At 47.0% G+C, this 57671-nt stretch carries 57 protein-coding genes, 1 pseudogene and 3 riboswitches (1 of these 61 running past the window's edge); of the genes and pseudogenes, 43 read left to right on the forward strand and 15 right to left on the reverse strand.

The genetic code is table 11. The features are described from left to right. Positions 1 to 393: 393 nt before the first annotated feature. Entirely contained in the window at positions 394 to 843 is a 450-nt protein-coding gene (locus tag BW944_RS12300; RefSeq protein WP_076560141.1) for a DUF1569 domain-containing protein, read from the reverse strand. Between the two features lie 202 nt (positions 844 to 1045). Here BW944_RS12300 and BW944_RS14920 point away from each other — a divergent pair, with 202 nt between their 5' ends. Further along, positions 1046 to 1261 carry an SRPBCC family protein gene (locus BW944_RS14920; protein ID WP_143525713.1) on the forward strand — a complete coding sequence of 72 codons (216 nt, stop codon included), beginning with the start codon at positions 1046 to 1048 and terminating at the stop codon, positions 1259 to 1261. 403 nt (positions 1262 to 1664) lie between these two features. On the opposite strand, the gene BW944_RS12305 is transcribed toward BW944_RS14920, so the two are convergent. From BW944_RS12305 to BW944_RS12315, 3 genes are all read right to left on the reverse strand, one after another. After that, entirely contained in the window at positions 1665 to 2489 is an 825-nt protein-coding gene (locus BW944_RS12305; RefSeq protein WP_076560143.1) for a zinc-binding dehydrogenase, read from the reverse strand. A 153-nt stretch (positions 2490 to 2642) separates the two neighbouring features. After that, positions 2643 to 4070, reverse strand: coding sequence for an aspartate ammonia-lyase (gene aspA / locus BW944_RS12310; protein WP_076560145.1), 1428 nt, complete (start codon positions 4068 to 4070; stop codon positions 2643 to 2645). Positions 4071 to 4102: 32 nt separating this feature from the next. Beyond that, complete coding sequence (locus BW944_RS12315; protein ID WP_076560147.1) at positions 4103 to 5350, reverse strand: dicarboxylate/amino acid:cation symporter; 1248 nt, start codon at positions 5348 to 5350, stop codon at positions 4103 to 4105. A gap of 105 nt (positions 5351 to 5455) precedes the next feature. Between BW944_RS12315 and BW944_RS12320 the strand changes: the two genes are divergently transcribed. Both BW944_RS12320 and BW944_RS12325 read left to right on the forward strand, forming a co-directional pair. Further along, entirely contained in the window at positions 5456 to 6727 is a 1272-nt protein-coding gene (locus BW944_RS12320) for a sensor histidine kinase (protein ID WP_084193743.1), read from the forward strand. 1 nt (position 6728) lies between these two features. Next, positions 6729 to 7634, forward strand: coding sequence for a response regulator (locus tag BW944_RS12325; RefSeq protein ID WP_076560151.1), 906 nt, complete (start codon positions 6729 to 6731; stop codon positions 7632 to 7634). Positions 7635 to 7837: 203 nt separating this feature from the next. Here the strand turns inward: BW944_RS12325 and BW944_RS12330 are convergent, their stop codons facing one another. Further along, positions 7838 to 9463, reverse strand: coding sequence for an L-lactate permease (locus tag BW944_RS12330; RefSeq protein ID WP_076560153.1), 1626 nt, complete (start codon positions 9461 to 9463; stop codon positions 7838 to 7840). Positions 9464 to 9492: 29 nt separating this feature from the next. Beyond that, on the reverse strand, positions 9493 to 10458 hold the full coding sequence (locus BW944_RS12335) for an L-lactate dehydrogenase (RefSeq protein ID WP_076560155.1): 966 nt from the start codon (positions 10456 to 10458) through the stop codon (positions 9493 to 9495). Positions 10459 to 10913: 455 nt separating this feature from the next. Here BW944_RS12335 and BW944_RS12340 point away from each other — a divergent pair, with 455 nt between their 5' ends. Continuing rightward, positions 10914 to 11378 carry an SRPBCC family protein gene (locus BW944_RS12340; protein ID WP_076560157.1) on the forward strand — a complete coding sequence of 155 codons (465 nt, stop codon included), beginning with the start codon at positions 10914 to 10916 and terminating at the stop codon, positions 11376 to 11378. A gap of 5 nt (positions 11379 to 11383) precedes the next feature. Here the strand turns inward: BW944_RS12340 and BW944_RS12345 are convergent, their stop codons facing one another. The 3 genes from BW944_RS12345 to arr all read right to left on the reverse strand — a co-directional run bounded on the left by BW944_RS12345 (position 11384) and on the right by arr (position 13656). Then, positions 11384 to 12178: an ABC transporter permease gene (locus BW944_RS12345; protein ID WP_084193750.1), complete on the reverse strand. Its 795-nt coding sequence runs from the start codon at positions 12176 to 12178 to the stop codon at positions 11384 to 11386. Between the two features lie 127 nt (positions 12179 to 12305). Beyond that, entirely contained in the window at positions 12306 to 13163 is an 858-nt protein-coding gene (locus BW944_RS12350) for an ATP-binding cassette domain-containing protein (protein ID WP_327291249.1), read from the reverse strand. A gap of 76 nt (positions 13164 to 13239) precedes the next feature. Next, positions 13240 to 13656: an NAD(+)--rifampin ADP-ribosyltransferase gene (arr, locus tag BW944_RS12355; RefSeq protein WP_076560161.1), complete on the reverse strand. Its 417-nt coding sequence runs from the start codon at positions 13654 to 13656 to the stop codon at positions 13240 to 13242. Between the two features lie 254 nt (positions 13657 to 13910). Between arr and nagZ the strand changes: the two genes are divergently transcribed. From nagZ to BW944_RS12380, 5 genes are all read left to right on the forward strand, one after another. After that, positions 13911 to 15590: a beta-N-acetylhexosaminidase gene (nagZ, locus tag BW944_RS12360; RefSeq protein WP_076560163.1), complete on the forward strand. Its 1680-nt coding sequence runs from the start codon at positions 13911 to 13913 to the stop codon at positions 15588 to 15590. Between the two features lie 95 nt (positions 15591 to 15685). After that, entirely contained in the window at positions 15686 to 16570 is an 885-nt protein-coding gene (locus BW944_RS12365; protein WP_076560165.1) for a DegV family protein, read from the forward strand. 39 nt (positions 16571 to 16609) lie between these two features. Then, on the forward strand, positions 16610 to 16945 hold the full coding sequence (locus tag BW944_RS12370; protein WP_143525715.1) for a hypothetical protein: 336 nt from the start codon (positions 16610 to 16612) through the stop codon (positions 16943 to 16945). Between the two features lie 286 nt (positions 16946 to 17231). Continuing rightward, positions 17232 to 18683, forward strand: coding sequence for a UDP-N-acetylmuramoyl-L-alanyl-D-glutamate--2,6-diaminopimelate ligase (locus BW944_RS12375; protein ID WP_076560169.1), 1452 nt, complete (start codon positions 17232 to 17234; stop codon positions 18681 to 18683). A 117-nt stretch (positions 18684 to 18800) separates the two neighbouring features. After that, positions 18801 to 20228, forward strand: a complete 1428-nt coding sequence (locus BW944_RS12380) for an aldehyde dehydrogenase family protein (protein WP_076560171.1) — start codon at positions 18801 to 18803, stop codon at positions 20226 to 20228. Between the two features lie 82 nt (positions 20229 to 20310). On the opposite strand, the gene BW944_RS12385 is transcribed toward BW944_RS12380, so the two are convergent. Then, the gene (locus BW944_RS12385) at positions 20311 to 20985 is read right to left on the reverse strand and encodes an HAD family hydrolase (protein ID WP_076560173.1); all 675 of its coding nucleotides are present in this window, start codon (positions 20983 to 20985) and stop codon (positions 20311 to 20313) included. Between the two features lie 80 nt (positions 20986 to 21065). Between BW944_RS12385 and BW944_RS12390 the strand changes: the two genes are divergently transcribed. From BW944_RS12390 to BW944_RS12410, 5 genes are all read left to right on the forward strand, one after another. Then, a complete protein-coding gene (locus tag BW944_RS12390) occupies positions 21066 to 21605 on the forward strand; it encodes a 3-dehydroquinate synthase II domain-containing protein (protein ID WP_076560174.1) in 540 nt (179 codons plus the stop codon). A gap of 80 nt (positions 21606 to 21685) precedes the next feature. Next, positions 21686 to 21985: a rhodanese-like domain-containing protein gene (locus BW944_RS12395; protein ID WP_076560176.1), complete on the forward strand. Its 300-nt coding sequence runs from the start codon at positions 21686 to 21688 to the stop codon at positions 21983 to 21985. A 329-nt stretch (positions 21986 to 22314) separates the two neighbouring features. Further along, complete coding sequence (locus tag BW944_RS12400) at positions 22315 to 23850, forward strand: BCCT family transporter (protein WP_076560178.1); 1536 nt, start codon at positions 22315 to 22317, stop codon at positions 23848 to 23850. 174 nt (positions 23851 to 24024) lie between these two features. Beyond that, entirely contained in the window at positions 24025 to 25392 is a 1368-nt protein-coding gene (locus BW944_RS12405; RefSeq protein WP_076560180.1) for a hypothetical protein, read from the forward strand. Positions 25393 to 25730: 338 nt separating this feature from the next. Next, positions 25731 to 25928: a cold-shock protein gene (locus BW944_RS12410; protein ID WP_008588184.1), complete on the forward strand. Its 198-nt coding sequence runs from the start codon at positions 25731 to 25733 to the stop codon at positions 25926 to 25928. A gap of 210 nt (positions 25929 to 26138) precedes the next feature. Here the strand turns inward: BW944_RS12410 and BW944_RS12415 are convergent, their stop codons facing one another. After that, positions 26139 to 26465: a four-helix bundle copper-binding protein gene (locus tag BW944_RS12415; RefSeq protein WP_076560182.1), complete on the reverse strand. Its 327-nt coding sequence runs from the start codon at positions 26463 to 26465 to the stop codon at positions 26139 to 26141. 103 nt (positions 26466 to 26568) lie between these two features. Here BW944_RS12415 and BW944_RS12420 point away from each other — a divergent pair, with 103 nt between their 5' ends. The 3 genes from BW944_RS12420 (at position 26569) to purU (ending at position 29280) form a co-directional block, all read left to right on the forward strand. Beyond that, on the forward strand, positions 26569 to 27228 hold the full coding sequence (locus tag BW944_RS12420; RefSeq protein WP_076560184.1) for an SOS response-associated peptidase: 660 nt from the start codon (positions 26569 to 26571) through the stop codon (positions 27226 to 27228). 67 nt (positions 27229 to 27295) lie between these two features. Continuing rightward, entirely contained in the window at positions 27296 to 28279 is a 984-nt protein-coding gene (locus tag BW944_RS12425) for a ring-cleaving dioxygenase (protein ID WP_076560186.1), read from the forward strand. A gap of 98 nt (positions 28280 to 28377) precedes the next feature. Next, positions 28378 to 29280: a formyltetrahydrofolate deformylase gene (gene purU, locus BW944_RS12430; RefSeq protein WP_076560187.1), complete on the forward strand. Its 903-nt coding sequence runs from the start codon at positions 28378 to 28380 to the stop codon at positions 29278 to 29280. Between the two features lie 162 nt (positions 29281 to 29442). On the opposite strand, the gene BW944_RS12435 is transcribed toward purU, so the two are convergent. Beyond that, the gene (locus BW944_RS12435) at positions 29443 to 30225 is read right to left on the reverse strand and encodes a carbon-nitrogen family hydrolase (protein WP_076560189.1); all 783 of its coding nucleotides are present in this window, start codon (positions 30223 to 30225) and stop codon (positions 29443 to 29445) included. A gap of 109 nt (positions 30226 to 30334) precedes the next feature. On the opposite strand from BW944_RS12435, the gene BW944_RS12440 reads away from it, so the two are divergent. The 22 genes from BW944_RS12440 (at position 30335) to BW944_RS15470 (ending at position 54131) form a co-directional block, all read left to right on the forward strand. Next, positions 30335 to 31504, forward strand: a complete 1170-nt coding sequence (locus BW944_RS12440; RefSeq protein ID WP_076560190.1) for a pyridoxal phosphate-dependent aminotransferase — start codon at positions 30335 to 30337, stop codon at positions 31502 to 31504. Positions 31505 to 31612: 108 nt separating this feature from the next. Continuing rightward, entirely contained in the window at positions 31613 to 32578 is a 966-nt protein-coding gene (locus tag BW944_RS12445) for an AAA family ATPase (RefSeq protein WP_076560192.1), read from the forward strand. Continuing rightward, complete coding sequence (locus BW944_RS12450) at positions 32575 to 33828, forward strand: DUF58 domain-containing protein (RefSeq protein ID WP_076560194.1); 1254 nt, start codon at positions 32575 to 32577, stop codon at positions 33826 to 33828. The genes BW944_RS12445 and BW944_RS12450 overlap by 4 nt, the downstream gene beginning before the upstream one ends. Beyond that, positions 33825 to 36026 carry a transglutaminase TgpA family protein gene (locus BW944_RS12455; RefSeq protein WP_076560196.1) on the forward strand — a complete coding sequence of 734 codons (2202 nt, stop codon included), beginning with the start codon at positions 33825 to 33827 and terminating at the stop codon, positions 36024 to 36026. The genes BW944_RS12450 and BW944_RS12455 overlap by 4 nt, the downstream gene beginning before the upstream one ends. Positions 36027 to 36052: 26 nt before the next feature. Then, a riboswitch (purine riboswitch) is annotated at positions 36053 to 36154 on the forward strand. A gap of 214 nt (positions 36155 to 36368) precedes the next feature. Beyond that, positions 36369 to 37907 carry a glutamine-hydrolyzing GMP synthase gene (gene guaA, locus BW944_RS12460; RefSeq protein WP_076560198.1) on the forward strand — a complete coding sequence of 513 codons (1539 nt, stop codon included), beginning with the start codon at positions 36369 to 36371 and terminating at the stop codon, positions 37905 to 37907. 5 nt (positions 37908 to 37912) lie between these two features. Further along, positions 37913 to 38014: riboswitch (purine riboswitch) on the forward strand. Positions 38015 to 38122: 108 nt separating this feature from the next. After that, a complete protein-coding gene (locus tag BW944_RS12465) occupies positions 38123 to 39457 on the forward strand; it encodes an NCS2 family permease (protein ID WP_076560251.1) in 1335 nt (444 codons plus the stop codon). 52 nt (positions 39458 to 39509) lie between these two features. Beyond that, positions 39510 to 39710: an NETI motif-containing protein gene (locus tag BW944_RS12470; RefSeq protein WP_076560200.1), complete on the forward strand. Its 201-nt coding sequence runs from the start codon at positions 39510 to 39512 to the stop codon at positions 39708 to 39710. A gap of 83 nt (positions 39711 to 39793) precedes the next feature. After that, positions 39794 to 39894, forward strand: a riboswitch (purine riboswitch). Positions 39895 to 40107: 213 nt separating this feature from the next. Continuing rightward, the gene (gene purE / locus BW944_RS12475) at positions 40108 to 40602 is read left to right on the forward strand and encodes a 5-(carboxyamino)imidazole ribonucleotide mutase (RefSeq protein WP_076560202.1); all 495 of its coding nucleotides are present in this window, start codon (positions 40108 to 40110) and stop codon (positions 40600 to 40602) included. Then, entirely contained in the window at positions 40589 to 41701 is a 1113-nt protein-coding gene (gene purK / locus BW944_RS12480) for a 5-(carboxyamino)imidazole ribonucleotide synthase (RefSeq protein WP_076560203.1), read from the forward strand. The genes purE and purK overlap by 14 nt, the downstream gene beginning before the upstream one ends. Before the next feature lie 12 nt (positions 41702 to 41713). Beyond that, positions 41714 to 43009: an adenylosuccinate lyase gene (purB, locus tag BW944_RS12485; protein WP_076560204.1), complete on the forward strand. Its 1296-nt coding sequence runs from the start codon at positions 41714 to 41716 to the stop codon at positions 43007 to 43009. 66 nt (positions 43010 to 43075) lie between these two features. Then, positions 43076 to 43792 (forward strand): phosphoribosylaminoimidazolesuccinocarboxamide synthase, encoded by a 717-nt coding sequence (purC, locus tag BW944_RS12490; protein ID WP_076560205.1) that lies wholly within the window; start codon positions 43076 to 43078, stop codon positions 43790 to 43792. Beyond that, positions 43780 to 44025 (forward strand): phosphoribosylformylglycinamidine synthase subunit PurS, encoded by a 246-nt coding sequence (gene purS, locus BW944_RS12495; RefSeq protein ID WP_076560206.1) that lies wholly within the window; start codon positions 43780 to 43782, stop codon positions 44023 to 44025. Before purC ends, purS begins: the two co-directional genes overlap by 13 nt. After that, positions 44025 to 44708 (forward strand): phosphoribosylformylglycinamidine synthase subunit PurQ, encoded by a 684-nt coding sequence (gene purQ, locus BW944_RS12500; protein ID WP_076560207.1) that lies wholly within the window; start codon positions 44025 to 44027, stop codon positions 44706 to 44708. Before purS ends, purQ begins: the two co-directional genes overlap by 1 nt. Next, on the forward strand, positions 44692 to 46917 hold the full coding sequence (gene purL / locus BW944_RS12505) for a phosphoribosylformylglycinamidine synthase subunit PurL (protein WP_076560208.1): 2226 nt from the start codon (positions 44692 to 44694) through the stop codon (positions 46915 to 46917). Before purQ ends, purL begins: the two co-directional genes overlap by 17 nt. After that, entirely contained in the window at positions 46893 to 48305 is a 1413-nt protein-coding gene (gene purF / locus BW944_RS12510) for an amidophosphoribosyltransferase (protein ID WP_076560209.1), read from the forward strand. Before purL ends, purF begins: the two co-directional genes overlap by 25 nt. A gap of 5 nt (positions 48306 to 48310) precedes the next feature. Beyond that, entirely contained in the window at positions 48311 to 49318 is a 1008-nt protein-coding gene (gene purM / locus BW944_RS12515) for a phosphoribosylformylglycinamidine cyclo-ligase (protein ID WP_076560211.1), read from the forward strand. Next, on the forward strand, positions 49315 to 49923 hold the full coding sequence (gene purN, locus BW944_RS12520; RefSeq protein WP_076560213.1) for a phosphoribosylglycinamide formyltransferase: 609 nt from the start codon (positions 49315 to 49317) through the stop codon (positions 49921 to 49923). The genes purM and purN overlap by 4 nt, the downstream gene beginning before the upstream one ends. After that, positions 49889 to 51421: a bifunctional phosphoribosylaminoimidazolecarboxamide formyltransferase/IMP cyclohydrolase gene (gene purH, locus BW944_RS12525; protein WP_076560215.1), complete on the forward strand. Its 1533-nt coding sequence runs from the start codon at positions 49889 to 49891 to the stop codon at positions 51419 to 51421. Before purN ends, purH begins: the two co-directional genes overlap by 35 nt. Positions 51422 to 51433: 12 nt before the next feature. Beyond that, entirely contained in the window at positions 51434 to 52672 is a 1239-nt protein-coding gene (gene purD / locus BW944_RS12530) for a phosphoribosylamine--glycine ligase (protein ID WP_076560217.1), read from the forward strand. Positions 52673 to 53319: 647 nt separating this feature from the next. Then, positions 53320 to 53601 carry a hypothetical protein gene (locus tag BW944_RS12540; protein WP_084193744.1) on the forward strand — a complete coding sequence of 94 codons (282 nt, stop codon included), beginning with the start codon at positions 53320 to 53322 and terminating at the stop codon, positions 53599 to 53601. A 100-nt stretch (positions 53602 to 53701) separates the two neighbouring features. Continuing rightward, positions 53702 to 54064 carry a hypothetical protein gene (locus tag BW944_RS15165; RefSeq protein ID WP_200806523.1) on the forward strand — a complete coding sequence of 121 codons (363 nt, stop codon included), beginning with the start codon at positions 53702 to 53704 and terminating at the stop codon, positions 54062 to 54064. Then, positions 54051 to 54131, forward strand: a complete 81-nt coding sequence (locus tag BW944_RS15470) for a hypothetical protein (protein ID WP_407690087.1) — start codon at positions 54051 to 54053, stop codon at positions 54129 to 54131. Before BW944_RS15165 ends, BW944_RS15470 begins: the two co-directional genes overlap by 14 nt. 275 nt (positions 54132 to 54406) lie before the next feature. Here the strand turns inward: BW944_RS15470 and BW944_RS12550 are convergent, their stop codons facing one another. Next, positions 54407 to 54688 (reverse strand): hypothetical protein, encoded by a 282-nt coding sequence (locus BW944_RS12550; RefSeq protein ID WP_076560222.1) that lies wholly within the window; start codon positions 54686 to 54688, stop codon positions 54407 to 54409. Between the two features lie 247 nt (positions 54689 to 54935). Between BW944_RS12550 and BW944_RS12555 the strand changes: the two genes are divergently transcribed. Together BW944_RS12555 and BW944_RS12560 are read left to right on the forward strand one after the other, a co-directional pair. After that, positions 54936 to 55148 carry a hypothetical protein gene (locus tag BW944_RS12555; protein WP_143525716.1) on the forward strand — a complete coding sequence of 71 codons (213 nt, stop codon included), beginning with the start codon at positions 54936 to 54938 and terminating at the stop codon, positions 55146 to 55148. Between the two features lie 3 nt (positions 55149 to 55151). Next, positions 55152 to 55526: a thermonuclease family protein gene (locus tag BW944_RS12560; protein WP_076560226.1), complete on the forward strand. Its 375-nt coding sequence runs from the start codon at positions 55152 to 55154 to the stop codon at positions 55524 to 55526. Positions 55527 to 55617: 91 nt separating this feature from the next. Here BW944_RS12560 and BW944_RS12565 read toward each other — a convergent pair whose 3' ends face one another. Beyond that, positions 55618 to 56121 carry a hypothetical protein gene (locus BW944_RS12565; RefSeq protein ID WP_076560229.1) on the reverse strand — a complete coding sequence of 168 codons (504 nt, stop codon included), beginning with the start codon at positions 56119 to 56121 and terminating at the stop codon, positions 55618 to 55620. 127 nt (positions 56122 to 56248) lie between these two features. Here BW944_RS12565 and BW944_RS12570 point away from each other — a divergent pair, with 127 nt between their 5' ends. Next, positions 56249 to 57097, forward strand: coding sequence for a hypothetical protein (locus tag BW944_RS12570; protein ID WP_076560231.1), 849 nt, complete (start codon positions 56249 to 56251; stop codon positions 57095 to 57097). A 199-nt stretch (positions 57098 to 57296) separates the two neighbouring features. Here the strand turns inward: BW944_RS12570 and BW944_RS12575 are convergent. Continuing rightward, positions 57297 to 57599: pseudogene (locus tag BW944_RS12575) on the reverse strand (IS3 family transposase); the annotation flags it as partial. A gap of 52 nt (positions 57600 to 57651) precedes the next feature. Between BW944_RS12575 and BW944_RS12580 the strand changes: the two are divergent. Then, positions 57652 to 57671 carry the beginning of an anti-CBASS protein Acb1 family protein gene (locus BW944_RS12580; RefSeq protein WP_268794112.1) on the forward strand. 523 nt of this gene lie beyond the right edge of the window, so only the first 20 of its 543 coding nucleotides appear in the window; its start codon is at positions 57652 to 57654; its stop codon lies off the right edge, out of view.

Below are 57671 nucleotides of genomic sequence, written 5' to 3' on the forward strand. Positions count from 1 at the left end.
TAGAGGATTCTACGACTACCACATGCTTCTGGGAATCGAAAGAAAACGGAAGAAAAACGAAGGAATTCTAAGAATACATTAATATAAAGAGGGAGGATAGAATATTTCCAATAAACAAGAAAAAACAAACACGAACTGACGAAATATCAATGATGATCAACGAAGGAGGGTTAGGTGCCGACAGGTATTATATTATTAAATATATGAAGGGAGAAGATGAAAGAGAGGCGAGAAAAGCAAAAAAAGAGAAATAATATAATCATTTATGTAAACGAAGATAATAGAGAAATTGAATATACAGAAAAAGTGCCAGTTTCCGGTTACTAACGTTAAGAAATGAGGAGATGGCACACGTGTTTGTATTCTTCTTTTCTTCCACATAAACTTTAGCAATTAGACACCGAATTGGTTTAAATGGTGGTCCAGATGCTTGTAGATCCCTCTTCCCCATTGTTCGGAGGTGAGCTTCCCGAAAAAAGGGTGGGGATGATCTGTACAAGCTTCGGGACCATTTTTTTGAAGTCTTATCAGCTTTTGTTTCAATCTTTCTTTTTCTATTTCAAAGTCTTTTTCGCTTGTGATCAAAATGTCTGGGATAGTAGGCAAATTGTGGGCTAAAGGTTTGTCATTATAAAAGAGGGGTTTTGCGAATCTGCCGAGGAATATCCCTAGCCAACTTCTCTTGGGGAAAGAGTAGCCATTGGCGATATCCTGGAATGCGGAGCAATGAGCGAGCATTTGAGAAACATTCATCTTTCCCCATTTCGGCTGTGAATGAATTGTTAACTTATCTATGCGACTCAGTATTTGATCTGTATGTGTGGATTCAAAAATACTATTCATTAGAATCACCCTTCGTTTATTATTTCACACAAAGAACGCTATGGGTCATCGATAAAGTATTTTAACGTTAACGTTATTATATCCTATTCATAGTCCTTATGTTTAGAAATGTTAATTGAATAAGCAGTGGTTTGACATTTATACATTTTTCCATAACTTAAGGGGGTTTATGGAAAAGTGAATTCAGTTCCTTCAGTGAGGCATGGTCATTTTTTCTAGTGCAGAGAACTTATCAAGAATTACACCCCCATGGATGCAGTTCGAAGTTACCGGAGAGCTCCCTGAACATATGGATCCCGGTATGGTTGCAACTTACCGCTTGCAGCCAGTGTTTGGAATTACATTAAGATGGGTGACGGAAATCACTAACATGGAGGAGAACAAGTACTTTATTGATGAACAGCGTTATGGTCCATAATGCGGCAGAGATTTTTCCTTTGTTGAAAGAAGACAGATGTTAGTATATCTGCGGTGATGGGTAGCTGGATGGCTCCGGCGTCGCCTGAGACAAATTATATGGAAACGTTGGAAGAAGGTCAAAACAAGATACCAAAACCTTATGAAATTAAACATTCCCAGGCAGAAAGCCTGGGAATGGGCGGATACAAGGAAAGGGTACTGGCATATTGCCTGTAGTTATATCCTTCATAGAGCAATACGAAATGAAAGTCTTGAAAAGACGGGATTGAAAAATCTCAATCATCTTTTCAAGAAAGCGAACTCAACCTATTGAACCGCCGTATACGGAATCGTACGTACGGTGGTGTGAGAGGACGGAGGTTAGTCACCTCCTCCTACTCGATTCTTAATCTTAGGATCTATTACTTTATTTTCGCTACGATCTTCCCGGTCACATGACGTTCAGAAAGACTTTCCAGTGCCTGAGGTACCTCTTCTAAGGAAATCGTCTCACTTAAAAGTGGAGAAAGCTGTTCTTCCGTCACCATCGCAAGCATGTCGTCTCCCATAACTGCAAGATCCTTCTGAGAATCGGTATCCGCCTGATGAACCGCGCCAAGGTCTATTTCATGGTACGAAGGGACAATTGTAAATGGCTTCACTTTCATGAAATCAGGCGCGCCAGCGATATATACGAGATGTCCAAGGTGAGCGAGGTAGTCGAGCGAAGCGGTTGTATTGTCACGACTCACGGTGTCCACTACGGCGTCGACGCCTTTGCCATCTGTAATCTCTTTGACCCGTTCTGCGACGTCTTCGTTCCGGTAATCGATCGCTTCGTCTGCGCCCAGACGCTTCACATAGTCGTGGTTACGCCTGGAAGCGGTAGTCAGTACCTTTTTGCCTGCAGCTTTCGCCAGTTGGATACCGAAACCACCGACACCTCCAGCTCCTGCATGGATCAGGATTGTATCTACCTGGTCGAGCGGTAACTTGCGGTGGATCGCCTGATAGGCGGTGTAACCTGCTGTTGGCAGAGCGGCAGCTTCCTCGAAGCTTACGCTATCCGGGATGCGTGAAATGGTGTGAGCGGTCGTTACAGCATACTCCGCGTATGCTCCGTTTTTTTGCAGGTTGCCGTGATAGACGACCCGGTCACCTTGTTGCCATCCGGTAACACCTTCTCCGATTTCTACAATCGTGCTTTCATTGTATGTTCCTCTCCTTTTCTGAGCAGGTTGTTTCAATAAGCGTGATGATACACCATGTGAAGCCGTGTTCGCCAGTAAGAAACATTTAGACAATCTCAAGTAAGCGGGGGTTGATTAGAAGTTTACGTAAGGAAGACGCTGAATCCAAAAAAGGAATGCTCTGAGGGCATTCCTTTTTCACTGACTACACTATACGGTTGTTTTTTCTTTAAGGTGCTCTCCAGCGATTCCGGGGTAGGTCATTTCATAACTGTCCAGGATAATCTCAAGGTCTTCGTGGCTCAAGATGTTGTATTCCTGGCAAAGGCTGCGGACGGTCTTCCCTGTTTTGATTCCCTCTTGGGCGATCTGGGAGGATTGATCGTAACCGATATGAGGACTCAAAGCTGTAATGGTTCCGAGGCAGTGTTCCACGTTTTCTTTGAGGGCTTCTTCGTTGGCCTGTAGATCCTTCAGACAGAGGTCTGTGAAAACGTTGAAGCCGTTCCTCATGATGGTGATGGACTCCAGGATGTTGAAGATCAGCACCGGTTCCATAACGTTCAACTCCAGCTGCCCCGCTTCAGAAGCCATGCTCACCGTGTGATCGTTCCCCATGACTTGGAAAGCGATCTGATTGATCACTTCCGGCAGGACCGGGTTCACTTTCCCTGGCATGATGGAAGAGCCGGGCTGACGGGGAGGAAGGATTAGTTCACCCAGACCGTTTCTCGGGCCGGAAGCCATCAGTCGGATATCATTAGCGATCTTCGACATGTTCGTCATCGTATTCTTCAGTGCGGAGGAGATTTCGGTGTAGGCATCTGTATTCTGGGTAGCGTCCACCAGGTTCTCGGCCGGCCGGAGCGGCAATCCGCTGATTGAAGCTAAATGCTCCACGACCAGTTTCGTATAGGTTGGATCGGCATTTAGTCCCGTCCCTACAGCAGTCGCCCCCATGTTGATTTCATACAAATTCTCTTTGGATCGTTTAAGACGTTTGATATCCCGCTCGATCATCCGCTCATAGCTCTGAAGCTCCTGTCCCAACCGGATAGGTACTGCATCCTGGAGGTGTGTGCGCCCCACTTTGATGATGTGGTCAAAATCGGCTGCTTTCTTCCTGAACGTCTCAGCCATCTCTTCCATCGTCTTCTCGAGCTGCGTCAGTGCTGTTATTACAGCGAGATGCATGGTGGTAGGGAAGACGTCGTTTGTGGACTGTGCCATATTCACATGATTGTTGGGGTTGATATGTTGGTACGTCCCTTTTTCCTTCCCTGTCAGCTCCAAGGCACGGTTGGCGATGATCTCATTGGCGTTCATGTTCAGGGAGGTACCGGCACCTCCCTGGATAGGGTCCACCAGAAATTGATCATGCCATTTTCCTTCCGACACTTCCTCGGCAGCTTCGATGATAGCGTCGCTTATAGGAAGGGAGAGGTGGCCGATGTCCCTGTTCGAGAGAGCGGCGGCTTTTTTCACCATTGCGATGCCCTCGACCAAAGATTCGTTCAGGGCATACCCCGTAATCGGAAAGTTTTCTTTCGCCCGCAACGTCTGTATTCCATAGTAAGCATCAGCAGGTACTTCTTTCTTGCCAAGGGAGTCTGTTTCTGTCCGGTAGAGACGATTCATGAAATCATTCCTTTCCCTGTAGAAATATTTGTTCACCCATAATGAACCTCAGCATAGTCTTCTTCTTCATAATCCTCTTCATCGGAGGGGTTGTTTCTCTCAGAGGAGCTGACGACTACTGCGGCTGTAGCATCTCCTAACACGTTCACGGAAGTACGGATCATGTCGAGGATACGGTCGATTCCTGCGAGCAGAGCGATTCCTTCAAGCGGCAGTCCGATGGAAGTCATAACCATGGAAAGCATGATTAGTCCGGCACTCGGAACTCCTGCCGTACCTATAGAAGCGAGTGTAGCAGTCAATACGACGGTCAGCTGATCGATGAAGGTGAGTTCTACCCCGAAATACTGAGCGACGAATAGGATACAGACCCCTTGATAAAGGGCGGTTCCGTTCATATTGATTGTTGCACCGAGAGGGAGGACAAAGCTGCTGATTTTCCGAGGTACTTTCAATTTTTCTTCAGAATATTTGATGGTCATCGGTAGTGTTCCTGAACTGCTTGATGTGCTGAAAGCCACCATGATGACAGGTATCAGTTCTCTGAAAAACGTGATAGGGTTCATCTGTCCTAATACCTTCACGGAAAAGGCGTAGACCAAGACGACGTGGACGAGTGACCCGACCAGAAGAGCCAGAATGACTTTCAGTAACGGCCATAACACTGATATTCCATACTGTCCTACTGTCGGAGCGATAAGACCGAAGATTCCGATCGGAGCGAATCGCATTACAATCCCTGTGATTTTATACATGACTTCTGCGAGTTGATCGAATAGTTGATAAAGCGTGCGGGCTTTCTCCCCGGCCATTGTGATCCCGATTCCGAGGAAAATGGCGAAGAAAATGACCTGAAGCATGTTCCCTTCGGTCAATGCGGCGATCGGATTAGTCGGCACGATGTTCAGTAGCGTTTCCTGAATACCGGGCGTTTCCTGAGCTTCCACCTGTTGCTGATTTTCCGGAACGTCGATATCCAATCCGGTTCCCGGAGAGAAGAGATTCGCGCTCATCAGTCCGATGGAAATGGCGATAGCGGTTGTGACCATATAAAAGGAAACAGTCTTGAGACTTAGATTTCCAAGCTCTTTCAAGTTACCGGTGCTGGATACTCCGACTACGAGAGAAGACAACACCAGGGGAACAATAATAAATTTGATCAGTCTTAAAAAAAGATCGCCTAAAGGCTGTACTACTTTGATGTCAGGACCTACAATAGCACCTAAGATAATAGCGAAAAAGAATGCGATGAAGATTTGAATCACGAGATTGTTTTTCATGTTATCCCTCCATATTTGTTACTAGATACTAATGTAAGCGCATACCTACACAAAAAGACAAAAACATACGGAAGAATTCAGTGATTTTTAAAAGGGGGATCTATCGTGATCAAAAGGAAATGGTTTTTTCTATTGGTGGTACTCATCACAGTGCCATTAGCCGGAGAGCTTAAATTTTATCCGTTCGAGGGGGACTTTCGAGTAAGTTTCGGGACACCTTTATTTTTCTTCTTATTACTGTGGAGAAGAAGTCTGCACCGGTTGACCTTTATCATAGGTGTGGCGGGTTCGGTCGTTCTTTTCAGAATCGGGTTGGAGATGTATGGAGGTAGGTCAGGAATGGAAGAAGCTTTTCTGGCCCATTTCCCGGTGTTTTTCTATTACTTGACTTATGGTGTATTATTCCGGTTCTTCAAGGTGTCTGAATACTATTATAAACCACTCATAATCGGTGTCTTTGGAGTGTTGCTGGAGGTTTTTTCGAGCACAGTCGAAATTCTGTTGAGAAGTGGAGTGATGAATCAGCCTTTTGACTATGGAACGATGTGGTTATTGGTGGAAGTCGCTGTCATTCGCAGTTTTTTTGTGCTAGGATTTTTCAATATTCTTTTGTACAAACAGGTAAAAATAGAGGAAGAACAGCAGAAGCAACAGAAAGAGCATATAATGATGGTCGTTTCCGGGTTATATGCGGAGGTCACGCATCTATCTAAATCGATGCGAGATGCTGAAATGGTGACCAAAGAGAGTTATGATTTATACAGGCAGGTGAACCGCAATGAGCATCCCGCTCCCGCTCTGTCCTCGGCGCTTCTCGGGGTAGCTAATAAAGTCCATGAAATCAAAAAGGACAACCAGCGGATCTATGCGGGGTTGTCTAACGTCGTTTCCAGGGAGAGTGGTTCTTCGTATCTCCGTATGAAAAGTATCGCGGATATTTTGATGAGATCTAATGCGACTTATGCGGAATTTCTCGGCAAGGATATCCACTTCAGATTCGAAAGTGATGATCATGAGTCTTCCTACCCGACCTATGTCCTTCTCTCGCTGCTCAACAACCTGATCACCAACGCGGTAGAGGCGATCGAAACAAAAGGAGAGGTGGAGTTGAACGTTAAGAGAGGAGGGAACAGCCTGGAATTCAAGGTGACAGATGATGGACCGGGAGTTCCTGAGAAAGTGAAGGACGTTATTTTTGAGCACGGATACACTTCCAAATTCGACTCCTCCGGTTCTCCTTCCACCGGCATCGGTCTTTCATATGTACGGGAAATTGTGGAGAAGATGGAGGGGACGATCAAATTGAAAAAAGAGGAAGGTCAACATTCTTTTCTAATCCAGGTGTCGGAGAAGAAACTTATGGAGATGGGGGATTAGTATGAATTACTTTATCGTTGATGATGATGTATCAGTCAGAGCAATGTTGACAGAAATGATCGAAGATGAGGATCTCGGCACAGTAGTCGGAGAGAGAGAAGACGGGGCAGATATCGACGCACCTATCCTTGAAGCGAACAAAGCCGACATTCTCCTGATAGATTTGTTAATGAAAGGGAGAGACGGGATAGAAACCGTAAAACAGGTAGCGGGACAGTATAAAGGGAAAGTAGTCATGATTTCTCAAGTAGAGACTAAAGATTTGATAGGAGAGGCTTACTATCTCGGGGTGGAGTATTATATTACGAAACCTCTGAATCGTATGGAAGTGGTCAGCATTTTGAAGAAAGTCAACGAAAGGATTTTATTGGGTCATTCTATTGAGAACATTCAGCGCTCTTTGAGTGTTATTACCGATCAGAGCCCGGGTACAGGGAAAACGGAAAAACTGAAAAATATCAAGGAGAAAGGATACGACATTCTGGTTGAACTCGGAATCGCCGGGGATAACGGTTCCAAAGATCTTCTGGAAATAATTGATCATCTTGATAAGAATCTCAGGCAAGACGGAGATGATACTACATCTCTCAAAAGCGTCTATGAGAAACTAGCCTGCCATAGAGTGGGGAAAGAAGCTAAGCATTTGGTGCTTCAACGGGAAGTGAAAGCAGCGGAGCAGCGTGTTAGACGTGCGGTTCATCAGGCTATATCTCACATCGCGTCCCTGGGACTGGATGATTTCGGGAATCCGGTATTCGACAAGTATGCTTCTGCGTTCTTCGACTATGAACAGGTTCGGAAGAAAATGATGGAGTTGGAAAAAGGGAAAAGGCATCGTATAAGAGTAGATACGAAGAAGTTCATTCAGATGTTGTACTGGGAAGCGAAACGGAACATAGACAAATGATAATTCTGAAAAAAAGTTATTTCCTAAATAAGCAGCGAGTTACTTATACGTTGATCATGAGGTTTCGTTAAAGTGGAACAGAAGTAATTCATAGAGTCATAGATAGAATGTGGATTGTGGTTGGTTGTAACCTGATGAACACAAAAAACACGCTGTTTCTTTACGGGAATCAGCGTGTTTTCCGGTTTCTTCACCGAGTATTGTCAGATACCGTCTAAGGATAATAAGAATGTAACGACACAAACCACTACTAGTAGGCCTAAGCTGTATTTCAAGGTCATTTTGAACAACTGGGATTCTTTTCCGGTCTCCTTTACTGCTGCTGTCGCTATCGCAATAGATTGCGGGGAAATAAGTTTAGCCATGACTCCACCTGCTGTATTTGCTGCAAGTAACAGAGATGGGTTGGCCATAATCTGATTTGCCGTAACAACTTGCAAATGTCCGAACAGCGCGTTATTACTGACAACAGAACCTGTGATGAAGACACCGATCCATCCGAGAATAGGACTGAATAGAGGGAAGAAATCCCCGGTTTTAGCTAATGCGAGTCCGATAGTCGAGCTTAGCCCTGCAAAGTTAGATAGGTTTGCAAAGGCCATGACGAAACAGATGGTTATTACAGGAATCCATAATTCCTTAATGGTCAGTTTTAATGAATTCATCCCTTCAGGCAATGTAATCGCAGAACTGAACCATCCCGTAAGAAGAATAGCCACTAAAATTGCAGTACCAGTTGCAGATAGCAAATCTAATTTAAAGAGAGCATCTAAGGTTGTGATATCCGGAGCAATTGGTGGTGCTTTCTGTATCTCCTGGTGCAGAAAAGGGATTGGGATAAAGGCCGTAGTTTGTTCCAAAAGCCCGCCTTCGTTGAAGAGAGCTTTGAAGGAAGGCAAGCTCCATAGTGTGATTGTTGCGGTAAGAATATAGAAAGGAGACCAGGCTTTGATAATATCTTTCGGACTGTAGGATTCTCCCTGTTGCACCGGTGGAGCATTCGCTTCACGGTGTATAGTCTTCGGTTGCCATTTTCTCAAGAACAGTGCAAGACCACCCATGCTTAATAGAGCAGCTAGAATGTTCGCAAGCTCAGGGCCCAGGAATAGAATCGTGAAGATTTGGGTTCCTGTGTAAATACCGCTAATAACGAATAATGCAGGCAGTGTTTCAGCTACACCTTTGAAGCCGCTTAAGATAAAAACAAGTAAAAATGGAATGACAAACGAAATCATTGGTAAAATGTAGACCAAGGTCCGTGATAGTTCCATTGTTTCAAGGTTCCCCATCTGTGCTCCCACGATAACAGGGATCCCGATAGCTCCAAAGGCTCCGGAAGCAGCGTTGGCAATCAGACATAGAGCTGCGGCTTTCAGTGGACGGAACCCGAGTTCCACAAGTAGAGCAGCACTGATGGCAATCGGCACTCCGAATCCCGCTGCACCTTCGAGGAAGGCATTAAAGCTGAAGCCGATCAACAATAGCTGAAGGCGCTGGTCATGGGAGATGGAAGCTATACTGGAACGAATGACTGTGAATTTCCCCGTGCGAACGGCAATTTTGTATAACCAGACAGCCATAATGACGATATAACCGATCGGCCACAGGCCATTGGCAATCCCGTGCAGGGAAGCAAAAAGAGCTTTCTGTAATGGCATATCAAAAAATAGGACCGCTACGAAGATACTTAAAGCAAGTGTCAGAAAAGCAGCCAGGATTCCTTTCATTCTGAATCGCGTCAGTGCCAGAAAAAAGAAGAATATCGGCAAAGCTGCAAGAAGAGAACTGATAAACATATTTCCAAAAGGGTCATACTGTTGCAACCACATAGGTCATCCGCTCATTTCTATGATTGAATTTAAGATATCGGTTCGTTTTCAAAGGTGGCAGTCAGGATGTTTTTCAACACGGAAGCACTGTGGTCGAATAATTGTTGTTCTTTTTCATTCAAGCTTACTTCCACGATGTTACGTACTCCGTCTCGGTTCACAATGGCCGGCACTCCTATATATACGTCTTTTGTGCCGTATTCGCCGTTCAAGTAAGCACTCACGGTCAAAATGACATTTTCGTTATTAAGAATTGCTTTCGTCATACGAGTAAGCCCCATAGCGATCCCGTAGTACGTAGCACCTTTTTTCTCGATAATGTGATAAGCAGCATCACGTACATTTATAAAAATCTCCTCAAGATCTTCAACTTTATATTCTTCATGACGTTCCACCAGTTCAAGGATAGGAACTCCTCCAACGGTTGCGTGGCTCCATACAGGCAATTCTGAATCTCCGTGTTCTCCGATAATGTTTGCATGGATATTAGACGGCGTCACATCGAAATACTCTCCGAGGAGATAGCGGAATCTGCTGGAATCCAGAATCGTTCCACTACCGATCACCCGTTCTTTTGGAAGGCCACTGAATTTCCAGGTCGCGTACGTAAGGATATCTACAGGGTTCGTCGCTACGATGAAAATTCCGTTGAATCCACTTGCCATGACTTCGGATACTATCTTTTTGAAGATTGTCAGATTCTTTTTCACAAGGTCTAATCTGGTTTCTCCTGGCTGTTGGTTGGCACCTGCACTGATGCATACTATCTCCGCATCTTTACAGTCCTGATAAGTACCGGCCCATGTCTTTGTCGGATTCGGAGCGAATACTTTTCCATGATTCAAGTCCATGGCGTCGCCCGTAGCTTTATCTTCATTCAAATCGATAATGACAAGTTCTTCAGCAACAGACTGGTTGAGCATTGCGAATGCGTAACTGCTTCCTACAGCTCCTGCTCCGATAAGTACAACTCTATTAACTTTATCTTTTTTCATATGAAACCCTCCTGATTTCTAACTTTGTGAAATATATCACATGATTATTGTCTAATATTTATCACGTTAAATCAATGGTGTCTGTTATCTTTTTCACAATAATTGCAGCATTTTTCTAAGTAACCGTTTTCTTGTTCATGATTTATTCACAATTGTGCCCGTACACATGTATGAGAGGAGATAACGTTCCTGGTCGATATTCACGTCTCCTGTATAAAGGGTCTAATCCTCACTCTGACAATTGAACCAACTCATTTATTCGGTCTCTCCTAATCAAGTATGTTTAACATTAGGTTCTGTTAAAGTCTATGGTTGATGATAGAAACGGAAGTTGGGGGAGCCCGTATTCATGCCCGCGGAAAGACTCCACCTGGAGGGACGGAAATAAATGTAAAGAGATAATAGTGATTAACTTATAAGGAAAAGTGGAATAACTTACGTAGAGGTGAGAGCTAGTGAGAATATATAAGATCGAGAGAACCCAGCAGCTTCCGATTAGCATAAGTGAGGCATGGGCATTTTTTTCAAGTGCAGAGAACTTATCAAGAATCACACCCCCATGGATGAAGTTCGAAGTTACCGGAGAGCTCCCTGAACACATGTACCCCGGTATGGTTGCCACATATCGCTTGCAGCCAGTGTTTGGAATTACATTAAAGTGGGTGACGGAGATCACTCACATGGAGGAGAACAAGTACTTTATTGATGAACAGCGTCATGGTCCATATCGATTCTGGCATCATCAGCATCATTTCAAGGAAATTGAAAACGGCGTAGAGATGACGGATATTGTTCATTACGCTCTTCCCTACGCTATGATTGGACGGCTAGCACACCGTATCAATATCGAGAAGAAGCTGAATGAAATTTTCAAGTATAGGCATCAGAAGGTCGAGGAAATATTTAAGCAAGGGAAATAACTGATTCACTCCTTATTCCTGAAAAAGTACATCGTCAGCGTACCGAATACGGCGATCAAACCTAGGGAAATGTAGGTGATGGTCAACAATTCACTCGTCACATCGTACCCGTGGATCAAGCCTCTGGAAGCATCGACCACGAAGGTTATCGGATTGATCTCCACAAAGCGCTGCAGCCAATTCGGCATCGTCGATGGATCCACGAACACACTGCTCAAAAAGGTAAGTGGGAATAGAAGCATCATACTTATCGCCATCAGGGCTTTTTCGGAACGGACGATGATTCCGAGGATCGTCCAGACCCACGATAAACTGAAAGAGAAAAACAGAATGACCAGGACAGCAAGAATAACTCCTATAAAGCCCGCTTCTGCACGAAATCCCAGAATGTATCCAAGGGTGATCATGATCGTCGAGGCGAGGGAGTATCTCACTACATCCACTAAAAGAGCCCCCACGAGCACAGCAGGCTGCCAGATCGGGAGGGAGCGGAAGCGGTCAAAGACGCCTTTTTCGATATCTTTATTCAAATCCAGACCTGTGTACATCGTGATCATCGACACGGTCATCACCAATATGCCCGGGAGGACAAAGTTCAGGTACTCTCCTGTCGAGCCTGAAATCGCTCCGCCGAAAAGGTACGTGAACATCAATAAGAAGATGATCGGGAAGGCTGTCACATCAAAGAGCTGCTCCGGGATATAGCGAATACGTAACAAGGCACGCCATGCGAAAGTCAGGGCGGCGTTCACTGGTGTCGTTTTGGGTGGGCGCTCTTCCAGAATGAGTGGTTTCTCCAATGAATTATTCTCCACTTGCTTCTCCACCTTCCCCTTGGGCAAGTTTTCCGGTTATCTGCAAGAATACGTCATCCAAACTTGGTTGCTGCATAGAGAAATCCTTCACGGCTATTTGTTGTGCCGCCAATTATCCAATCGCTTTTGCCGCTTTGGACTGGTCCTTCATCGTAACGGAGAGCGATAAATGAGTACGGTCGACCTCAGGCGCCTGAGTGAACATCTTTGTGAAGATGGATGCCGTTTCGTCCAAATCCTTTTCGTTTTCGAATTCGATGATCAGGCTTCGGATGCCGATCGAAGACTTCAATTCCTCGCTTGTCCCTTCTGCAATCAAAACTCCCCGGTCTATGACACCGATGAGGTCGGCAAGCTGATCCGCTTCTTCCAAATATTGCGTTGTTAGAAATACCGTTGTCCCTTTTCTCACCAGTGCCCTGATGATATCCCACACTTCGTTGCGACTTCTCGGGTCGAGTCCGGCGGTCGGTTTATCGAGAAAGAGCAGTTCGGGGGAAATGACGATACTTGCAGCGATATCGATTCTTCTTCTCATACCGCCGGAATACTTCTTCACCTGGCGTTTCGCCGCATGCTGTAAATTGAAAGCGGCTAACAGATCATCCGCACGTTCCTTCGCCTCTTTGCGGGAAAAACCGACAAGCCTGCCGATGAAAACCAGGTTCTCGCGGCCGGAGAGTTCTTCATCGACAGAAGCGAACTGCCCCGTCAGACTGATCGATCGCCGTACTTCATCCGCTTCTTTGATCAGGTCGTGACCCATCACGGTTGCCTGACCTTCCGTCGGTTTCAACAGGGTGGCAAGCATACGGATCATCGTCGTTTTCCCCGCTCCGTTAGGCCTGAGAAATCCGTAAACGATCCCCTTTGGAACCTTTAGGCTGATGCCATCCACCGCTCGTTCTTTCCCGAAGGCTTTCACTAATTGATCCGCTTCTACGGCGTATGTTCTATTGGACTGGTTCATGCGCCCGGTCTCCCTCATTGATTATTTTTTCCATAAGCGGGCTTTAGGGATTTGGTGAAAAGATAGGATAGGAAGATTAATCGTAGATAACTGCTTTTCCTTGTTCCTGTAACTGTTTCATGGAAGTGAGCATATGGTTTATTTCTTCATCGGAGTGCCTTTCCCATGTCTTCAATTCAGCGACAATCTTCAAAGGTGATACTGATCGGTAAGAACGAGTCGGGTTGCCGGGGAATTTCTGATCGGTCAGATTCGGATCATTTTCAAAATCACCGACGGGTTCTACAATATAAATTCTTTCTTCTGATCGGGAAGCTGCTAATTCGGCACCCCATTTGGCAGCGTTCAGGGTTGCAGTGAAATAAATATAGTTGGATTTTTTGTCCTGGTAATTGGATGACTGCTTAGGTTCCAACAGTTCATTGATTTTCAGTTCCGCTTTGGTTCCATGGAAAAAAGGGCCTTTATCTAAGACATGTTCATTGTTACTCATGCTCATACACCTCATAGATATTCAAATTTATATGCTTCGACACAACTTACTGTTTATATACCCGGAGGGGGCGGGTTATAAGCTGTTCCCGAAAACTTTCAAGTGTATAATGAATCAGTAACTGTACGTGAATTTTAACGAAAGGGAAGCCGCGAGACTAAGAGGAAGACGACGGTTTCATGTATACTAGAGTGACAAATGATTTCTGCCGGGGAGAGCTAGTCGAATCGGCGTAAAAAATCGGAGGAATTACGATGCTCAATCGGATCGCCAAAATAATAGTTCTGCTCCTCGTCTTGCTCGGGAGTGCTTTCATAGTCCTTAGCTTCTGGGATAAGGAAGCGAGTGATCAACAAGCAGACGAACAGTCGAAGCAACCGACCGAGGAAGAAACGGGAGAGGAGCCCGGTCCCACTTTAGAAACTGTATTCGATTCGGCTGGAGGGGGAAAACTCCCCGATAGCCCGGTCGTCGTCGGTAAGACGAGTAACGAAGAGGTGACAGCGGCATGGGGAGAGCCGGAGGATACTGTGGACGAGGGTACGGGGCGTTCTCTGACCTATCCGTCCCGGGATGTTGTTATCGGTATTGCGGCCGACATAGTGACCGATATACGCTCGTCCCAGGAGAACATTACATCGTTCCATAGGGAGGATGTAACATCCTTCCAGGATCCCGGAGAAGTGGAGCAGCGACAGGAAGAGAACGGGACGAAAACAGTGTTCACTTATACCCTGGCTGACGAATATGTGCTGACGTGGGTGTTTCCGGGGTCTCCCGACGATGCGGGGAACCCGGCAGCGGAGTACGTGTTATTATCGAAGAAAACGAGTAGCGAACAGAATGCTGAACGTATCGTCAACGAAATGAGCCTCGATGAAAAAATCGGGCAAATGATCTTCGGCGGAGTCAGTGGAACACAAATGAACCCCGAAACGAGGAGTGCTATCGAAGAGTACCACGTGGGCGGCCTCATTATGTTCGGGAACAATGTTGTAAGTGCTGAGCAGACCGTCTCCTTTTTGAACGAGATGAAAGCGGCTAATGAAGGGAACCCTTCTCCTTTACTACTCGGTGTCGATGAAGAAGGAGGCACTGTGACGCGCATGCCTCCCGAGGCGAACAGTCTGCCGACGAGCCGTTCGATCGGAAACCTGAACGACCCGGAGGTCGCTTTTACGGCGGGAACGATTCTCGGGGAACAGGTGCAGGAGCTCGGATTCAATCTGGACTTTGCTCCTGTACTTGATGTGAACAGCAATCCGAATAATCCGGTCATCGGCGACCGTTCCTTCGGTTCCAACACGGAAGTTGTCACCAATCTGGGCATACAGACGATGAAAGGGATTCAAGAGGAAGGGATCATTTCCGTTATCAAACATTTTCCCGGACACGGGGACACCGGTGTGGATTCCCACCTGAACCTTCCGCAAGTCGATAAAAGCTACGAGGAGTTGAGAGAGCTTGAGCTCGTACCTTTCAAGCAGGCTATTGAGGAGGGAGCAGATGTCACCATGATCGCTCACATCCTCCTTCCGCAAATCGATCAAAATTATCCGGCCTCCATGTCGGAAGAAGTGATCACGGGGATTTTGCGGGAAGACTACGATTTCGACGGGGTGGTCATCACCGATGACTTGACGATGGGTGCGATTACGAATCAATACAGCATAGCTGATGCAGCTGTACAGTCCGTCAAAGCGGGTGGCGATTTATTACTCGTTGCCCATGACCCGAATCTGGTCGCTGTAGTGTTTGATGAATTGAAAGCGGCTGTTGAGAACGGAGAGATCAGTGAAGACAGTATTGACGAAAGTGTCGAACGGATCACGGAATTGAAGGAAAAATACCAGGTGTCGGATGAACCGACCGAAGCTCCGGATTTTCAACCGATCAATGAGAAGGTGGAAGCCATTTTGGAGAAAGTGTCCTGATGGCTCCTTAGAAAACACTCCGCATCCTTCTGATGTATAATGGAAGCATCATTACGAACGAAGGAACACTCACGATAACCAAGGGGGAGATGGAATTGCGTAAAATCATCTTATCAACGGAAAGCGGCGCCGACTTACCTTCAGATTTGGCGGAGAAACACAAGATCCAGGTAGTTCCGATGCACATCATTATGGGCGGAGAGGATTATGAGGACGGATCTTTGCCGGTCGAAGATATTTATGATTATTATGAGCGGACAAAGAACATCCCATCGACTACCGCGACGAATGTCCATGAGTACCAGGAGTTCTTTGCGAAGATACAAGGGAAGTTCCCGGATTGTTCGATTGTACACGTAGGCTACACATCAAAAGCATCATCCTCGTTTCAGAATGCCGTCATCGCCGCGGATGAGTTTGAAGACATTCATCTTATCGATGCCCTGAACGTTACGGGCGGCTTGGCTGCGATCGTACTGCATGCAGCGGACTTACTGGAAAAACAGCCGGATATTGAACCGGACAAATTGGTCGAAAACATAGAGATAAGCGTCCCTAAAGCGAGACTCGCTTTCATACCGGGAAGCCTCGAGTTTCTGAAAGCGGGGGGACGGGTGAGTAACATGGGTTCCCTGATCGGTACGCTGTTGAAGATAAAGCCGCGCATCGATTTAAAGAACGGCAAGCTCATGTCCACGAAGAAATACCGTGGGAAGATGAGCGGGGCCAGTGAGAAACTTTTTCGCGATTACTTGAGTGAATTTGATATAGACCGAGAACAACTGTATTTCATCTACTCTCTCGGGCTCGACGAAAAAATCAAACAGCGTATGGAGGAGGTTGCCGGAGAAAACGGCTTCCAACATATAAGATGGGTCCAGGCGGGTGGTATGATTTCGACACACTCCGGCCCCGGAGGTTTCGGTGTTGCCGGGTTAGAGAGAGGTGTCCGCCCTGCATCGGAAAACAGCTCAGAGTGATGGTACAGGGAAGCCGACATAGGTATAAGTGTGACGGAAGTGAGCCGAGGGAAGAAGGCCCGGAGCATAGCGGAAGAAGAAGGGGTCGCATGGGACCCGGAGAAAGGCAAGGAATTGTTGCTCGTTCATTTTGAGACTTATCTGTTTGAGGCTGAAGAAGCCTCCATTGATGATTATGCTTCTTCTATTATGGAAGTGAACCCTGAGAAAGCTGGGAGATCGCCAGGTTACGAACTCTCCGAAAGCAAAGAAGTATTAAGCAAGGGGGAGACCGGGAAGCATCAGGTGATTTATGAGATAGATGAAAGTGCAGAAGAGGTGAATGGGCTGATTGATACGGCTGTGAACGGCGAACTTTGGTTCAATTTGCAGTGATGATTATGATGAAAAACCACGCTATTCCTGAAAAGGAACAGGCGTGGTTTTTTAGGTCGGTCCGAGGCATTTGAATTTGTAACATAAATTTAATTCGATTAGTCGGCAAATCCGCATGTAGTATGAGTAGTAACAGTGTTAAGTTTCTGTGAAAAGGGAAATTAAGTAAAGATAAGGTCGTTATTCTCCATTATAAGGATAGAGAGCCTCTCGATAATTATTCAACATAAGTGATAAGTTTATAGTAAGGTAAAGTAACCACCACGATTTTAAAGGGGAGCAAGATATGAAACTTCATGAATTAGGGCACATTCTGGACATAGAGATGGAAGCAGGCTCACTGATAAATACAGAGACATGGATCACGGGGATATCCTACCGTTCACAAGAGGTGAAGGAAGGATATCTATTTGTTGCGATTAAAGGTCATCAGAAAGATGGTCATCAATATATAACTCAAGCTATTGAAAACGGTGCATGCGCCGTTATAGGCGAAGAGGAAAACCTGGACATCCCTGTACCATATTTCTGCGTGGGTAACAGCAGAAGAGCATTGAGCTTAGTCAGCGATCATTACTATAACTTTCCTACACACGATAAAATAATCATCGGTGTGACAGGTACAAACGGGAAGACGACCACAAGCTCTCTCCTAAGAAATATTTTGGAAGAGAACGGTTTCTCCTGTGCCCTTTTCGGAAGCACGAAGAATATCATCAATGGAGTAAGTTATACTACGGTGAATACAACTCCCACCTTACTGGAGATAAACAGGCTTTTGGCCGGTAGTGAAGATGAAGTACTAATTATTGAAGTTTCCTCCCACGCTTTAACACAGCATAGGGTGGATGGTATTTTGTTCGATTACGCCCTGTTCACGAATCTTTCCCATGATCATCTGGACTATCATGGTTCCATGGAGAACTACTTCAGCGCTAAGAAGAAATTGTTCAGTATGTTGAAAAAGAACGGGAAAGCCATTGTCAACACGGATGATTATTGGGGAGAGATCTTGGCGGATGAACTTTCGGCCCAAGGCATTCCTGCAATCACCGTTGGGGAGAATAAGCAAAGTGATGTAAAATTGGAACGCTATACATTCGAGCCAAGGAAGTTACTTCTGAAAGATAGGGAGGAAATCATTCCGGTCAAACCTTTTATTTATGGGTATCACAATATGTACAACATCGCTATGGCTTATGGAACCGCACGACAAATCGGAGTGGATATGGAAGCCACCATCCGATCGATTGAACAGTTCAAAGGTGTGGAAGGTAGGTTCACAGTCATTTTCACGCATCGAGGGAGTAAGGTTGCTATCGATTATGCCCATACTCCTGATGCCCTTTTCCACTGTTTGAACACTGTCAGAGAGCAGTGTGATGGGAAACTTATTCATCTGTTCGGTTTCAGAGGAGATAGAGATTCAACGAAAAGAGAGGAAATGATTTCGATTTCTTCAGAACTGAGTGATCAATACATTCTTACATTCGATGACCTTAATTCTGTGTCTTCTGAAGTGATGAAGAACACTCTCGTCGAAATTCAGGAAAAGTACGGGTACCACAACGGAAGAGTGATCATGGATCGTACAAAGGCTATCGAGGACGCTGTCGCCTCAGCCCGGGAAAAAGATTGGATTGTTATTACGGGCAAGGGCCTGGAGAAGTATCAGCAGAAGTATCAGCATCCCGTTCAGAATGATGAAGAAGCCGTTTTATTTTTGGGTTCAGAGTAACATCAGAAGTATCCTTATGGAGCACCAGGTATGTTTGAATGTAGTGGATAGAGGAAATAGTCTCCCATGACGGTTGAAAGAATATACGTTCAGTTCACAATAAAGGAGACTTTCGTTATGAAACGATTTCTTAAACATTATATAAACGGAGAATGGGTGAAATCCACCGGTTCTGAAACGACAGAAGTCATCAACCCTGCCAACGAAGAGGTCATCGGGGAAATAAGTCTTGGTACGAAAGAGGACCTGGATAAAGCTGTCCAGGCGGCTCGTGAAGCGTTCCCTCATTTCTCGGAAACGTCCAAGGAAGACAGGATCAAGATGCTCGAAGATATAGCGGAAGAATATGAAAACAGGAAAGAGGAGATCATCGATACGATTACTGATGAACTGGGATCCCCTCTGGAAGTTTCAGAGAAAGTCCACTTCATGATGGGATATAATCATTTCGCCCAGGCGGCTGAATCGTTGAAGGATTTCCATTTCATCGAAGAACATGAAGGCCACACGAGAATGAAAGAGACGAGTGGTGTAAGTGGACTGATCACTCCGTGGAACTTTCCGACGAATCAGACGTCCACGAAGATTGCCAGCGCCTTTGCCGCGGGTAGCCCGGTTATTTTGAAACCGGCTGAACAGACCCCTTTCGCAGCATTCCTTCTTACTGAAATCTTCGATAAGGTAGGAGTGCCAAAAGGAGCGTTCAACCTGGTGAACGGTAGTGGGGAAGTGATCGGAGATGGTATCAGTTCCCACGAAGACATCGATTTCGTATCGTTCACCGGCTCCGGAGCGACCGGTGAAAAAATCATGAAGAATGCGGCGGAAAATATTACGAATATAGCGCTGGAACTGGGAGGTAAATCTCCACTCATCGTTCTGGATGATGCGGATGTGAAAGAGGCAGCACGTGCAGCGTTGAAGCATATCACCAATAACACCGGGCAAGTTTGTTCTGCGGCTACGCGAACGCTCATCCCTTCTTCGATGAAAGAAGAGTTCGAACAGGCGGTGAAAGAAGTATTGCCTGAATTCAAAGTGGGCGATCCACGTGAGGGCAACCATATGGGTCCGCTTGTTTCCAAAAAGCAATGGGACACCGTCCAGTCCTACATTGAAAAAGGAACAGAAGAAGGAGCCACGATGCTTGTAGGAGGAACCGGGAAGCCGGAAGGCCTTGAACTCGGTTATTATGCGAAACCCACAATGTTCACTGATGTGACGAATGATATGGTGATCGCCAGCGAAGAGATCTTCGGTCCGGTCATGTGTGTACTCACTTATGATTCTCTCGATGATGCTATCTCTATAGCTAACGATACGGATTACGGACTAGCCGGATATGTGTATGGAAACGATGAAGAGAAGTTGAGAAAAGCGGCTTCAGGTGTCCGTGCAGGCCGAGTGAAAGTGAATGACACGCAAGCTGATTTCGCCGCGCCATTCGGCGGCTATAAAAAGTCAGGAATAGGCAGAGAATGGGGCGATCATGGTATAGAAGAATACCTGGAAGTCAAAACGGTTCTCGGTTATCCCCGTAAATAACAGTAAAACACACGCTTCTTCCTTTTGAAGAGGCGTGTGTTTTTTGTGTGTTGATTTAAACGAATTATTTCCGGGGAAATATTCACGACCGCACGGGGGTGATGATCTCCCATTTTCCGTTTTCGGCCACCTGCTCGAGTCGCGGCTCCGGCTGCACAGCTACCGGGTTACCGACTGATTCGAGAACATCGAGATCGGAGTAGCTATCTCCATATGCATAGCTGTTCTTCCAGTCGATGTCTGTAAGAATCAAGTTTTTTTTGACTAGTTCCATTTTCCGTTTTCCGTTTACATGGTGGACGTGCGCTTTTGAATCGATATAATTTTCCGAATAAGGAACCTCTGTCCCGAGTACCAGGTCGAAAGGAAGGTCGTGGGTGACCGTTTCGAGCATCGGTTGGAAGGCTCCAGAGACGAGCACGGTGTAATCTCCCCTTGCTTTATGCCACTCGAGTCGGTGCAGGATCTCCGGGTTCAGTCTTTTCTTCATCTGATTCGCAAGCTGGGCGAAGAATTTTTCGACATCTTCACGGGAAGAGTTCGTGAAAGCGGAGATGTAGCTCTGCATCGAACCTTCCCTCATTTTCTCTTCCGGATAAAGCTTCAGCTTGTAAGCGACGTACATCGGCAAGATTTTTCTCATGAACGTGCTGTATTTCTTATGGTGCATCGGGTGTGTTTTCAGATGATTCATCATTAATGGGAACGTTTCTTCCGGAAATAAGGTACGGTCAAAATCAAAAATGGCTACTCTCATAAGGGTCTCCTTTTCGTGTATGATGTTGGTAACAAGTATAGAAGAAAGACAGACGGAAAATCAATGAAAGGGGAAGTGTCATGAGCAATAAAGAATTTATGGAAGTCACGAAAATCGAAGAAATCGGAGAAGGGATGAGAGTGTGCCTGGACTTTGTAGACATACTCACACCTTCTGAAGGTGTTTATGTAGGGAATACAGGCCATGGATACATTAAAGTACTGGCAGAGAATCGTGAGTCAGAAGGGTATCCCGCGCGTCCTTTCCGAATTAACGCCGGTTCTTTCCATCAGTATATTTATCAGAATGAAAAGACGAAATATCTTCATGAATGGAAGGCCGGCGATGAAGTGATCGTCACGGATGAAGATGAGGAAAGGGTGATTCCGCTCGGGCGTGTGAAATTGGAGAAACGTCCGTTCATAAGAGTGGAATGTATGCGTGAGGGAAAAAAGATTTCTGCGACGTTGCAGAGGTCTACGAGTGTCTTTGTCGTGGAGGATCAGGAAGGGGAAATCCCTATCCTGGACGTGGAAGAAGGACAGAAGATTCTTGTACACACTGACGAGCCGGGCCGCCACCTGGGAGAAAAAATCGATGAAGTCATTTTCGAGAGCTAGAAAATATGAAATTTCACGTTTTCCTAAGAATTAGCTGAGGAATATGAGGGATAGAAGCATTTTGATGAGGAGGTTTATATATGGCTATAGAGATCAGTAAAGATGCAGCCAAACAGAAGCATAATCATAAAAATGTGGAAGTGCTGGATGTCCGTATGAAGGAAGAGGTAGAAGAAGGGATGATCTCGGGGGCTATCCATATTCCTCTTGATGAACTCGGAAACAGAATAAATGAATTGAACGGAAACAAAGAATATATCACAGTTTGCGCTTCGGGAAGAAGAAGTGCCCAGGCTGCAGACACTCTTACGGAAAACGGGGTGCAAGCCCAGTCTCTTGAGGGCGGAATGCTCGGATGGGACGGAAGTGTAACGAAATAAATGAATGTCAACATGGACAGAGCCCCAGGAGGTCCTGGGGTTCTTATTTTCGTAGATGCTTTCCCCTTTATGAAAATAAATCAATAATTATACGATTTTTCCTTAATATGTTTAATCGCTCATTTGTAAGGGGATGGTACTGTCGTTCGACTAATTATAAGACTCTGTTGAGGTTCCGTAGTTACTGATTATAGATCTTGAGGAGAGAAACAGCGGCTGCTCCGAAGGGAAAAGCGACAGCGGAAAGCATCGCTTTTAATGTTGCAAAATCAATAATGGGCTTTGACAGAGCCGATTTATAAAAATAATTTTAAAACAGGAGGATTCCTATGGGAAAGAAAAGTCTGATTGATTACAAAATTTTCATACCCGCATTATTAGTAGTTATCGCAATCAGTATTCCATTTGCCATGTACGAAACAGAATCCTTGGAATTACTGAATTCTATATTTAGTTCCATTGTAAACTCTTTTACATGGGGATATCTGTGGTATGGCATTATATTGGTAGTAGCAGGACTCTATTTGTCCTTTTCGAAATATGGGAAAGTTGTACTAGGTGATCCGAAAGAAAAACCACGGTTTTCCTTGTTCGAATATTCCTCGATTCTTATCGCGATGGGGTTAGGTTCCACCATCATGCGTACCAGCATGCTTCAGTGGACCTCGGTAGCCAACGATCCCCCGGCCGGAGTAGAACCAGGTTCTCCGGAATCCATTTTGTGGGGCAATGCGTACAGTATGTTTCTCTGGGGCTTTCAGGTATTTGCGATTTTCGTGCTGATTGCTCCGGCTATGGGGTATATTCTGCACGTACGGAAACGTCCGCTCATGCGTATCTCGGAGGCATGCCGCTCGCTGTTTGGAGATAAATTCACAGATGGTCTTGGCGGAAAGTTTCTCGATGTTCTGTTTCTGGTAAGTATTCTTTCGGGAGCGGCAGTAACGCTGGGCCTCGGAGCGCCGATCGTTACCCAGAACCTCGCTTTTCTGATGGACACGGAAGTTACGTTCACATTAACGATCATTGTTACTGTCGTCTGGGTCACTCTCTTCTCCGCCAGTGCTTATGCCGGAATTGAAAAAGGAATCAAAAGGCTTAGTACATGGAATATGTACATTGCCGGTTTTTTTGCGGTGTTCATTTTGCTTGCAGGTCCGGGAGTATTCATTCTCAACTACTTTTCGGACAGTGTTTCCTTTTTACTTATGAATTACGTGAATATGTCTCTTAATACTGATTCAGTATACGATGGCGGCATGTCCCACGTGCAGAGTAATACAGTGTTCTGGTTCGCCTACAGTGCGACTTGGGCGATGCTTCACGGTGTGTTCGCGGCGAAAATTTCCCGTGGGCGTACGATTAAAGAGATGATTCTCACGTATTTCCTTGCGCCTACTCTCATTTCTTGGATAGCGACAGGGATCCTTGGTGGACTTGGTGTCTATCAATATCTGAATGGAAATATGGATATTCTGAACCTTGTTGAAAATGAAACGAGAATGGCAGCTATTCCTGAGATTCTTTCCACCCTTCCACTTGGATGGCTGGCAATCAGTATATTTATGGTCGTGGCGCTGATCTTCCTGACGACCACCCTGGATTCCACGACGTATACAGTCGCCGCCTATACAAGTACACGTGACATGAGTAAGTTTGAGCCTCCGAAAATATTGCGCATCATCATAGCTGCAATCATTACCGCTGTAGCTCTTGTACTCATGCGTATCGGAGGGCTTCCACCACTCGAAGTAGTATCTGGGCTGATGGGACTTCCTATCATTATTCTGCAGTTCATCCTCATCTGGGCTGCGATACGGATGATGAATGAAGATGAAGCCTGGAAGCATAATGTAAGAAAATAATTATCTGATCATGAGATGAACAATCAGCATAGTGGAGTAAAGGAATAGGAAAGCGGAGCCGGGAATATCGGTTCCGCTTTTTTGTGACATAAGTTAGTGCATTAATTTTGAAAATACTCCCAAACTTCATTACTATTGGTTTTAATGATTTGAATGGGAAGAAGGTGAAAAGGTATGGTTCAAAATTTTCACAGGCATTTATACATATTTTATTCCTTCGTCTTTCTTCTGAATGTCATTCATACATTTTGGAGCAACGAAGCACTTTATTCTTTCATCGGTGTGCTAGGGATGGTGATGATTGTTCTCTCGTTCCCGAGAGCCGGGCGGGTCTTTAAAGTTCTCGGCATCATTCTTCTGGCAGCGGGCGCTTTTTTCTTTTTCTCCGGTTCTATGACAGTGCTTGATATTCCGGATTTATTTGCTGGGAACATAGGGTTACTTCTTCTTTTATCGATGCTTCCCTGGATGAATAGCGCTGTGAAAGCCGGGCGCTATAATAAGCTCTTGAAAGATCTGCTCCAGGCCCGGGTTCATACGCTCGGTCAATTGTATGGAAGAAGCGAAGCGACGATGGTGTCGCTCGCCGCTTTTCTCAATTTGTCCTCTGCCACAATCTCTCAGGATCTGTTGAAGGAGCAGTTGAGTAAGGTCAACACCGGAGTGAGGAACAGCTTTGTTTCTATGGCGACGCTGCGAGGCTATTCTCTGGCTCTTTTGTGGAGTCCGCTTGAGATTCTTCTTGCGACCTCCATTTTCATCACCGGAGCCAACTATCTTGAGGTTCTGCCGTGGATGCTGCTTATAGCTCTATTCGGTTTTTTGATCGATACGTTCACGGGCCGCATGTTGTTCGGGAAGATAGAGCTTCCTGAGAAAAGAACGGTGAGCAGTACAGGGACTCAAGGGAAATTGAAGGGATTCATCCTGGCTCTCGTACTTTTCTTGAGTACGGTCGTTTTTCTTGCGAATGTCGTAAATTTCGAGTTTTTATTTTCAGTGACGATTGCCATCTTCCCTTTCGCTTTACTTTGGAGTCTGGTGCTGAAGCGGCAGAAAAGTTTCTGGAAGCTCGGCTTACCAACCTGGAAACATCACACGAATCATCTCGATAATTTCATCGTTTTACTATTAAGTTTGTCCGTCCTGACAGAAACACTCAATGCTTCTCCGTACCTGGAGTTGTTACAGGAGCCGATTATTGCATACAGTGATTCACCACTCGTCATTATGCTGCTCATCCAGTTCGGATTTCTCTTCATGACACTTGTAGGGGTTCACCCTTTGGCCACGATGGGAATCTTCGGCGGGGTGAGCGGGTTGCTTATGGAAGCTTTGCCTGCAGTGACGCTGGCGGTTCTGCTCTCCAGTACAGCGATAGCCACGGTCCCTTCCGCTCCTTATGGACTTATTGTAACGATCACTTCGGTCAATTTTCAGATGAACCCTTATAAGATCGTGTGGAAGAACCTCCCTTATACACTCCTTTGCGGAAGTATCGGGGTAGGCGTCTCTTTATTGACGATGCTTGTATATTCATAAGACTTTGTTTAAGTCTAAGAGGTATAATAGGAAAGCTGGTAAGAAGGGAAATCAAACGAATCGAAGAAAAGTGATCCGAGAAGCCTTCTGCCATGCTCGTATCCCGGGGGAAGCTGGAGATAAATATATATAAAATAAGGAATTATACAGCCATTAATTAAAAAAGATCTTTCAAAGGGTTGCCATCTGAAGAAATCGGTGATATAGTAGGTATTAACTTATTGTTGTTCGGAACGAAAGCAACGAGCATGAGTGTGAAAGCTTGTCGTCTTGAATGCACGTCGTGAGCAAGAATAGTAATACAATGGTGATCAAGAATCACCGCAGGAGGAAACAATATGTTACAAGGTAACGTGAAATGGTTCAACGCAGAAAAAGGTTATGGCTTCATCGAAGTAGAAGGTCAAGACGATGTATTCGTACACTTCTCTGCTATTCAAGACGAAGGCTTCAAAACACTTGAAGAAGGTCAAACAGTATCTTTCGAAATCGTCGAAGGTAACCGTGGACCACAAGCTGCTAACGTTCAAAAATAATTGTTCGTTGCTTTAGAAAAATCCCGTGTTCATTGCGAACACGGGATTTTTTGTATGAAGAGGAATTTCCGTTATTCCGATGCTCTGGTTTGCTGTTCAGCAGCCTATAAAATAAGCGGCCGCATCTAGTCTAGGAGAAAAGCCTCCTGAATCAGCTACGACCACTTATATTAGAACTTCTAAGCGGGATGGCTCCGCTTTTCTTGTGTTCTACGCGACTTTTTTACATTCTTCTGCGCATTTTCTGCATGCTTTGGCACATTGCTGGCAGTGGTCATGGTCATGTTTTTCACATTCCGCTGCGCAATCCTCACAGATTTTTGCACATACTGAAGCAAGTTCAGCTACATAAGGAGTACCTCTGGTGATTGCAGATTCCAGGTATCCACAAATATCTGCACATTCACGATCGGTACGGATGCAGCTAGCCATCATCTTCACGTCATCTTCTTTTAAACAAGCATCATAACAGTGGTTGCAGGCTTCCATACATTCATGCAAAGTGTTCAATAATTCTGTGTGTTGCTGGTGTGACATCATTAATCCCTCCAAAATTTGTATGTACTAACGATTATTCCACGCAATGAAGGTTTTAAACGTTTTCAAGCAGGTATATTGAAATAGAAGGAGGGGTTTGTTTATGTGCGGCAGGTTTACGTTAATCGCTGAGTTGGAAGATTTGAGAAGGGAATACGGGGTAGGGAAAGTGAGTCTTGACCACTGGACGAGCAGCTATAACATTGCCCCCTCACAGTATATTCCGGCAGTGATTTCAGGAGAGAAGGAAAGAAGAATGGGATATTTGAGATGGGGGTTAATTCCACCATGGGCGCAGGATGAGAAAATCGGATTCAAAATGATCAACGCAAGATCGGAAACGGTGGAGGAGAAAAAGAGTTTCAAAAAACCTTTCGAGCGACAACGGTGCATTATTCCCGCAGACAGCTTTTACGAATGGAAAAAGGACGAAGCGGGAGAGAAGCAGCCTTATCGTATTCAGCTTCAGGATTCTCCGTTGTTCGGTTTCGCAGGCTTATGGGAGAAGTGGGAGAATGAGAAGGGAGAACCCGTTTTCACCTGTACGATACTTACGACAGAAGCCAATGAAGAAATGAGTGAGATTCATCATCGCATGCCGGTGGTTTTGCGGCAGAAAGACTACGGAACCTGGCTGGACGGGGGAGATGGAGTCAAAGACTTACTTGCGCCACTTCCGGACGGGTCGCTGAAGATGTATCCGGTATCCAAGCGGGTGAACACGCCCCGCAATAATGACGTTGCGCTTCTTGAAGAAGCATGAGATTCGAAAAATCTTCTCATGTGTGTTATCTTGAATTAAAGATAAATGATCAAAGGTGGTTTTTACTATGGATGGAATCAAAGGAGTGCACCACGTCACTGCCATTACAAGCAGTGCTGAAAAGAACTATGAATTTTTTACGTATATTCTGGGGATGAGACTCGTCAAAAAGACGGTGAACCAGGATGATATCAAAACGTACCATTTGTTTTTCGCAGATGACGAAGGTAACCCGGGCACAGATATGACATTTTTCGATTTCCCTGGTATCCCCAAGGGTTCACACGGAACGAATGAAATATCGAAAACGTCTTTCCGCGTACCGAGTAATGAAGCGCTTGAATATTGGGTGAAGCGATTCGACCATTACGAAGTCAGCCATAAAGGCATCCAGGAAAAATTCGGGAAAAAAGTTCTTCCGTTCACTGATTTTGACGATCAGGCCTACGAGTTGGTTTCAGATGAGGGGATTGAAGGTGTGGCTGCAGGCGTGCCGTGGCAGCATGGCCCAGTGCCGAACGAGTACGGGATTACCGGACTTGGACCTTTACATGTGCGTGTGGATAATATCGAATATTTCAAAGAGATGATGGAGAAGGTGCTGGAGTTCAAAGAAATTCAGCAGGAAGGAGCTTTCCATCTGTTTGAAGTAGGAGAAGGTGGAAATGGAGCCCAGGTGATTGTCGAGTTCAACAACATTCTTCCTCCGGCGCGTCAAGGTTTCGGAACCGTTCACCATGCCGCATTCCGCGTGGAGGATAGAGAAGCGCTTGATCACTGGATCGACCGTATGCCGAAGTTCGGATTCAGGACTTCCGGCTACGTCAATCGATTCTATTTTGCATCCCTCTACGTGAACGTAGCGCCACAAATTTTATTTGAATTTGCGACAGACGGTCCCGGGTTCATGGACGATGAACCCTATGAAACCCTCGGAGAGAATTTGGCTCTTCCTCCTATGCTTGAACCTAAACGCAAGGAGATAGAGGAAATGGTAAGAGCTATCGACACAGTAAGAAGCGACAAAGATATCCGCAAAGAGTATTTCTAAGGGCGGTACTTTAAGAAAAATGCCGGAAGAATCTTGAACAACACTGAGAAATAGCATAAAGTAATAGCTAGTCATTATTTGAATGGAGATGTAAACGTATGACGAGCTATGTTGAAGAGAAATTGCAGAATTATAGAGAGAAACACAAGGACCGGGCGAGGTTATTGATCCACTGTCCGGACCAGCCTGGAATCATTTCCCGTGTATCGGATTTTCTGTTCGGGCATCACGCGAATATCGTCGCTTCCCATCAGTATTCGACCGATCCCGAGGGCGGCGAATTCTTTATCCGTCTTGAATTCGACTGTCCGAATCTTGAGGAGAAGTTCCCGCAGATTGAAGTCGATTTCCAGCCGATTGCCGCTGAATTCAGCATGGACTGGAAAATGACGGCTGTACGTGATCTGAAAAATGTTGCGGTATTTGTGTCGAAGCAGCCGCACTGCCTATTGGAACTGTTATGGGAATGGCAGAGCGGGGATTTGATGGCCAATCTCGCTGTCGTTATCAGTAACCACGAAGACACACGAGAAATGGTGGAGTCCCTAGGTATCCCTTTCTACCACGTACCGTCGAACAAAGAATTGCGCCAGGAAGCGGAAACGAGGCATAAGGAACTGCTGGATGAGTATAATGTCGATCTCATTGTACTGGCACGATATATGCAGATTCTGACACCTGAATTTGTGGAACCCTACCGGAACAAGATCATCAACATCCATCACTCTTTCCTTCCGGCTTTTGTCGGGGCTCGCCCTTATGAAAGAGCCTACGAGCGGGGAGTGAAGATGATCGGTGCTACCTCCCACTACGTGACGAATGATCTGGATGAAGGCCCGATCATCGAACAGGATATCGGCCGGGTGGACCACCGGGATCACGTGGAGGAAATGAAGAAAATCGGACAGACTATCGAAAGAAGCGTACTTGCCCGTGCTGTGAAGTGGCATTTGGCGGATCGTATTCTTGTGCATCAAAACAAAACGATCGTTTTTTCTTGATGTAAGTCTCTGTTAAAGTCTGGTCTTGATTTCAGAACGAAGGGGGAAGACGCCATGCCCGTGGCAAGCTTCCACCCGTAGGGATGAAAATCAACAAGGTACCTCGACAGAGCTGATATGAAAATCACCTCGCACATCCATCCGGACATGCGAGGTGATTTTTCACTTATACAGATCCGGGCGTCGGTCCTGAAAAATAGGGATCTGTTGACGGATTTCTTCCACGTTGGAGGTGTCGATTTCTCCGTAGACGATTTCTTCCTGATCGCTGCCTTCGGCTAAAACATTCCCCCAGGGCCCATAAACGATGGAATGCCCACCGAATTCATTGTTCGGGTCTGCCCCCACGCGGTTACACGCGACGACGTAGCACTGGTTCTCGATAGCCCGGGCTTTCAGGAGCGTTTTCCAGTGATCCACACGTGGTGCCGGCCATTCCGCAACGACGTACAACACGGTGGTATCTCCGAGCATCTGTGTGCGTACCCATTCCGGGAAACGGATGTCGTAACAGATGAGCCCGGCACTTTTTTCCCCGGCTAACTCGAATTTTCCATCCTTATCATCGTCGATAAGATATTTTTCTTCATTCATCAGTTTGAAAAGATGCGCTTTGCTGTACTCTTTAAGTAAAGCACCTTCGTTATTGAACACATACATCGTATTTCTCACACCTGCGGAGGATTTTTTGGCGATGGATCCCCCGATCAGATGAACATTGTACTCTGTAGCCAGCTCGCTTAAGAACTGCTTCGCTTTTTGCCCTTCTTCGTCGCCGATGTCTTCGAGACGGGACAAGTCATATCCGGTCGTCCATAGTTCCGGCAGAACGACGGTATCTATATTTTTATCGAGTTTCCGGAAAAACTCTTTCACTTTTTTCTCATTCGTCTCCGGCTCTCCGAAGGCGACATCGATTTGCATCAAAGCTAGTTTCAACGTCATCGCTCCTTTCCTTAATCTGGTTTCATTATCTATATCGTCTCACGCTTTGTCAATCTTCTGAAAATTATTTACAATTAGGAGAAGTTCACTAAAACAGGAGGAAAAGACTATGACTATATTTGAGCCGTCTGAAGCAATGGAAAGACTTCCGGAACAATTCTTCGCCAAGTTGACGAGACGGGTGACTCAGCTGAAGAAAGAGGGAAGAGACATCATCAACCTGGGGCAGGGGAACCCCGATCGCCCGACACCAGAAGCGATTGTACGTAAGCTTGAAAGAGCCGCGAGGAATCCTCTGAATCACGGATACATAAACTTCCGTGGATTGCCGGAATTCAAACAGGCGGCAGCGGATTATTACAGACGTGAGCATCAGGTGGAGCTTGACCCGGAAAAGGAAGTGGCGATTCTGTTCGGTGCGAAAGCCGGACTTGCCGAAGTGAGCCAATGTTTTCTGGATTACGGGGACAAGGTGCTACTTCCGGATCCCGGTTATCCGGATTATATGTCAGGAACCGCTCTCGTCGGTGCGGAGAACGTCTTCATGCCGCTTCGTGAAGAAAACGGGTTTCGCCCCGATTATTCGCAGCTGAATAAACAAGATCTGGAATCAGCGAAACTGATGTTTTTGAACTATCCCAACAATCCGACCGCCGGAGTAGCTACGCCCGAGTTTTTCGAAGAAACGGTAAAAGTCGCCGAAGAGTATGAAACCGGAGTGGTGCATGATTTCGCTTACGGGGCGATCGGATATGATGGTGAGAAACCCGTCAGTTTTCTTGAAACAGAAGGAGCGAAAGATGTAGGGGTGGAAATTTTCACATTGTCAAAAAGCTACAACATGGCCGGGTGGAGGATCGGATTCGCGGCTGGAAATGAAAAGGTGATCGAGCAGATCAACAAACTTCAGGATCACACGTATGTCAGTCTTTTCGGGGCTATCCAGGAAGCGGCGATCGAAGCGTTGTCCGGGGACCAGTCCGATGTGCGGGAGCTTGTTTCCATGTACGAGCGGCGTCGTAATGTCTTTATAGATACGCTCGAGGCCCACGGATTCCGCACGATCGTACCAAAGGGTACCTTCTTCTGTTGGATACCGGTACCGGAAGGGTATACATCGGAAGGGTTTTCCGAGTATGCGATCGAACATGCCGGAGTGGTCACGGCGCCCGGGAACGGGTTCGGCTCCGAAGGGGAAGGGTACGTCCGGGTCGGACTTCTTGCCGAGGAAGAGGTGCTCCGGGAAGCCGCTGAACGACTGGGGCGTCTGGAATACTAGATTTTTCCTGTTGCCTCCGGTTTGGCTGGACTTATGTCTTGTAGTATAGTTTAAGAAGAATAGTTTATTTTCGAAAAAGTTTGTCATTATAGAGAGGAGTAGCAACAGATGTCGCAGTCAGCTTTTATGCTCAACAATAAAATCTCTGATGTAATCAAAAATATAAACAGAGTCATGGTAGGAAAAGAAGAAGTGGCGATCTTAAGCCTGGTCTCTCTTCTTGCGAAAGGCCATGTCCTGTTGGAGGACGTGCCGGGTGTCGGGAAAACGATGCTCGTGCGTACGCTGGCAAAATCGTTGAACTGTGAATTCAAACGGATTCAGTTTACACCTGATCTCTTGCCCTCGGATGTGACAGGGGTTTCTATCTATAACCCGAAAACGACGGAATTCGAATTCCGTCCCGGACCGATTCTCGGGAATATTGTCCTTGCCGATGAAATCAACCGGACTTCCCCGAAAACACAGTCTTCGTTACTTGAAGGAATGGAAGAAGCCAGTATTACGGTGGACGGTCAAAGTGTCCCTTTGAAAAAACCGTTTTTCGTCATGGCCACTCAGAACCCGATTGAATATGAAGGGACGTATCCGCTTCCGGAAGCACAGTTGGACCGGTTTTTATTGAAGTTGAAAATGGGGTATCCTACGTATCAGGAAGAGATGGAAATGCTCGACCGTACCTCCGGGAAACACCCGATCGACACGATCGACTCTGTGATGACGCTTGAAGAGCTCGCGGCAGTCCAGGAAGAAGTCGGTGAAGTGTATGTGGACCGGACGATACAGCAATATATCGTGTCACTCACTTCCGCGACCCGGGAGCATGAAGATGTGTACCTGGGGGTGAGTCCGAGGGGGTCGATGGCCCTGATGAAAGCCGCTAAAGCCTATGCTTACGTATACGACCGTGATTATGTAGTTCCTGATGATGTTCAGTACGTAGCAGACTTTGTATTGGCTCACCGTCTCATTTTAACCTCGGAAGCGAATTTTGAAGGAGTAACCCCTGAAGATATCGTCCGGCAGCTGGTCGAGGCGACTAATGTCCCTGTGAAGAGGAATGTGAGTGAATGAAGCAGAAATTGTCACTTATAGGGAAATACTTCTTTCTGATTCTTCTGTTCGCTGTACTTTTTTCTTATGCGATGTTCCAGGGCGGATTTGTCAGCTGGTTTCTCTTCTACGCCTTTTTGCCGTTTCTCCTCTATATGATCATTCTTCTTCTCTATCCTTTATCCGACTGGAAGGTGACGAGAAAAGCTTCTTCAGGACTTGTCGAAGCCGGAGGGTCCTTATATATCGACATTTATGCTACGCGTACTATCCCTTTTCCGCTATATTTCATGACGGTGGAAGAATCGTTTCCCCTCACACTGCAAAGGGAGGACAGGGCGGATGATAAGTTCACCTCCTGGCAGGAGACTTCTGTGAAAAGAACGATGGCGCGAGTCGTTTTTCCCTGGTTCAATAAAAAATTCCATCTCCGCTATCGGCTGGATCATGTACCCCGGGGAGATCATCGGTTCGGTGCTATTCGCATCCGTACCGGCGATTTTTTCGGATTTATCCAAAAAGAGGTGGAAATCGATTCGAAGGGGCAGTTCATCGTCTATCCTTCAAAGCGTGACGTGAACTTCTCGCTTCGGTCCAAAACCTTCGAACAGGGAAATACTGCTTCAGCCAATTTCAGGGAAAGACAGTCGAACATGGTGGCAGGTCTTCGGGAGTACGCTCCGGGAGACCGCATGTCATGGGTGGACTGGAAAGCGACGGCGCGCACAAATAAGATGATGACGAAAGAATTTGAACAGGAGAAAAGTACAGATGCTTTCCTGATATTGAACGGGATCACTGCTGAAGGGAGCTCCGTGAAATTCGAAGGTGCCGTGGAATTCACCTATGCTCTCCTTCAGAAACTTTCGCTTCAGTCTCAGGAGCTCTCCTTTTTATCCCTTGGAAAAGAAAGAAGGTACTTCCCCTCCATTCATACAGAACGGCAAAGAGAAATCGCCCGCTATCATCTGGCGAAGGTTCAGCCGGATACGGAAAGTGAGTTTTCAAAAGAAATTGCGAAAGAGAACGCCCGTCTGCCGAAACAGGGAGTCCTTATGATCGTAAGCGCAGAATTCGATGTCCCGGTGAAAGAGAGCCTGTTGCGTCTGGCTCCACACAGCAGTCGCCTTCTGTTTTTCGTGGTGACCCCGGAGAAAGAATGGGACTTCGAAAAACAGAAATATGCGAAGGAATTGAAGGAGCACGGCGTATACGTACAGGCACTCACGGAGAAAGAATGGGCGAACGCAGAATTTGAGGTGAAAGCATGAAGGAAAAGCCTTCCTCCCTGTTGTTGTTATTTGTGTATGCAGGAAGTTTTCTGCTCCTCCTGGAATGGTTATGGCCTCTGGAGATTTTGACGAATACGGAGCGTAGCGGTGTTTTTTATTTATATGCCGCTTTCTGCTTCTTTTTGGCATTTATGCAGGTGTATTGGTATATATCGATTCCTTTGAAACTGCTGGGCCTATTATTTATTCTCGACGGGCTTTTTATAGGGGAACAGATTTTCAGTGAGTCCTGGTGGTTTGTGCTTTACGATCAGCTTTCCTTCAACATTGAAATGATCCGCACTCAGGAATGGTGGGAGCTGACCGCATTTTTCCGGAGCCTGTTGTTTCTCGTATTGTTGTGGCTGGTCAGCTATCTGCTGCATTTCTGGATAGTGATAGCGAAAAAAGCTCTTTTTTTCATCGTCCTCACGTTCGTATATATATCCGTGATAGATACGTTCACACCTTATGACGGAGAGGCATCCATTATAAGGACCTTCGTTATAGCCGCTGTCGTACTCGGACTCCTTCATCTAGAGAGGGAGTTCGGTGAGCAGGGAGAAGGAAAGGCAAGCAGGAAAAGAGCGGCCTGGTCTGTACTTCCGCTTATCGGAGTCATTCTCATAGCGGCGACAGGAGCTACCGTACTTCCGAAGTTCGCGCCTCAATGGCCGGATCCTGTCCCTTACCTGCAGAGCGCTACCGGGGGGATCGGACCGGGCGGCAGTGGGAATACGATACAGAAAGTCGGGTACGGAGAGAATGATTCCCGTCTGGGAGGTTCGTTCGTCCAGGACGATACTCTCGTGTTCCAGGCGATTGTCCGTGACCGGCAATACTGGAGGATCGAATCGAAAAACCAGTATACAGGTAAGGGGTGGGAAGACACTCTGGAACAGCCGGTGACCTCTACGGACCCTGCCGCTATCGATTATTCGACAGTCGAAGAGGGAGTGGAAACGGAGACTTTCCGAGGATTCCTGAACTTTACAGAAGAGGCTGATTTCCAAAAGCTTGTCTATCCGTATGGAACGACTTCCATCGGAAACCTGGATAGTGCTATAGACATAGCCCTCCACCCACAGACAGGGGAGATGGAGACGAGGGCTGACGGGGACTCCGTACAGCCGCAGCGTTATTCCCTGAACTATGATGCGCCTTCTTTTGAATTGAATACGCTCAGGGAAACGCCTGTCGGAGGAGACCCGGCCTCTATTCAGGAGAAATATCTTCAGCTTCCCTCCTCGGTGACGGATAGGACGAGGGAGCTTGCGGCGGATATCACGGCTGAACATGACGATCGCTATGATAAGGCGAAAGCGATCGAATCCTATTTCAGTGGAAGTGGCTTCCAATACTCGACGACGGATGTCGAAGTTCCGGAAGGGGATGAGGATTATGTCGATCAGTTCCTGTTCGAGACTCAAAAAGGATACTGTGACAACTTCTCGACTTCCATGATTGTGATGCTTCGTGCCGAAGAGATACCTGCCCGTTGGGTGAAGGGCTTCACCGGCGGTGAGATCAAAGATACGGATGCGGAGCTGTTCGACGAAACGATGAATTCTTATGATGTCACAAGTGCCAACGCTCACTCCTGGGTGGAAGTGCACTTCCCTGAGGTCGGCTGGGTGCCTTTCGAACCGACCCAGGGCTTCTCGAACAATGCTGATTTTTACACGGAACTCGATACGGACTCCTCGGACGACGGGGAGACGGAAGAAAGTCCTGAGGTGGAGACCCCGGATGAGCAGGAACAAGGGAATCCTCAGCAAATGGAAGACCAGGAAGAGGAAGCCGCTGCCGCAGGAACAGGGGACGGGGGTGACGCTGGCAGAATCATCGGGTGGTCCCTGCTAGGGCTTCTCCTTTTACTCGGTGTCGTCCTTTACGTCACGCGTCTGCGCTGGCTGGCCTGGTACTACAGAAAACGTTTCGAGAACAAAGGGGACGCCGCTTCCTTCCAGGCTTCTTATCATCATCTGCTTCGTGTACTGAATAAAAAAGTGCAGAAGCGGAGAGGAGACGAAACGCTGCGCGCTTATGCCAAGAACATCGACCAGCGTTTTGAGAGCAGAGACATGCAGCGCCTGACGAATCAGTATGAACGACTCGTGTACCGGAAAGAAGACCATCTACAGACCAAGGATGTTTCTGAATTATGGGAAAATTTAATTAAAAAAGCATTGTCTTGATTCTCATCAGTTCGATTGTTAGAATGGGTAGCAATCGAATAAGCCTTCATATATCCTCGGCAATAAGGGTCGGAAGTATCTAGCGGAGCACCGTAAACGCTCCGACTATGAAGGCGGGAATCGCGACGTCTGTCTTAATTTCCGCCTTCTCTGGTATATAAGAGAAGGCGGATTTTTTTGTACCCGGGAAATAAGCATAAGAAATAAGCTCTGTTAAAGCCGGTTGTTGATTTTAGGAACGAAGGGTGGAGACACCCGCGGCAAGCATCCATCTGAAGAGACGAATATCAACAACAAATGATCATAGAGCCAAGAAATAAAGAATAGAAAGTGGGAAACCGTATGGAAAAAGTAGAAGGAATGATTCTTGTTCTTGATTTCGGAAGTCAATACAACCAGCTGATCACGAGACGGATCAGGGAGTTCGGTGTGTATAGTGAACTACATTCCCACAAGATGACCGCTGAAGAAATAAAGGAATTGAACCCGAGCGGTATTGTACTCTCCGGAGGGCCGAATAGCGTGTATGGAGAGAATGGTTTCCGTATGGATACGGCTATTTTCGACCTTGATATCCCGGTCCTCGGGATTTGTTACGGTATGCAGCTGATGACCCATCATTTCGGTGGTCAGGTGGAACGTACGCAGCAGCGTGAATACGGGAAAGCGGATGTTTCTGTGAAGAATGATTCCCTCCTGTTTCAAAAGACTCCTGTCGAGCAGACGGTGTGGATGAGCCACAGCGATAAAGTGATCGAAGCACCATCCGGTTTCCAGGTGGATGCGGTGAGCCCTGCTTGCCCGGTGGCTGCAATCAGTGATCGAAACCGTAAACTCTACGGCGTTCAGTTCCATCCGGAAGTGCGCCATACCGAATACGGGAATGACTTACTCAGAAGCTTCGTGTTCGATGTATGCGAGGCGACAGCCGATTGGACGATGGAACATTTCATCGATCTTGAGGTGGAAAAGATACGTGCGGAAGTCGGAGAGCGTAATGTACTGTGCGGATTGAGCGGAGGCGTCGATTCCTCTGTCGTAGCCGCTTTGCTTCACCGCGCCATCGGAGATCAGCTGACGTGCATCTTTGTCGATCACGGCCTTCTGCGAAAAGACGAGGGCGACGACGTCATGCGTTTTCTCGGGGATGGATTCAACATGAACATTATCCGTGTAGATGCGAAGGACCGTTTCCTGACAAAGCTTTCAGGTGTTGACGACCCGGAACTGAAAAGGAAAATCATCGGTAATGAGTTCATCGAAGTGTTCGATGAAGAAGCATCGAAGCTTGAGAATGTCGACTATCTGGCGCAGGGAACGTTATATACGGATGTGATCGAAAGCGGGACGGAGACGGCTCAGACCATCAAGTCCCACCATAACGTCGGTGGCCTTCCGGAAGATATGGAACTGAAGCTGATCGAACCGCTCAACACACTGTTCAAAGATGAGGTCCGTGAACTGGGCACCGAACTCGGTGTACCGGAACATATCGTTTGGCGCCAGCCGTTCCCGGGACCCGGGTTGTCCATCCGGATCCTCGGGGCGCTTGACGAGGAGAAGCTCGAAATCGTCCGTGAATCTGATGCGATTCTTCGCGATGAAATCAAAGAAGCAGGGTTGGACCGGGATATTTGGCAATATTTCACCGTTCTTCCTAATATCAAATCCGTCGGTGTGATGGGGGATGAACGTACGTATGACCACACTATCGGCATCCGTGCCGTCACCTCTATCGATGGGATGACCTCGGATTGGGCACGGATTCCGTGGCATGTTCTCGAGAAGGTTTCGACAAGACTCGTCAATGAAGTGAGCCATATCAACCGGGTCGTATACGACATTACAAGCAAGCCGCCATCCACCATCGAGTGGGAATAAACGGATAATTTAATAATGAAATATAACGTATAATCTTGGGGATAAGGCCCATAAGTTTCTACCGGACGACCGTGAATTGTCCGACTACGTTCTGAAAACAGGGCATCTGCCTGTTTTCAGGGCTTATGTATGGAAACTCCCGGTTATACCGGGAGTTTTTTTTGATGGAAAGGGTTATCGACAACTACAGTAACAGTAAGAAAAGGGGAAAAATGATGAAGAAATACTTCCAGTTTGATAAATACAACACGAATTACCGCACAGAATTTCTAGCCGGGATGACCACTTTCCTGGCCATGGCGTATATCCTGTTCGTCAACCCTTCCACCCTCGCACTAGACGGGATCGAGCAGCTGCCTGAAGGGGTGACACGAATCGACAAAGGCGCTGTGTTCACAGCGACGGCGCTTTCTGCTGCAATCGGAACGTTGGTCATGGGTCTGTTGGCAAAATACCCGATTGCGCTCGCACCTGGGATGGGACTGAACGCCTTTTTCGCCTATACAGTCGTCCTTGGTTTTGGAATACCGTGGGAGACGGCGTTGGCCGGAGTACTCGCTTCCGGACTCATATTCATCGTACTTACCGTTACCGGTTTGCGCCAGACGATCATCAATGCGATTCCCGCAAATCTGAAGCTGGCGGTCGGAGCCGGAATCGGTCTGTACATTGCGTTCATCGGTTTTCAGAACGCCGGTATCGTTCAAAACAGTGATGCGACCCTGGTGCAGCTTGGAAGTATCATGGAACCGACGACGCTGCTGGCGATTTTCGGCATCCTTGTATCCGTCGTGTTTCTTTCACTCGGTTACCATGGCGGTATTTTCTACGGAATGATTTTGACCTCTGTCGTCGGTATGATCACCGGTCTGATCGCTGCTCCGACGGCCTTCGGGGATGTAGTAAGTCCGGCTCCGAGTCTTGCGCCTACGTTCGGGGAAGCCTTCCTACATCTCGATGACATCTTCACGATGCAGATGATCGGTGTGATTCTGACGTTCCTGTTCGTCGATTTCTTCGACACAGCCGGAACGTTGGTCGCTGTGGCTTCACAGGCTGGATTCATGAAGGATAATAAGTTGCCGCGTGCCGGAAGAGCTCTTTTCTCCGACTCTGCCGCAACTGTTGCAGGGGCAGTGATGGGAACAAGCACGACGACTTCCTATATCGAGTCGACAGCCGGTGTCGGGTCCGGGGGACGGACGGGTTTCACTTCCGTCGTTACGGCGCTGTTCTTTCTGCTCGCGCTGTTCTTTTCCCCATTACTCGGTATCATCACCGCTGAAGTGACGGCTCCCGCACTGATCATCGTCGGTGTACTGATGGCTTCATCACTGAAAGCTATCGAGTGGGATCAATTTGAGATCGCGGTCCCGGCGTTTCTCGTCATTATAGCGATGCCGCTTACATACAGTATCGCTACAGGGATAGCGATGGGTTTCATTTTCTACCCGATTACGATGCTCCTGAAAGGAAGGATCAAAGAAATTCACCCGATCATGTATGGGCTTTTCTCCATCTTCATCCTTTACTTCATCTTTTTGGCTTGATCCCTGATAGGCTGTATACTGAGGGAAAGACCAGAGGAAGGGAAGATGGGATATGGCAAAGAAGAAAAAGGAAAATGGTAAAAAACGTTTTGAAGTGGAAGAAGGGGAAACGATCGATCAGTGCCTCGCGCGCATAAGTGAGGAAGGGTATATGCCTATCCGTCGTAACGAAGAACCGGTTTTCCAGGAAAAAGACGGGGAAATGGAACCGACTGGAAGAAGAATCGTCTTTGAAGCGAAGAAATCACAGTAAAAACCGAACATTAAAATGTTAAAATTTTAAATAATTCGTATTTTGTTGACATTATATTGATAGAGTTGTTATGCTTTGGATAGAAAAACGGATAATACGAACCTCATATAGAACGATGATACGGATCGTTCGTCTCTACCCGGTCTCCGTAAATGACTGGACTATGAGGGGAGAAACACGGGTGACGTATGTCCTGTGGACCCTCCTCTCTTGTAGGGAGAAGGGTCGCAGGATTTTTTTATGGTGAAACAATCAGGGCTAGTCTTAGGCGCCTATCCCCCCAGAAAGATATAAGCCGTGATTCAGAATGAGGAAAACCACCGCATTCAAAACCCCGACTTATACTTCGGGGGATGATCAGGCGCTAAGAACTTTTCTTGGATAGGAGGACGAGGTAGTGGCAAAAGTCGGTGTGATCATGGGAAGCATTTCGGATTGGGCGATTATGGAAGAGGCGTGCAAAGTGCTTGAAGAGCTGGGTGTGGATTATGAGAAAGAGATCATTTCCGCTCATCGCACACCGGAGGACATGTTCCGCTACGCAGAGGAAGCAAGAAGAAACGGGCTGAACGTAATCATAGCGGGAGCCGGGGGAGCGGCTCATCTCCCGGGGATGGTGGCATCGAAAACCACACTTCCGGTGATCGGCGTTCCCGTGGAGTCCAAAGCGCTGAACGGGATGGATTCGCTTCTATCCATAGCTCAAATGCCCGGAGGAGTACCGGTAGCTACCGTATCGATCGGAAAAGCCGGGGCGAAAAACGCAGGGATCCTGGCTGCAGAGATGATCGGTAGCTTTGATGACACAGTCGCCCGCTCCCTGGAGGACTACAAACAGGGACTGAAAGATAAAGTCGAAGAAATGAGGAGGGACCTCCATGAACGTGATTGAACCGGGACAGACGATCGGGATTCTCGGAGGCGGACAGCTCGGACGTATGATGGCGACAGCAGCGAAGCATATGGGGTACCGTGTAGCTGTGCTCGACCCGACTCCTGACTGTCCGGCTGCCCAAGTGGCGGATGTTCATATCGAAGCAGCCTATGATGACGGGGCGGCCGCTGAAGAACTCGGCACCTGGTCAGATGTCGTCACGTATGAATTCGAAAACGTGGATGAGGAAGTATCGCGATTTTTCGAGAAAAAAGGAAAGCTTCCCCAGGGCTCCTTATCTCTTTCCGTCTCGCAGAACCGGGAAAAAGAAAAGGGATTTGCTGAAAAGGCGAATATTAACGTGCCAGCCTACCGGATCGTTCAGACGTATGTTGAAGTGAAGCAAGCTGTCCGAGATATCGGGTACCCGGCTGTCATGAAGACGATCAGCGGCGGGTACGACGGGAAAGGTCAATTCCTTCTCCGAGAGGACGCGGATCTGAAGGAAGTGGAAAAAGAGATAGGTGACCATAGATACATTGTCGAAAAGTGGCTGAATATTGATAAAGAAGTTTCCCAGGTGTTCACACGTGACCAGGAAGGAAACATATCGTTCTTCCCGGTGGCGGAGAATGTCCATAAGGATCAGGTGTTGTTCACGACTACCGTGCCGGCATCCATCAGTGGAGTGCAGCAGACGAGCATCCAAGAGCAGACAAAAGCGCTCGCGCTTGAGCTTGGCGTTGTCGGAACGTTTGCTGTGGAATGGTTCGTAAGTGACGGAGAGATTTATTTCAATGAAATGGCCCCCCGCCCTCATAACTCCGGACACTACACGATCGAAGCGTGTAACGTCTCCCAGTTCGAACAGCATATCCGGGCGCTATGCGGGCTTCCGCTTCTACCGGTTCACACGTTCCCGGCAGCCAAAATGATCAACGTACTGGGGAGGCATCGTGAATCTCTTTTTCATTCTCTTCCGGAGGATAAGGTTCACGTGCACGATTACGGAAAGCATGAATCACGTCCCCAGAGAAAAATGGGGCATGTTACGATAATAGGGTCGTCCCTGGATGACATAAAAACGGGCGAACCTGCCTGGATGAAGAGTTGGTAAGGAGGAGATGGAATGATTGAACGCTATACGAGAGAAGAGATGGGAAAGATATGGGACGAAGAGAATCGCTATCAGGCCTGGCTTGAGGTCGAGATTTTAGCCTGTGAAGCATGGAGCGAACTCGGAATTATCCCGAAAGAAGATGTGGAGAAAATCAGGAAAAACGCAGGCTTTGATGTAGAAAGAATCGAGGAAATCGAAGCGGAAACAAGGCATGACGTCGTAGCGTTCACCCGCGCCGTTTCGGAGACGCTCGGCGAGGAACGGAAATGGGTGCACTACGGACTTACCTCGACAGATGTCGTCGATACTGCTTTGTCGTATGTATTGAAACAGGCGAACGACATATTGCGCCGGGATATCGTGAATTTCATCGACATCCTCGGGGAGAAAGCGAAAGAACATAAACATACGGTCATGATGGGCCGGACACACGGAGTCCATGCCGAGCCGACGACATTCGGTCTGAAGATGGCACTTTACTATGAAGAGATGAAACGTCACCTGGAAAGATTCGACCTCGCTGTGAAGCAGATGGAAGTCGGAAAACTATCCGGCGCTGTCGGAACGTATGCGAACATCGATCCGTATGTCGAAGAATACGTCTGCGGGAAGCTGGGTCTAGAAGCCGCGCCTGTTTCCACACAGACATTGCAGCGGGATCGTCACGCTAACTATGTGTCCACGCTTGCGCTTATCGCCGCTTCCATCGAGAAAATTTCCATTGAAATCCGTAATCTTCAAAAAACGGAAACGCGGGAAGTGGAGGAGTATTTCGCCAAGGGTCAAAAAGGGTCCTCCGCGATGCCACATAAACGCAATCCGATCGGTTCCGAAAACATGACGGGCATGGCGCGTGTATTGCGTGGCGATATGGTCACGGCTCATGAGAACGTCGCCCTTTGGCATGAGAGGGACATCTCCCACTCCTCGGCGGAAAGGATCATTCTTCCGGACGTTACGATCGGACTCAATTACATGCTGAACCGTTTCGGTAACATCGTGAAGAATCTCACCGTATTCCCGGACCGGATGAAAGAGAATATGGAGAAGACCTACGGGTTGATTTTCTCCCAGCGTGTCCTGCTTACGTTGATCGATGAAGGAATGGTACGCGAAGAAGCCTACGACCTCGTGCAGCCGAAAGCGATGGACGCATGGGAACGCGGTGTTCCTTTCAGGGAGCTGGTCGAAGCGGATGAAAAGATCACTTCCGTCCTTTCGGCGGAGCAACTCGAGGCATGCTTCGATTATCGGCATCATCTGAAAAACGTCGACCGGATTTTTGAACGGATCGGTTTATCTTAAGCGTTAAGCGCCCGCATCAGGCGGGTGCCTCCCCTTTTAGGGGATTACTATACCGGAGGTGGAACGATGCAAGAACTGATGTATGAAGGCAAAGCGAAACGGGTATTTTCCACGGACAATCAAGAAGAGCTGCTGCTTGCATATAAAGATGACGCAACGGCTTTCAACGGCAAGAAGAAAGAGTCTTTCCGTGGGAAAGGAGAACTGAACAACCGTATTTCCTCGGAAATTTTCCGAAAACTCGATGAAAGAGGGGTATCCTCCCATTTCCTGGAAAGGCTGAGCGACACGGAACAACTGGTGAGAAAAACCGCTATCATTCCGCTCGAAGTAGTAGTCCGTAACATCGCGACCGGAAGCCTGGTGCGACGCATAGGTATAGAAGAAAAGACTGCGCTCACTCCGCCACTGCTCGAACTATATTATAAAAATGACGAACTCGACGATCCTCTGATCAATGATCGCCACGCTTTGCTGCTGGCTGACATCACCCCGGGAGAATTGATGAAAATCAAGGAGAAGGCGCTCGAAGTGAACGACGTATTGCGTGAAATTTTTGAAGATTGCGACTTATCGCTGGTCGATTTCAAACTGGAATTCGGAAGCACCGGAAACGGAGACATCATTCTCTCGGATGAAGTGTCACCGGATACCTGCCGGCTCTGGGACAGGGAAACCGGAGAGAAAATGGATAAAGACGTCTTCCGTGAAGGGACGGGAGAACTCGTTCCTGTATACGAGAAAATTCTACAACGACTGGAGGATTCGACATGTGCAAAGTGAATATATATATCACATTGAAAGAAGCGGTCCTGGACCCGCAGGGGAAAGCGATCTCGCAATCGCTGAAGGACCTTGATTATGACGGCGTCAATGACGTCCGTGTCGGGAAGTATATGCAGGTGGAACTTGAGAACAGGGAGAATGCGGAACAGAAGATCGAGGAAATGTGCCGCCGTCTGCTTGCTAATCCGGTCATCGAAGATTATACGTATACCATTGAGGAGGTCGTCTAGTGAAATTTGCGGTTATTGTGTTTCCAGGTTCGAACTGTGACGAAGATATGTATCACGCTGTTTCCGGTGTGCTGGGCGAAGAAGCGGAAATGGTCTGGTTCAAGGAGGCGGAGCTCGAAGCGTATGACGGTGTGCTGCTTCCTGGCGGATTTTCCTATGGAGATTACCTTCGCTCTGGCGCGATCGCTTCGGTATCGAAGGTCATCGATCAGGTGAAGACGTTCATCGCTTCCGGCAAGCCGGTTCTCGGCGTCTGCAACGGCTTCCAGGTCCTTCTGGAGATGGAAGAACTGCCGGGAGCCATGCTCAGAAACAGGGATCTGACTTTCATGTGCCACGAAGAAAGTCTGGATATCCGGAATAACAGAACGATGTTCACTTCGCAGTATGGAACGGGAGAAACGATTTCTCTGCCGATCGCCCATGGAGAAGGGAATTACTACTGTGACAAAGAGACATTGGAGACATTGAAGGCGAACGATCAGATCGTATTCACGTACAGAAATAACCCGAATGGGTCTACTGCGGATATTGCAGGGATTACGAATGAACAAGGGAACGTACTAGGGATGATGCCGCACCCGGAGAGAGCTGTAGAAGAGCTGCTCGGGAATGAAGATGGAGTGCGTCTATTCGAATCGATAGTGAAGAACTGGAGGGAGACACATGCCGTTGGTAACTGAAATCAGTCCGGAAGTCATCGAACAGGAACAGGTGTATAAAGAAATGGGAGTGACCGAAGAAGAATTTCTTCATATCAAAAGACTTCTCGGACGCGCACCGAACTATACGGAACTCGGAATTTTTTCGGTGATGTGGTCGGAACACTGCAGTTATAAGCATTCCAAGACATTGCTGAAGCAGTTCCCGACGGAAGGAAAACACGTGTTGCAAGGTCCTGGTGAAGGAGCGGGAGTCGTCGATATCGGGGATAATCAGGCGGTGGTTTTCAAGATTGAAAGTCACAACCACCCTTCTGCGGTCGAACCGTACCAGGGTGCTGCTACTGGCGTCGGCGGGATTTTGCGTGACGTATTTTCCATGGGGGCGAAACCGATCGCTATCCTGAATTCGCTGCGCTTCGGGTCCCTTCAGCAGTCGAGGGTGAAATTCCTGTTCAGGGAAGTGGTACATGGGATTTCCGGATACGGAAATTGTGTCGGAGTACCGACTGTCGGCGGCGAGGTGCAGTTCGATGATGCCTATAACGGTAATCCTCTCGTCAACGCGATGTGTGTCGGGCTGATCGATCATGGCGATGTGCAACAGGGGGTAGCGAAAGGTGTAGGGAATACAGTCATGTACGCCGGAGCGAAAACCGGCAGAGACGGTATCCACGGAGCTACTTTCGCTTCTGAGGAATTGAGCGAAGACAGTGAATCGAAACGTCCTTCTGTTCAGGTCGGTGACCCGTTCATGGAAAAACTCCTGATTGAAGCCTGTCTCGATGTGATCCATCACGACGCTCTTGTAGGTATTCAGGATATGGGAGCAGCCGGACTGACCTCCTCCGCGAGTGAAATGGCCAGTAAAGCCGGTACCGGGTTGAAAATGAATCTCGACTGGATTCCTCAGCGTGAAACGGGGATGACCCCTTACGAAATGATGCTGTCGGAGTCCCAGGAACGGATGCTGCTCGTCGTGGAAAAAGGACGGGAAGAAGAAATAGCGGCCGTGTTCGAAAAGTACGGCCTCGAAGCTGTGGCGGTCGGAGAAGTGACGGATGACAAACGGTTCGTTCTTGAACACCAGGGAGACGTGGTGGCCGATGTGCCGGTAGACGGACTGGCGGAAGACGCTCCTGTCTACCAGCCGGAATCAAGAGAGCCCGCTTATTTTCAACAATCACAGCGTCAGTCCTATGTTCCTGAAATACGGAATCCGAGAAACGTGTTGCGGTCTCTGCTGAAACAGCCGACGATCGCCAGTAAGGAGTGGGTCTATGATCAATACGACTCCATGGTCCAGACGAATACTGTCGTGAAACCCGGTTCCGACGCGGCAGTCCTGCGTATCAAAGGAACGGACAAAGCTGTAGCGATGACGACCGACGGCAATTCCCGGTACATTTATCTCGACCCGGAAACGGGAGGGAAGATAGCTGTCGCTGAAGCTGCCCGTAACATCGTCGTTTCAGGGGGAGAGCCGCTCGCGATTACGGACGGACTGAACTTCGGGTCTCCGGAGAATCCGGAAGTGTACTGGCAGATGGAAGGAGCGGTGCGCGGCATGAGTGAAGCGTGCACGAAGTTCTATACTCCGGTCATAAGCGGGAACGTCTCCCTTTACAACGAAGCGTTCGGCGGGCATGCGATCTATCCGACGCCGGTGGTCGGAATGGTCGGACTCGTCCGGGAAACGGCCCACATTACGACTTCGGATGTGAAACAGGCCGGGGATCTGCTTTATGTAGTAGGTGGAGCGAGTCCGGAATTCGGAGGAAGCGAACTGCAGGGAATGCTCGAAGGAAAGCATTACGGACAGGCACCGGAGCTTGATCTGGAAACGGAACACAGAAGACAGCAGCAGGTATTGGAAGCTATAAGAGAAGGAGTCGTTTCCTCGGCTCACGACCTTGCGGAAGGCGGATTATCCGTGGCCCTGGCAGAAACTCTTTTCAAAGAAGATCTCGGCTGTGAAGTCGAAATCCACGGAGACGTAGTGACGGAACTTTTTGCTGAAACGCAGTCCCGTTTCCTCCTCTCTGTAACACCGGAGGACGCCGGGCAGCTTGAAGAGCTTATACCTGAAGCTAAGTTCCTCGGCAAGGCCAGTGAACACGGGAGGTTTCATATCATCAGAAACGGCGCTACCGTCATCGATGAACCGATACAAACGCTAAAAGCGGATTGGAAAGGAGCTATTCCATGCATGGTGAAATCAGAGGGCTGAATGAAGAATGTGGCGTATTCGGGGTTTTTGGACATCCGGATGCCGCGCAGTTGACGTATTATGGACTTCATGCTCTTCAGCACCGGGGACAGGAAGGCGCCGGTATTGTAACGACGGACGGAACGAAGGTACATGCTGCGAAGGGTCACGGGCTGATCAACGATGTTTTCACCCAGAGCCAGCTGGATGACCTGACCGGTCATGCGAGTGTGGGACACGTACGCTACGCAACGGCAGGGGATGGTGGTTATGAGAATATCCAGCCGCTGCTTTTCCGCTCCCAGACCGAAAGCATGGCGCTCGCTCACAATGGTAATCTTGTGAATGCCCAAGGGTTGAAGAGTCAGCTGGAAGCTCAGGGGAGTATCCTGCAGACGACGTCGGATACGGAAGTGATCGCCCATCTGATCCAGCGGGCGGGGCACATAAATAAAGAAGAGGCGATCGCCCAGGCACTGACGATGATCAAGGGTGCGTATTCACTCGCGATATTGACAGAAAAATGCATGTACGTGGCGATGGACCCGCGCGGTATCCGTCCCTTATCAATCGGAAAGCTCGGAGATGCCTACATCGTATCTTCGGAAACTTGTGCTTACGACGTCATCGGTGCCACCCACGTCCGTGACGTGAAGCCGGGAGAACTGATCATAATCGATGAGGACGGAATGCGGGTGAAGAGTTTCTCCGCACCCATACAGCGCACCCTTTGTTCCATGGAATACGTCTATTTCTCCAGACCCGATAGCAACTTAGACGGGAAAAATGTGCATGCGTCACGGAAAACGATGGGCAAAAACTTGGCGAAAGAAGCATACGTGGAGGCGGATATAGTGACCGGGGTCCCTGATTCCAGCATCTCCGCGGCCATCGGGTACGCGGAAGCGTCCTCGACCCCTTACGAACTCGGTTTGATCAAGAACAGGTACGTCGGACGTACGTTCATCCAGCCTTCCCAGGAACTGAGGGAACAAGGGGTGAAAATGAAATTATCCGCGGTAAGCGGGATTGTAGAAGGGAAACGTGTCGTCATGGTGGACGATTCTATCGTGCGGGGAACGACGAGCCGGAGAATCGTCAAGATGCTGAAAGAAGCCGGGGCTACGGAAGTACACGTACGTATCGCGTCGCCTCCGCTCAAAAACCCTTGCTATTACGGGATTGACACCTCCACCTCCGGAGAGCTGATCGCGGCTAATCATTCGATCGAGGAGATGAGAGAGGAAATCGGGGCGGATTCTTTATACTTCCTGAGTACCGATGGCCTCGAATCAGCGATTCATGATGGTGAAGAATCTATGGAGCATGGGAGTTGTCAAGCCTGCTTTACAGGGAACTATCCGACGGAAATATTCCCTTCCACGATACCCCCATACGAAAAGGAGTAGCTTATATGAGTGAAGCGTACAAACGGGCCGGAGTTGATGTAGAAGCCGGCTATGAAGCAGTAGAGCGTATGAAAAAACATGTCTCCTCGACGCATCGCGAAGAAGTGATGGGAGGACTCGGTTCGTTCGGAGGTCTGTTCGACATCAGTGGTCATGCCTATGACGAGCCCGTACTCGTTACCGGTACAGACGGAGTGGGCACGAAACTGAAGCTCGCTTTTGAGATGGACAGACACGATACGATCGGAGTGGATCTCGTAGCCATGTGTGTCAATGATATTGCGGCACAGGGAGCGGATCCGCTCCTCTTTCTCGACTATATCGGCTGCGCGAAAAACGACCCGGATGTCATCGAGGCGATCGTGAAGGGAATCGCTGAAGGTTGTAAACAGGCCGGGTGTGCCCTGATCGGCGGGGAAACTGCGGAGATGCCGGGAATGTATAACAGCTCCGAGTACGACCTGGCCGGATTTACGGTCGGTATGGCCGATAAACAGAAGCTGATTACCGGGGATGATGTAGAAGAAGGGGATGTTCTCGTCGGACTCCCTTCTTCCGGCGTCCATTCCAACGGTTTTTCACTCGTACGTGCCATTGTGGAACAAAACGGATTATCACTCGAAGAGAAGTATTCTCTCTCCGCTCCCTTAGGTGATGTTCTCCTTACCCCTACGGCTATTTATGTGAAAGATATACAGACGCTGAGACAGCGGACGAATCTGCACGGGATCGCCCACATCACAGGGGGAGGATTTTATGAGAACATTCCCCGGATGATGCCGGAAGGACTTGGTGCTAAAATAGACGTATCACGATTTTCGACACCGGAGATCTTCCCGTTTCTGAAGCACTACGGTAAGTTGACGGATGAGGATATGTACGGCACGTTCAATATGGGCATCGGTATGGTCATTGCTGTTACGGAAGAGGATGCTCAAAAAGCGGTGGAAACTGTCGAAGGGGCAGTCATCATCGGTGAAGTGACTGCTGCGGAGGGAGTGGATATTCTATGACGAATATAGCAGTATTCGCCTCAGGAACCGGTACGAATCTCGATGCCCTTCTCGGTGCGATAGACCGGGGAGAGGTGGAAGGCGAAGTGTCCCTCCTCGTCAGCGACAAACCCTCTTCGAAGGCTGTAGAGAAGGCGAAAACCAGAGGGATTGAAGTACTCTCCTTCCAACCGTCTGACTTCAATGGAAAAGCCGCCTATGAACAGGTGATCCTCGGTGCCTGTCGGGAACACGACATCGAATGGATCGTGCTCGCCGGGTTTATGAGACTGATCGGTACGACGCTGCTCACTCCTTTTGAAGGCCGTATTCTTAACGTCCACCCCTCACTATTGCCGGCGTTTCCTGGTAAAGATGCGGTGGGACAGGCTTTCGATGAAGGGGTGGAAGTGACAGGAGTGACCGTTCACCTTGTAGATGAGGGAATGGACACCGGACCGATTCTCGAGCAGCAGGAAGTGCGGATCGAAGCGGAAGACACAAAGGAAACCGTGCAACAAAGAATTCAGAAGGTCGAGCATGTCCTCTACCCGAAAGTGGTGGGAGAGCTCGTGAAAGGAGAGGGAAAGTATGACAAAGCGAGCATTACTGAGCGTTTCAGATAAAGAGGGGCTGGACGTATTTGCGAAAGAATTGAAATCTCTCGGATATGAACTCATTTCCACCGGAGGTACGAAGCGGATCATCGAAGAAGCGGGAGTGGAAGTCCGTTCGATTTCCGAAATTACAGAGTTTCCGGAAATCATGGACGGACGCGTGAAAACGCTCCACCCTGCCGTACATAGCGGTCTGTTGGCCAAGCGCAACAATGAGGAACATCAGAACCAGCTGAAAGAACTCGGCCTTGGCACCATCGACCTCGTGGCCGTGAATTTATATCCGTTCAAAGAGACGATTGCGAAAGAAGGAGTCTCGGAGCAGGAAGCGATTGAAAATGTCGACATCGGCGGTCCTACGATGCTCAGGTCGGCAGCGAAGAACTTTGAAGACGTCGCTGTCATTACCGACCCTTCCGATTACAGTCGGGTGACGGAAGCGTTGGCACAGGGGGACCTTTCTTATGAGTTGCGTCGTGAGCTTGCAGCGAAAGTGTTCCGCCATACTGCTCACTACGATGCACTGATCGCCGAGTATTTCACGGAACTCACCGGGGAAGAGAACCCGGAGACCGTGACGAAAACGTATGAGCGCGTCCAGGGGCTCAGATACGGGGAAAACCCGCACCAGTCCGCGTCTTTCTACAAAGAAGTGAAAGAGGACAAAGGATCTCTGGCTTACGCCGAACAGCTGCATGGGAAGGAGTTATCCTACAACAACATCCAGGACGCCAATGCGGCTCTAGAAGTGGTGGCTGAATTTGCAGAGCCGGCTGCTGTCGCCGTGAAGCATATGAATCCTTGTGGTGTCGGAAAAGCGGATACAATATCCGAAGCTTTCAGCAAAGCATACGAAGCCGACCCTGTGTCGATTTTTGGTGGCATCGTCGCCTTGAACCGTAGCGTGGATAAGGAAACGGCCGAACAGCTCAGCGGTATTTTTCTCGAAATCATCATGGCTCCTTCCTATGAGGAGGAAGCGTTCGAGATTTTAACGAAAAAGAAAAACGTACGGATTCTGAAGGTGGATGCGTCTGTCGAGGATAGGGCGAAGCAGAAAACTGTCAGTGTACGCGGCGGGCTTCTCATCCAGGATAAGGATAAAGGGACGCTCGATCAGGTGGAACTTGAGACGGCGACGGACCGGGCTCCGACGGAACAAGAGCTCGAGGATATGAAACTGGCCTGGAGTGTCGTCAAGCACGTGAAGTCGAATGCAATCGTCGTCGCCGGGAACGACCGGACACTTGGAGTCGGTGCGGGGCAGATGAACCGTGTCGGTGCAGCAGGTATTGCTCTTGAGCAGGCCGGCCAGAAAGCAGAAGGAGCGGTGATGGCATCCGATGCGTTTTTCCCGATGCCGGACACGGTGGAAACGGCGGCCCAAGCAGGAATCAAAGCGATCATCCAGCCCGGAGGCTCGAAGCGTGACCAGGACTCGATCGACGCATGTAATGAACACGGAATCGCCATGGTATTTACAGGAATGCGTCATTTTAAACACTAAAAGGAGGCGCCTATGAACGTTTTAATCATCGGCAGCGGAGGACGGGAGCACAGCCTCGTCCAGAAATTGACCCGGCATCAGCACAATGTTTTCGTCGCTCCCGGCAACGACGGAATGGAAGAAGCGACACTCGTTGATATTCCGGAAACGGATTTTGACGCACTCGCCAGCTATGCGATAGAGAAAAACATCGACTGGACGATTGTAGGTCCGGAGAACCCTTTATCAGAGGGAGTCGTCGATGTATTCAAAAAGCAGGGGCTCAACGTTTTCGGTCCTGATAAATCGGCAGCGTTGATCGAAGGCAGCAAACGGTTTGCAAAAAAATTGATGAAAGCATACGACATTCCGACAGCCGATTATGAAGCTTTCACGGATATAGAAAAAGCTCACGCCTATATCGAAGAAAAGGGAGCCCCGATTGTAGTGAAAGCGGATGGCCTCGCTGCCGGCAAAGGTGTAGTCGTCGCTTCCACGACCCAGGAAGCGAAAGAAGCAGTCTCCTCGATGCTCGAAGGGGACAAATTCGGTAGTGCTGGACATGAAGTCGTAATCGAAGAGTTTCTGGACGGGAAGGAATTTTCCCTGATGGCGTTCGTGGAAGGGGAGAAGGTGTATCCTATGCTTCCGGCGCGCGATCATAAGCGGGCGTATGACGGCGATGAGGGGCCGAACACCGGCGGCATGGGCGCGTTCGCTCCGGTAGCGGACCTTTCTGATCAAAAAGTGGATGTAGCGGTAAATGATATCCTTATTCCTGTAGCGAAAGCGATGCAACAGGAAGGACGGCCGTTCCAGGGAATTTTATATGCCGGTCTTATCGAAACGGAAACAGGAGTGAAGGTCATCGAATTCAACGCACGATTCGGAGACCCGGAGACTCAGGTAGTACTCCCGCTTTTGAAAAACGATCTTATCCAGGTGATCGAAGATGTTACGAATGACGTCGATCCCCGTCTTGCATGGAGGGACGAGTGCTCGGTCGGTGTAGTTCTCGCCTCCGCCGGATATCCTGGCGCTTATGAAAAAGGGAACCTCCTTCCTGATCATGGACACGGCAGCGGCTGTTTCACGTACGCCGGTGTCAGACAACAGGGAGAGGCTTTCGTCGGTAATGGCGGCCGGGTCCTGATGGCCGGAGCTGTCGGATCTGATCATGAAGAAGCGAGGAAGGTCGTTTACCAGGAGCTTGAATCTTTTGCGGATAACGATGATTTCTATTACAGAACGGATATAGCCAAAAAGGTTTAACGAAGCCTCCCGGGATTTCAGAAATCCCGGGAGGTTTTTTGATACATACGGTTGCTGAAAGCGGTGTAACTGTACTTGAAAGAAAAGAGTGTTCTTTATTGTTATGTCTACGTTAAAGAATATTGGTAGTTTCTTCTTAAAATTGAAGAAGAGTTTTATTTAATAGTGAAACTTAGATTTTTCTCATTCGTATATAAGTTACATTTAATGGAATGATGCGTGTAGAAATTTAGATGAATCTAATTCAAGGTGGTATTAAATATGTCTGATGATGTCATTACGATAGTAGCCATAGTGTCTCTTGTAATATGGATTGCGATCTCCAAAGAGGCTGTAAAACCTTCTGAAGAAATAAATTGGCGAAAAATGATAACTTTACTGTCCGCGGGATCTTTATCGGCATTTGTTCTAACCGTTTCGCTTGCTCAGAGTCTACCGTTTTAAGTCCTTGAATAGAGATTTTCAACGGGCCAGTATAATGGAGAAAGGTGAAAACCAGCTAGCGAATATAGGGTTAGGAAATAATTTACATATATATTCAGAAATAACTGATCAACTAAGGGCAATCCCAAACTCTTCCCGCATCGAGTGAAACCTTTCTCATATTTAAAACGTCATTCTAACAGAAGATTAGGGAGGGGACAGGTGTGCAGGGATTAGGAATTATAATTGAGCTGTTAATGTTCGTTGTCGACCACCAATTCGCCAAAGAAGTAACACAAAAAGATATAGAAAATAATATAGAAAAGTTGAAAAAATATCCCTGGTTCCAGGACTATTTGAAGAACGGGCAATACAGGGAGTTGATTACCCATCATAAAGATGTGCGTCACAGAATCGGGAAGTTTAAGACGGAAAAACTGGATCATGTTCACTATAATGCTAAGTGCCATGGAAAACTGGAAAAAGTTTTAGAACGCTATAACTGATTTGTGACTGCAGATGATTACCCAGCCATAATTCTGCCTACATTAACTTATGCGGCAGTCACAATACGCAGAAAAAATTATTATAAATGAGGAGATTATCATGGTAGATCATAAATTAGAGCGTACCTTATTCCCTGCTTATCCAAAAATGAAAATAATCTCTGATACATTGATAAATAGTATCGCAGTAATTATCCTGACGGGGTTGTTTTGGTTATACTATTATTTCACCTGGCCTACGTGGACTTTCTGGATATTGATTGCTTTACTGGTATTTACGGTGGTGGGGACGTTCTGGTCGTTTGTCGAACCTAAACTACTTTACCGAAACTGGAGTTACCAGTGGAATGAAGAATACTTGCAGTTAAGCTATGGCGTGTTAAAAAAAAGAATGAGTGTCAGTACCAATGACAAAAATCCAATCCGTTTCTACAGTTCAGGGACCGCTAATGAAACGGTATAACACTCGCTCCGTTAAAGTAGAGGCCATTGGTTCCTCCTATACGATTCCTGGATTGGAAGCTGGTTAATAGGAGAGATAAAATTTAAAAAAAGAGTCCGGGACAACACGAATAATCGGTTCTCATGAGTAATGGAAGAAAACCACGAAGACTCCTGTGAGAACAACACGCGCTGAAGATCCAATGAATCAAGAGGTCCTTGATGCATTTAGCTGAGGCCGTGTCGATGGAAAGCCAAGTATTTTTCTTCCATAATAATTCAATGGACTGAATATAGAAAAAATCCGATAATAAATTGTTCGGATTTTTTCTTATGAGATTAACTTTTGGCCCAGTTTCTTTTTTTATAGTTCGTCTTCTGCATCTGCAAAGACACTGATTTCGTGTTCCGCATATGATACAACATCTATTCCTGATCTAAATTGAACCTGTGTGTGAATCTCAGTAGCGGCGAACCGCTGCCCTGTCCAACCACTTCCGAATTCAATAACATCCGCAGGTTCTATTCCGTAATCTGTAACATTCCAATCGACCCACTCTTCAGTAGTTTGTACATACTTTTCAATTTTCACATCATCGTCAAATGAAGCTGTAACTTGAAATTGGTAAGGGTAACCAAGTGTCACGTCGTACTCATGGGAGTCAGTTTCATCTGGCTTTGTATCTTTAAGGTCATCACCAGAATAAACTAAGTTATGGTCGGCATCTATGGAGTTAACTCTCCAACCACTGTCCTCAATATAGAATGATAAGTTGTGTTTTATTGAGAAATGGTCAACGCTTCCCCCGTAAGAATCATTAATCTGTAATAAGTATTCGTCATCCCGAATTATTCATACCTTTGAATAATTCGGGACTGCAGCTATATTTTTGATGGCTGGATGCAATCAAGAGATTGTGCCGGGAAGCTCACCGAATGATTCTATAGAAAACGTGAAGGACCAGGGGGAAGGGCTACTTGATGGTGTAAAAGGAGAGCTGGGTCAAGAAATATCTGATTTTGAAGCGGATACGGAAGAATGGATTCTTGATAATGCTAATAACTTTTTCACGGAAGAAACATCGACCACGCAGCGTGTCGATTAGGTTGTGGATGGCGACACGATCAAGTTAGTCAACGGTGATAGTGTGCGTTTTTTGAGCATTGATTCTCCGGAATCCACTGGTGAGTACGAAAATGACCCTATGCCTTACGGAGAAGAAGCTAGTGCATTCGTAAAGGAGCATGTCCCCGGGGGAAGCCTGATTACTATTGTCTTCGATGGAGACAAGCGGGACAAGTACGATAGACTGTTGGGTTACATAGAGCTCCCCGATGGCCGTGATCTCAACAAAATGTTGCTAGAAAAAGGGGATGCCGAGATAGCGTACGTCTATGATGATTATGAAAGACTAGGCGCTTACCGAGAAGCCGAAGAACAAGCAAAACAACAAAACAAAGGAATATGGAAACTAAATGGGTGAAAAGCGCGTATAAACGAAAAAAGTATTGAAAAGATGTTCACTGAATAATCAAGATGAAATCCGATAGTGTGAAAGAAGCTTTCCTAGAACATTAATCCACTACTTCGATTTTCATTGAATCAAGAGAGAGCTTTGCTTTTTCAAGTTTTTTAAATGTTTTCGACATATCTTCTTCTATATAGTCTTTGTTACCTTTTCCATCAATCATTTGACCATTTATCTCTAAAGAAGAGGTTCTAGCAATTAAGTTGTATGTTCCTTTCTTACTAATTGTAAAGGTTGCTTCATAATGAAGAGACTGTTTAGGGGCAAGGTTCGTTGTTAGTTGAATATCTTCTCCACGTGAAATTTCCTGGTTTGCGACACTAAATAACATAGGGGGGCGTCCATGACTTAATTTTATAGGACTTTCAGATTCATTCGAGATTTCTCCCTTAACAGAAAATTGTTTACCTTTTTCTACTTTTTGAGGATAAATAATTGAAAATGATAGTCTCTCTGATGCTATTGATATTTCTGTATTTTCATTATTGACATCAGTTTTTTCATTATTACACCCGGTTAATAGTGCAAAAGAAGATAGTAATACTATCAAAGTAGAAAATATTCTAATTATTCTCCCCTCCCTTAACTTTATATAAATCAGGTTATATTTAGTATTTTACCCTCATTAGACATAATTGTAAATAAATGATAGAATTTTCAAAAAAGGAGGAAGTTAAATGAAGTTTGTCAACAAATTAGCCGTTGTTTTTTCGCTTTGTTCTTGTTTAGTATTATTAATTGGTTTTTCTGTAAGCGCTTCATCACAAAATTCGTTCGAAGTAATAGGCAACACAATTAATGATGAAGAAAAAAAGATTTCCGAAGATTTTCAACCTATTAGAGACACTGTAGAAGATACTATTGTATCGGAATTCGGTACAGATTTTCTTCATAATAATGTTTCAGTAACTATGGAATATAAAGGGAAAAAAAGTAGAATAGTGATTAATTATAAAGAAAACGATAAACATTTTAAAAAAATTAAGAAATTAATTCAAAAGTCAGTCCCGGAACAAAAGATTAAATTTAACAAAATAGACTACACACCAGAAGAGCTACATAAATTCACTAAAGAGATGATTGACTATATGAAAAGCAATAATACAGTGAGGAATAAGTTAGCTGGTATTGACCCTGATGCAGATAAAAGTGTGATTTATGTTCTTTACAAAGAAAAGTTATCAAATATTGAAAAAAGCAATTTCAAGTCTATATTCAAAAAAACAAAATTCGTGAAGACCAAAAAGAACTCTGGTTTTAAGGAGGAGATAAGCAGATCTAAAAACTATAACAAATTAGGAGGAGGTATCAGAATCGACGATGGTGGTGGATGCACCGCTAATTCTGTGGCTAGAAAAGATACTAGGTGGTTTTTGATTACTGCAGGTCATTGCCTAGAAGCGGATGGAGGCTATACCTTACAGAATAATTTGATTGTAGGGACTGACCACGCCCAATTAGATGGGCGTGATATTGATGCAGGAGTTGTACTGCTTGATAGTACTTCAAGTATAACAAGATATTGATGTTTATACAGATGATACAGTGGTTGAAATACCATAATATAATATCTTCAAAGGAGATTTTTCAATTAAGAAGAGGAGAAGCACTATGTGTCTTCTCCTCTTCTTAATTCTTATTTAATTAACAGGGGAAGCTCAATAAATTTGCGTTTCTATATCAAATGCACCCTGGCACGCAAAAAATTGGATCGTCAACACAAAACTAGACCATTTTGTTAAGGTGTTTCCGGCGATAAGCGGCCGGGGTAAGGTAGCCTAACGTCCCGTGAATGCGGATGTTATTGTACCAGTGAACATAATCGAATAAGGCGAGCTCCAATTCCTGAAGCGTTTCAAATGTTTCTCCATAGATGAATTCCGTTTTCAGTACCTTATATGTAGCTTCGGCAACGGCATTGTCATAAGGGCATCCTTTTTCACTCAGGGAACGATCAATATCAAAGGTTTCAAGTAATTCTTCGATGGCCTGGTTTTTAAACTCGTTGCCTCTGTCGGTATGAAAGAGGTGAATGTCCCTCAAGTTGAATCTGATACGGAAAGGTTAGAAAATATTATGGATTACCTTAAACATTGAGGA

This window comes from Salimicrobium flavidum, from assembly GCF_900156645.1.
GTDB lineage: Bacteria > Bacillota > Bacilli > Bacillales > Halobacillaceae > Salimicrobium > Salimicrobium flavidum.

What these genes read in the sequence shown, in the direction of transcription:
- BW944_RS12300 (WP_076560141.1), bottom strand. Translation starts at nt 843, where the DNA reads ATGAATAGTATTTTTGAATCCACACATACAGATCAAATACTGAGTCGC.
- BW944_RS14920 (WP_143525713.1), top strand. Translation starts at nt 1,046, where the DNA reads ATGGTCATTTTTTCTAGTGCAGAGAACTTATCAAGAATTACACCCCCA.
- aspA (WP_076560145.1), bottom strand. Translation starts at nt 4,070, where the DNA reads ATGAATCGTCTCTACCGGACAGAAACAGACTCCCTTGGCAAGAAAGAA.
- BW944_RS12315 (WP_076560147.1), bottom strand. Translation starts at nt 5,350, where the DNA reads ATGAAAAACAATCTCGTGATTCAAATCTTCATCGCATTCTTTTTCGCT.
- BW944_RS12325 (WP_076560151.1), top strand. Translation starts at nt 6,729, where the DNA reads ATGAATTACTTTATCGTTGATGATGATGTATCAGTCAGAGCAATGTTG.
- BW944_RS12330 (WP_076560153.1), bottom strand. Translation starts at nt 9,463, where the DNA reads ATGTGGTTGCAACAGTATGACCCTTTTGGAAATATGTTTATCAGTTCT.
- BW944_RS12335 (WP_076560155.1), bottom strand. Translation starts at nt 10,458, where the DNA reads ATGAAAAAAGATAAAGTTAATAGAGTTGTACTTATCGGAGCAGGAGCT.
- BW944_RS12350 (WP_327291249.1), bottom strand. Translation starts at nt 13,163, where the DNA reads ATGAACCAGTCCAATAGAACATACGCCGTAGAAGCGGATCAATTAGTG.
- arr (WP_076560161.1), bottom strand. Translation starts at nt 13,656, where the DNA reads ATGAGTAACAATGAACATGTCTTAGATAAAGGCCCTTTTTTCCATGGA.
- nagZ (WP_076560163.1), top strand. Translation starts at nt 13,911, where the DNA reads ATGCTCAATCGGATCGCCAAAATAATAGTTCTGCTCCTCGTCTTGCTC.
- BW944_RS12375 (WP_076560169.1), top strand. Translation starts at nt 17,232, where the DNA reads ATGAAACTTCATGAATTAGGGCACATTCTGGACATAGAGATGGAAGCA.
- BW944_RS12380 (WP_076560171.1), top strand. Translation starts at nt 18,801, where the DNA reads ATGAAACGATTTCTTAAACATTATATAAACGGAGAATGGGTGAAATCC.
- BW944_RS12385 (WP_076560173.1), bottom strand. Translation starts at nt 20,985, where the DNA reads ATGAGAGTAGCCATTTTTGATTTTGACCGTACCTTATTTCCGGAAGAA.
- BW944_RS12390 (WP_076560174.1), top strand. Translation starts at nt 21,066, where the DNA reads ATGAGCAATAAAGAATTTATGGAAGTCACGAAAATCGAAGAAATCGGA.
- BW944_RS12395 (WP_076560176.1), top strand. Translation starts at nt 21,686, where the DNA reads ATGGCTATAGAGATCAGTAAAGATGCAGCCAAACAGAAGCATAATCAT.
- BW944_RS12400 (WP_076560178.1), top strand. Translation starts at nt 22,315, where the DNA reads ATGGGAAAGAAAAGTCTGATTGATTACAAAATTTTCATACCCGCATTA.
- BW944_RS12405 (WP_076560180.1), top strand. Translation starts at nt 24,025, where the DNA reads ATGGTTCAAAATTTTCACAGGCATTTATACATATTTTATTCCTTCGTC.
- BW944_RS12410 (WP_008588184.1), top strand. Translation starts at nt 25,731, where the DNA reads ATGTTACAAGGTAACGTGAAATGGTTCAACGCAGAAAAAGGTTATGGC.
- BW944_RS12415 (WP_076560182.1), bottom strand. Translation starts at nt 26,465, where the DNA reads ATGTCACACCAGCAACACACAGAATTATTGAACACTTTGCATGAATGT.
- BW944_RS12420 (WP_076560184.1), top strand. Translation starts at nt 26,569, where the DNA reads ATGTGCGGCAGGTTTACGTTAATCGCTGAGTTGGAAGATTTGAGAAGG.
- BW944_RS12425 (WP_076560186.1), top strand. Translation starts at nt 27,296, where the DNA reads ATGGATGGAATCAAAGGAGTGCACCACGTCACTGCCATTACAAGCAGT.
- purU (WP_076560187.1), top strand. Translation starts at nt 28,378, where the DNA reads ATGACGAGCTATGTTGAAGAGAAATTGCAGAATTATAGAGAGAAACAC.
- BW944_RS12435 (WP_076560189.1), bottom strand. Translation starts at nt 30,225, where the DNA reads ATGACGTTGAAACTAGCTTTGATGCAAATCGATGTCGCCTTCGGAGAG.
- BW944_RS12440 (WP_076560190.1), top strand. Translation starts at nt 30,335, where the DNA reads ATGACTATATTTGAGCCGTCTGAAGCAATGGAAAGACTTCCGGAACAA.
- BW944_RS12445 (WP_076560192.1), top strand. Translation starts at nt 31,613, where the DNA reads ATGTCGCAGTCAGCTTTTATGCTCAACAATAAAATCTCTGATGTAATC.
- BW944_RS12450 (WP_076560194.1), top strand. Translation starts at nt 32,575, where the DNA reads ATGAAGCAGAAATTGTCACTTATAGGGAAATACTTCTTTCTGATTCTT.
- BW944_RS12455 (WP_076560196.1), top strand. Translation starts at nt 33,825, where the DNA reads ATGAAGGAAAAGCCTTCCTCCCTGTTGTTGTTATTTGTGTATGCAGGA.
- guaA (WP_076560198.1), top strand. Translation starts at nt 36,369, where the DNA reads ATGGAAAAAGTAGAAGGAATGATTCTTGTTCTTGATTTCGGAAGTCAA.
- BW944_RS12465 (WP_076560251.1), top strand. Translation starts at nt 38,123, where the DNA reads ATGAAGAAATACTTCCAGTTTGATAAATACAACACGAATTACCGCACA.
- BW944_RS12470 (WP_076560200.1), top strand. Translation starts at nt 39,510, where the DNA reads ATGGCAAAGAAGAAAAAGGAAAATGGTAAAAAACGTTTTGAAGTGGAA.
- purK (WP_076560203.1), top strand. Translation starts at nt 40,589, where the DNA reads ATGAACGTGATTGAACCGGGACAGACGATCGGGATTCTCGGAGGCGGA.
- purB (WP_076560204.1), top strand. Translation starts at nt 41,714, where the DNA reads ATGATTGAACGCTATACGAGAGAAGAGATGGGAAAGATATGGGACGAA.
- purC (WP_076560205.1), top strand. Translation starts at nt 43,076, where the DNA reads ATGCAAGAACTGATGTATGAAGGCAAAGCGAAACGGGTATTTTCCACG.
- purS (WP_076560206.1), top strand. Translation starts at nt 43,780, where the DNA reads ATGTGCAAAGTGAATATATATATCACATTGAAAGAAGCGGTCCTGGAC.
- purL (WP_076560208.1), top strand. Translation starts at nt 44,692, where the DNA reads ATGCCGTTGGTAACTGAAATCAGTCCGGAAGTCATCGAACAGGAACAG.
- purF (WP_076560209.1), top strand. Translation starts at nt 46,893, where the DNA reads ATGCATGGTGAAATCAGAGGGCTGAATGAAGAATGTGGCGTATTCGGG.
- purM (WP_076560211.1), top strand. Translation starts at nt 48,311, where the DNA reads ATGAGTGAAGCGTACAAACGGGCCGGAGTTGATGTAGAAGCCGGCTAT.
- purN (WP_076560213.1), top strand. Translation starts at nt 49,315, where the DNA reads ATGACGAATATAGCAGTATTCGCCTCAGGAACCGGTACGAATCTCGAT.
- purH (WP_076560215.1), top strand. Translation starts at nt 49,889, where the DNA reads ATGACAAAGCGAGCATTACTGAGCGTTTCAGATAAAGAGGGGCTGGAC.
- purD (WP_076560217.1), top strand. Translation starts at nt 51,434, where the DNA reads ATGAACGTTTTAATCATCGGCAGCGGAGGACGGGAGCACAGCCTCGTC.
- BW944_RS15165 (WP_200806523.1), top strand. Translation starts at nt 53,702, where the DNA reads ATGGTAGATCATAAATTAGAGCGTACCTTATTCCCTGCTTATCCAAAA.
- BW944_RS15470 (WP_407690087.1), top strand. Translation starts at nt 54,051, where the DNA reads ATGAAACGGTATAACACTCGCTCCGTTAAAGTAGAGGCCATTGGTTCC.
- BW944_RS12555 (WP_143525716.1), top strand. Translation starts at nt 54,936, where the DNA reads ATGGCTGGATGCAATCAAGAGATTGTGCCGGGAAGCTCACCGAATGAT.
- BW944_RS12570 (WP_076560231.1), top strand. Translation starts at nt 56,249, where the DNA reads ATGAAGTTTGTCAACAAATTAGCCGTTGTTTTTTCGCTTTGTTCTTGT.